Raw genomic sequence first — 57671 nt, 5'->3', positions numbered from 1 at the left:
CGCTCGCGGTGTCGGCGAACGTGCCCGTGCTGCTGTGGGGCGAGCCGGGCATCGGCAAGACGGCGGGCGTGGAGCGGCTCGCCGCGCGGCTCGGCGTCCCGCTGGAGACGGTGATCGCGAGCGTGCACGAGCCGTCGGACTTCGCCGGGCTGCCGGTCATCGGCGACGACCCGGCCGCGACGGGCGTGCCGATGGCGCCGCCCGACTGGGCGGTGCGGCTCGCGGCCGCCGGACGCGGCGTCGTGTTCTTCGACGAGCTGTCCTCGGCGCCGCCCGCGGTGCAGGCGGCGCTGCTGCGGGTCGTGCTGGAGCGGCGGGTGGGCAGCCTCGCGCTGCCCGGCCGGGTCCGGGTGGTCGCCGCCGCGAACCCGCCGGCGAGCGCGGCGGACGGCTGGCACCTGAGCCCGCCGCTCGCGAACCGGTTCGTGCACCTGCGCTGGACGCACGACCCGAGGACGGTCGCGCGCGGCATGGCGGGCACCTGGCCGGAGCCGGCCGTGCCCGTCGTGGACGCGGCGCGGGTGCCCTCGGCGGTCGCGCGGGCGCGCGGCGCGGTGTCGGGGTTCCTCACGGCGCGTCCGGGGCTGGCGCACCACCTGCCGTCCGACGCGGAGGCGCGCGGCGGGGCGTGGCCGTCGCCGCGCAGCTGGGAGATGGCGCTGCGGCTCCTCGCGACCGGTTACGCGGCCGGCGCCGGGCCATACTCCCGTGGGGGGACGACCATCCACACCCCCCGGAACGACCCGGACGCGCTCGCCGCCGCGCTGGTCGGCGCGGTCGGCGACGGCGCCGGACTGGAGCTGCTGTCCTACCTGGAGGAGCTCGACCTGCCCGATCCCTACCGGGTGCTCGCCGACCCGTCGGCGTTCGCGCTGCCGGGACGCGGCGACCGGCAGCTCGCGTTCCTGACCGCCGTCGTCGTGGCCGTCCAGGCCGACCCGACCCGCGAGCGCTGGGAGGCGGGGTGGGACGTGCTGGCCAAGGCGGTGGAGGCGGGCGTGCCCGACGTCGCGGCGCGGGCGGCGGGCGACCTCGCCGCGCTCCGCGACCCCGCCTGGCCCGTCCCGCGCGGGATCGACGCGTTCGTCGACCTGCTGCGGGTGTCGGGCGCGCTGCCCGGCGGCTAGCGGTGGACGGGGCTCCCGGCCTGGACCGGACGAAGCTGCTGGCCGCGCGGTTCCGGGCGGCGACCGACCGGCCCTACCTGGCGTCCGCGCTGTACTCGCTGACCGTGGTGCCGAGCGCCGCCGTCCAGACGATGGGCGTGGACCGGCGCTGGCGCTGCTACGTCTCCCCCGCGTTCGTGGCCGCGACGCCCGTCCCGCACCTGGCGGGCGTGTGGGTCCACGAGGTGGCGCACCTGCTGCGCGACCACCACGGCCGCGCCGACCGGCTCCCGGAGGCCGCGCGGGGCGAGCACCGGCGCGTCAACGTCGCGCAGGACTGCGAGATCAACGACGACCTCCGCGCGGACGGCCTGCTCCTGCCCGAAGGCGCCCTCTACCCCGGCGACTTCGGCCTGCCCGAGGGGCGCCTGTTCGAGGAGTACCTGCCGGGCGTCCCGCCGCAGCCGGAGTGCGACTGCGGGTCGGGCGCGCACGGCCTTCCGGCCCCCTGGGAGCTGGACGGGTCCGCCGCGCCGGGCGTGAGCGCGGTCGAAGCGGACGCGCTGCGGCGCGCCACCGCCGAGGCGATGCAGGCCCATGTGCGGGCCCGGGGCGCGCTGCCCGGCGGCTGGCGGCGCTGGGCCGAGCGGGTGCTGGAGCCGGTCGTGGACTGGCGGCGCGTCCTCTCCGGCGCCGTGCGGGAGGCGGTCGCGTGGGCGGGCGGCGCCGCCGACTACACCTACCGGCGGCCCTCGCGCCGCGCCGCCGCGACGCCCGGCGTCGTGCTGCCCGCGCTGCGCCGCCCGGTGCCGCGCGTCGCGATCGTGGTCGACACCTCGTGCTCGATGGGCGAGGACGATCTCGCGGCGGCGCTCGCCGAGGTGACCGGGGTGCTGCGCGAGGTCGGCGTGGGCGGGAACCGGGTGAGCGTGCTCGCGTGCGACGCGGACGTGCGGACGGTGACCCGGATCGGCTCGGCCGCGCAGGTCGGCCGGATCGAGCTGGACGGCGGCGGGGGCACCGACATGGGCGCGGGGATCGCCGCCGCGCTCGCCGCCCGCGACCGTCCGCGGGTGGTGATCGTTCTCACCGACGGATACACTCCGTGGCCCGCGGAGGCCCCCTCCTGCCGCCTCGTCGCCGCGCTCGTCGGCGCCGACCCGCCCGTCCCCCCGGCCTGGGTGGAGACCGTCCACGTGGGCCCGACACCTGGGAGATCCGCATGAGCGACGCGCCCGACCTCGACGGCCCCGGCCGCCCGCGGCTGGAGGAGGTCTCCGAGGGGATCTTCGCCTACGTCCAGCCGGACGGCACCTGGTGGATCAACAACACCGGCTTCCTGGTGGGCGCGCGCGGCGTGACGAGCATCGACGCGTGCTCGACCGAGCGCCGTACCCGCGCCTACCTGGAGGCGATCGGGTCGGTGTCGGCGCGTCCCGTCCGGACGCTGGTCAACACCCACCACCACGGCGACCACACGTTCGGCAACTACCTGTTCTCCGGCGCGACCGTCGTCGGCCACGAGGGCACCCGGCAGGGCGCGCTCGACTGGGGCAAGCCGTTCGACGAGCCGTTCTGGACGAAGGTCGAGTGGGGCGACGTCGAGCTGGAGCCGCCGTTCCTCACCTACACCGACGGCGTGACGCTGTGGGTGGACGACCTGCGCTGCGAGGTGCGGCACGTCGGGACGCCCGCGCACACCACCAACGACTCGATCGTGTGGGTCCCGGAGCGGCGGGTGCTGTTCTGCGGCGACCTGCTGTTCAACGGCGGCACCCCGTTCCTGATGCAGGGCTCGGTCGAGGGCGTGATCAAGGTGCTGACCGAGGTGGTCGCGCCGCTGGACGCGGAGACGATCGTCCCCGGGCACGGTCCGGTCGCCGGGCCGGAGCTGATCGACCGCGTGCTCGGCTACGCGCGGTTCGTCCAGGCGACGGCGGAGCGGGGCAGGGCGGCGGGCCTGACGCCGCTGGAGACCGCGCGGGAGACCGACCTCGGCGAGTACGCGGAGCTGACCGACGCCGAGCGTATCGTCGGCAACCTGCACCGCGCCTACGCCGAGCTGGACGGGCGGGAGCCCGGCGCGCGCATCGACCTCGGCGCCGCGCTCAACGACATGATCGCCTACAACGGCGGACGGCCGCTGACCTGCCGCGCCTGAGGCCGCCGCACGACTGCTACTCAGGAGTAACTGAGTAGCACGACGGATGCCCGCAATGTCCGCCTTGTTCGACGCTGGTCGGCATGGACGGACTCTACGCACTCAAGCCCTGGTACGCGGCGCGGCTCGGCGGCGTCCGGGCCGCGCTCGTCCGGCGCGGGGTCTCGCCGGACGCGGTGACCGCCGCCGGGGTACTGTCGGGCGGCGCGGCGGGCGCCGCGCTCGCCCTCGTCGAACCGGGCCCGGCCGCCGGGCTCCTTGTCACGGTGCTGCTGGCCGCGCGGCTGGCGTGCGCGAACCTCGACGGCGCGATCGCGCGCGAGTCGGGGCGGAGCACGCGGTGGGGCGCGGTGCTGAACGAGCTGGGCGACCGCGCGGCGGAGCTGGCCGCGCTGGCGGGCTGCCTCGCGCTCGCCCCGGCCTGGCTCGTGGCGTCGGCCGCGCTCGCGGCGACGCTGCCGTCCTGGACGTCCCTCGCGGGCGCGGCCGCCGGGGGCCCGCGCCCGCAGGGCGGGCCGGTCGGCAAGACCGAGCGGTGCCTGCTGCTGGCGCTGGTCGCCTTCACCGGCTGGGCCGTCCCGCTGCTCGCGACGCTCGCGGCCGGGTCGGTGCTGACGGCGGCCGTCCGGCTGCGGCGGATCAGGAGGTCGCTGTGACCACGGCGATCCCCTACGTGGGCGGCGCGTTCGTGCTCAGCGGCGTCGCCGTGTGGACGTCGGGCCGCCGCGAACTGGTGCAGCGCTGGCTCGGCTGGCTGCTGATCGTCCCCGTCGTCGGGGCCGCGTTCTGGCTGGGCGCGCCCGGCGCCGCCGCGCTCGCGGCGGGCGCGGGCGTCATCGCCGCCGCCGAGTACGCGCGGCTGGCGCGGCTGCGCAGGGCCGACCTCGCGGCGATGGCGCTCACGCTGACCGTCTTCCCCCTGACCGCGTGGCTCGCGCCGGAGCACCTGCTGCGGTTGCTGATGGTGGTGCTGCTGGGCGTGGTGCTCGTCCCGGTCCTGGCGGGCGACGCCGAGGGCGGCGCGGCCCGGGCGCGGGGCGCGGTGTTCGGGGTGGTGTGGCTGGCGCCGCTGAGCGGGCTCGTGCTGCTCGGCGACCTGGCGGCGCCGCTGTGCGCGGCGATCGCGGTCGCCGACGTCGGCGCGTGGTGCGGCGGGAAGCTGCTGCGCGGCCCCGCGCTGTCGCCGCTGAGCCCGGCCAAACGCTGGGGCGGCATCGCGGGCGGAGCCGCCGCCGGGATCGCGGTGCTGGCCCTGTTCGGCGCGGCGACCCCCGCCACCGTGCTCGCGGTGGCGGCGGGGGCGCCGCTCGGCGACCTGCTGGAGTCCATGCTCAAGCGCGGCGCCGGGGTCAAGGACGCCGGGACGTGGCTGCCCGGCTTCGGCGGCCTGCTGGACCGGATCGACTCGCTGCTGGTGGCGCTGGCCGTCGCGATGGCCCTGTCATGATCGGCGCTGTCATGATCGGCGTGTTCTCCTCCTTCCTGCGCCGGACGTGCTGGCGCGCGGCGTTCGGGCTCGCGGGCGGGCTGGAGGTCACCGGCCCCGTCCCGGACGGCCCGTGCGTCATCGTCGCGAACCACTCCTCGCACGCCGACACCGTCGCGCTGCTGGCCGCGCTGCCCGCGCGCCGCCGTCCGGTGGTCGCGGCGGCGGCCGACTACTGGTTCGCCGGACGGCTGCGCGCGCTGGTCTGCCGGACGGCGGTCGCGGGGTTCCCCGTCCGGCGGTCCCGGGGCGGCTTCGAGGACCTGGCCTCCGCCGCCGCGCAGCTCGCCCGGGGCCGCTGCGTCATCGTGTTCCCCGAGGGCACCCGCTCCCGGGACGGGCAGGTCGGCGCGTTCCGCACGGGCGCCGCGCGGCTCGCGGACCTCGCCGGGGTCCCGCTCGTCCCGGCCGGGCTCACCGGCACCCGCGACCTGCTGGCCGTGCACGGACGGCTGCGCCGGACCCGCGTCCGCGTCGGCTTCGGCGCCCCGACCCGCGACCTGGAGACCGCCCGCCGCACCGTCCAAGAGCTGACCGGTTGAGAACAGCGCCGCGGCCGGGGGCGCGCCTTCAATGCAGTTCGGCGGTTGTCGTCAGGCGGATGGTGGCGTCGGCCCATGCCTGGACGGAGGCCTGGGGGTCGTCGCCGGTGAGCGTGGCGGCGAGGTTCGTGAGTGTTTCGGCGGCGGTGCGCAGGCCGGTGCGGGCGAGGTCGTCGGCCGCGTGGGACACGCGGCCGCCGAGGCCTGGCGGGACGTGCCGGAGGCCGCGATGCGCGATCTCGGCGCAGGCGGCGAGCGCGGTGTCGAGGACGGCGCCGAGCGGGTCCGGGGCGGGGGCGGGCGGGGCGCCCAGCTCCGCCGTCCCGTCGCCGGGCATCAGGTCGGGCACCACGACGCCGCCGGACGCCAGCACCGCGAACGGGTCGATGACGAGGCCGCCGCGCTCGCGGCGCACCGCGCCGCTGACGAGGCGCGGGCCGTCGGCGAGCGCCTCGGCGAGCACGTCGAGCGCGGCCGGGCGGTGCGGGGCGTACTCGGCCGACAGCACGGCGGTGGTGCCCGCCGCGTCCGCGATCACGGCTTCGAAGCGCTGGTCGCCGGGGTGGTAGCCGATGTCGCGCACCTCGGCGATCTCGACCACGCGCACGGTCTCGGCCTCGACCCGGGGCCGGACGAGGCGCGGCGGCCAGGCGTCCATCTCCCGCTCGTGCGCGGCCAGGTCGCGGACGAGCAGCGCCGGGGGCAGGCCCGCCCACGCCTCGCCGAGCGGCGTCACGGTGGTCTTGGCGACGCGTCCCGCCGAGACCCGGACGGCCCGGCTCGCGCTGCGGGTCGCGCTCTCGGAGACGACGTTGGCGGCGGCGAGCGCGCGCAGGCTCACCCCGAGGACGCGGCGTCCGGCCAGGTCGGCGCCGGTCAGCCGGTCGCCTTCGGGCACCGCCCAGTGCTTGCGGAGCACCAGCACCGTGTCGGCGTGGGCGAGGTAGACGTCGGCGGTGCGGGTCTCGGCGGTGCCGCCGACCCGGCAGCCGAGCGCGGTCAGCCGGACGCGGCGCAGCGGCGTGTCGGCGGACTCGTCCGTGCCGAGCACGAGCGACCGGGGCACCCGCGAGCCCGGCGCCGAGGCCGCGCGGTCGCGGGCGTGCAGTTCGGCGATCAGCGCCGCGAGGCGCTCGGACGCGTAGTCGGCGCGGCGCTCGCGGTGGGCGTCGAGCTGCGCGGCCAGCTCGTCGATCGCGGCGGCGGGCCAGTGCAGGTCGCGGGCCGCGAGGTCGGTGCCGGTCCGCCGCAGCGCCGCCGCGAGGACGGGCCCGGCGTGCGCGGCGCCCTCCATGAGCACCTGCCCGGCCAGGTCGAGCGCGGCCTCCAGTCCGGTGCCGCCCCCGGCGGCCCGGGCTTCGCCGCCGACCTCGACGCGGACGTCGGCGCCGTCCGCTCCCTGCTCGTCGGCGGCGCGGAACGCCCACGCCGCCAGCACGACGACCTCGCCGCGCACGGCCGCGACCGCGTCGGTGTCCACGTAGCCGAGCTCGTCCGGAACGAGGAACCGGACCGTGCACGACGGCAGCTCCACCCGCGCCACCGGATCGTCTCCGGAGGGGCGGTGGATGCGCGCGGTGTAGCCCGCGCGGAACGTCCGGCGCGCGGCGGTGACGGCCCGCTGCCCGAGGACGCGGGCGAGCGCGTCGTCGTCGAACGCGCCCGGCGACCAGGCCGCGACGGGATCGGCGGCGGCCTCGGCCGGGGCCGGGGCCGTCCGCTGGTAGGCGAGGACGAGGCAGACCCGGTGCCTACAGACCGACGTCGCCGCGCACGAGCACGACGCCGCCTCCAGGCCCGCGCCGGGCGGGAGCGCGGCCCGGGTGCCGTCCGGGAAAACGCCGTGCACGGCGCCGTCGCCGTCGACGCTCACCTCGGGGCCCTGACCCGCGTCGAGGTCCTTGGCGGCGCGCTTGACCAGGCCCCGGTTGGCGAGCGCGGCGAGCGCGTCCGGGGTCAGCGCGAGCAGGTCGGCGCGGGTCACCGGCCGAGCCTCTCCGCGACGAACCCGGCGAGCCGTCCGGGGGTCATCGCGCCGACGTGCGCGCCGGCGTCGGCGAGCCGCCGCCCCATCTCCCGGTCGTAGGCGGGGTCGGCCTCCTCGTCCAGCGCGGCGAGCCCGAGCACCTGCGTGCCCTGCCCGACGAGCCCGCGCACCGCGTGCACGAGCCCGTGCGGGTCGCCGCCCTCGTAGAAGTCGCTGACGATCGCGACGATCGCGCGGCGCGGGTTGTCGACCAGGCCCGCGCCGTAGGTCACGGCGCGGCAGATGTCGGTGCCGCCGCCGAGCTGCACCTTCATCAGCAGCTCGACGGGGTCGGTGACGTCGGAGGTCAGGTCCACGACGGAGGTGTCGAACGCGACCAGGTGCGTGGTCAGGCCGGGCAGCCCCCACAGGCACGCGGCGGTGACGGCGGCGTGGATCACCGACCCGACCATCGACCCGGACTGGTCGACGAGCAGGATCAGCTGCCACCGCTCGGTCTGGCGCCGCGTCCGCGAGACGAAGCGCGGGCGTTCGATGTACAGGCGCCGCTCGTCGGTCCGGTAGTGGGCCAGGTTCGCGCGGATCGTCGCGTGGAAGTCGAAGTTGCGGGAGTTCTTGATGTGGCTCGGCCGCCGCGACCGCGTCCCATGGAAGGCCGTCCTGACCTCGGTCGCGAGCTTTTCCATCAGCTCCTTCACCACGGCCTCGACGATGCGCCGCGCCAGCGCCAGCACCTCCGGGTTCATCAGGTGCTTGGTGCGCAGGACGGCGCGCAGCAGCGCCGGGTCGGGCTCGACGCGCTCCAGCACGGCGGGGTCGGTGACGACCTCGTGGATCTCGTACCGCTCGACGGCGTCGCGCTCCAGCCGCTCGATCGTCTCCTTGGGGAACAGCCGGTGCACGGCGTCGATCCAGTCGACGGCCGTGAGCACGGACGGCCCGGACCCGCCGGTGCGGTCGTCCGACCGGTCGGGCTCGCCGCCGGACGCGCCGCCGCGCCGGACGCCGCGCCGGGCCAGGTCGGGATCGCGGCCGTAGAGCCAGCCGAGCGCCTGGTCCCGCGCGACGGACGCGCCGCCCAGGCCGCCGGTGGACGGTTCGGCGGGCGCGCCGAGGATCAGCCGCCATCGCTCCAGGTCGGGCGTGGTCATGGCACCTGCCTTCCGGTAGGGCCCGCGAGCCCGGCGGCGGCGAGCGCCGCGTCCGCGCGGGCCTCCAGCGCGCGGGCCTCCGCGATCAGCATCGGGTCGGCCGGGGAGCGCAGCAGCGCGCGGGCGGAGCCGCGCACGCCGCGCCGGTCCATCAGCCCGCGCGCGATCGTCTCGCGCTCGCGCGGCGGGAAGAACTCGAACGCCTGCCGCAGCGCGGGCAGCGCGACGAGGAAGTCCTCCTCGCCGAGGGCGGCGACCAGCTCGTCCAGGACGGCGAGGACAGTGGCGCCGGGGTCGAGCACCTCCTCGCGCGCCAGCGCGAACAGGCCCGCGAGCCAGTCCCCGAGCACGCGCGGGGAAGCCGCGCCCCGTACGGCCCGCGCCGTGTCACCCGCGTCGCCCGCGCCACCCGTGTCACCCGCGTCGCCGGTGTCGCCGAGCGAGCGGGCCAGGCCGAACGCGGCGCCGCGCAGGTCGGGCGGCGCGTCCCGGTCGGCGGCGACGCGGCGGGCGACGGCGAGCGCGGCCGCCCGGTCGAGGCCGAGCGGCGCGGCGGCGTGCAGCAGCGCGTCCCGCAGCGCCGCGACGGCCCGCAGCCGCGCGAGGTCGGCGGGCGCCGGGCCGCCGCGCGTCCCCTCCAGCAGCCACAGCAGCTGGACGGCGCACCCCTCGATCACCGTGCCGAACAACGGGCTGCGGGCCGTCCCGAGGACCCGGTCGTGCCGCCACAGCCCGAGGACGACCTCCAGCGCGAGCCCGAGCGCCGGGACGTCGGAGGAGCCCGCTATCCCGGCGGCGATCCCCGCCGCGATCCGCTCGGACTGCCCGGCGCACCCGCACAGTGCCGCGTCGAACAGCACGGCCGCGAGCCCGCCCATGTCGGTGCCCGCGCGGGCCATGCGCTCCTCCAGGGCGGCGGACGCCGCGTCCAGCAGCGTCGGCCCGTACGCGCCCGCCTCGACCAGCGCCGACATCCGGGACGCGGCATCATGCGGCTCGACCCGCCACCGTTCCTCCAGCACCAGATCGGCGCCCGTATCCGGGCCGGACTCGCGCTCGAACCCCGGGACGCCGAGGACGCGCAGCCGGTGCAGCGCGCGGCTGCGCTCCAGCCCCCGCTTCTCGGTGAGCTTCACGGTGCGGCGGCCGCCCCGGTCGAGCCCGAGCCGTTCCAGCTCGGCGGCGGCGTCGTGGACGAGCGGCGGCGCGGGCGTGTCCGGGTGCAGCCGCCCGACGCGCTCGCCGCTGAGCGCCGCGACCATCTCGGCGACGGCGGGGTGGGAGGCGGACGCGGGGACGCCGCGCGCCGTCCACGGCAGCCGCTCGTCCAGGTCGCTCGTGACGAGGGCGGAGACCAGGCCGTCCAGCAGGTCGGTGCGGGCGGGCGAGCGGTGGCCGCGCAACCGGGTCAGGCCCTCGGTGAGCGTCCGCGCGGCGATCAGGTCGGCGGTCGAGACGACCTGGCCGCGCTCGCGCAGCCGCGCCACGACCGCCTCGGTGAGCGCGCCCGCCGCCGCACCGGGGCCGCCGTCCCACAGCCGCTGGTAGTACTCCGGCGACGGCATGCCCGACTGGTAGCCGGTGAACGCGTCGAGCCGCCGGAACGAGTAGGGGACGAGGAAGCTGCCGCCGGACGCGCCGTCCGGCGGGGCGGGCACCCCGGGCCACGCGGTGCCGCCCTCCCGCGCCAGCGCCTCCAGCGCGGGCTTGTGGAACCCGCCGGTCACGACCACGACGGGACGGTCGCCCGCGTCCGCCTCGGCCGCCCGCACCCACGCCGCCATGTAGGACTCGCGGGCGGTGTCGTCGGGCCCGGCCTCCGACTCCCCGCGCAGCAGGTCGAAGTAGGCGCCGAGGCGCTCCGGCAGCTCCTCGGCGTCGATCTCGAAGAGGTGGTCCCACAGGACGTCGGTGTTGTCGACGGCGAACTCGCGGCACAGCCGGACGGTGACCTCGGCGTAGCGGCGTTCGGCGTCGGCGTACCGGTTGCGGCGCCCGGCGAGCGCCGGATGCCACGCGGGCAGGTCGATGAACCGCAGCTCGGCCCCGGCGGCGCGGCCCGCGTGCAGCGCGACCCACTCCGGCGAGTACGCGCAGAACGGCGCCCACGACGCGTGCACCCGCTCCGCGTCGCGGTAGTAGCTGAAGATCGCGACGGGCGGCTCGTGGCCGAGCAGCAGCTCCCCCAACCGGGACCCGAAGTCGGCCGGGCCCTCGACCAGCACGTACGCGGGCTCCAGCCGCTCGATCTCGGTGCGGACGAGCCGGGCGCAGGCCGGGCTGTGGTGCCGGACGCCGACGAACGTGACCGCCATCAGCCGGGCAGCAGGTGCCGGGCCGCGTGCAGCGCCCGCCACTGCTCGCCGTCCCGGCGGGGCGCCTGCTGCTCCAGGTAGCGGCGCAGCCGGGTCAGGTCGTCGGGGCTGTCCTTGGCGGCCGTCCCGGCGAGGCAGGCGACGATGTCGGCGGCCCCGCCCGCCTCGCCCCGCAGGAACCAGCCGCGCACCCCGACGGCGTGCGCGACCGACACCGCCTCGGCGGTGCTCATGACCGACGACAGCCGATCCATGGAGCGGCCGTCCTCGGTCGTGGCGTTCCGCAGCTCCCGGAACGTCGTGACCAGCACCTCCAGGACGTCGCGGCGGGGCGCGACGCCGACGCCGCTGCGCTCCAGCAGCCGCCCGGCCTCGGCCTCCACCAGCTCCAGTTCGGTGGCGAAGTCGGCGATGGGGAACACGGTCTCGAAGTTGAACCGCCGCTTGAGCGCCGCGCTCATCTCGTTGACGCCCCGGTCGCGGGTGTTGGCGGTCGCGATGACGTTGAACCCCTCGCGCGCGAAGACCATCGCGTCCGGGCCGGCCTCTTGCGGGGGGACGACCCCCCGCACCCCCCGGAACGGCCCGGCCAGCTCGGGGATCGCGAGCACGCGGTCGGACAGCGGCGACAGCAGCGAGTCCTGCACCTCCAGCGGGCAGCGGGTGATCTCCTCGAACCGGACGACCTTCCCGGCGGCCATCCCCTCCAGCAGCGGCGCCGGGACCAGCGACCGCGTCGAGGGCCCCTCCGACACCAGCAGCGCGTAGTTCCAGGAGTACTTGATCTGGTCCTCGGTGGTGGCGGCGCCGCCCTGGATGGTGAGCGTGGACGTGCCGCTCACCGCCGCCGCGATCAGCTCCGACAGCAGCGACTTGGCCGTCCCTGGCTCGCCGACCAGCATCAGCCCCCGGCTGGTGGCGAGGGTGACCAGGGCCCGGTCGATGAGCGAGGTGTCGCCGACGAACTTGCGGGTGACGCCGAGCGCCTCGTCCCCGACGACGAACCGCCGCGCCGCCGTCAGGCTCAGCGCCCAGCCGGGCGGGCGCGGCCCGGTGTCGTCCTCGCGGAGCCGCTCCAGCTCGGCGGCGAACCGCAGCTCGGCGGGCGGCCGCTGGTGGTCGGTGGTGTCGTCGTGTGTCATGTCCCTTTTCCGGGGGTCCTGGTGGTGAGGGAGGACTGGTGCTGCGGGAGGATCGGTGCGGTCAGCGTATTGAGGGCCACCGACATCTCCCGGTCACGGGACGGCGACCTCGGCGAGCCCGGTCAACTCGGTGAGGACCTCCGACGCGGTGACCGGGTCGAGCCCTCCGAGGAGCGGCAGCGCGGCCAGCCTCTCCCGCTGGTAGGCGGGGTATTCGCCGGGCTCGTCGTCCAGCCAGACCTTCCTGAGGATCTGGTGGTCGCCGGTCGCGCCGAACTCCATCGCCGACAGGCCGGGGTCGAGCGCGACGACGAGGTGGCGGCCGCCGTCCACCGGCCGCGAGATCCACGTCTCGTTGCCGCCGCCCTGCGGCTCGCCGCGCTCCCAGCCGAACCGGACGAGCCCGGCCACCGAGCCGACCGGGACCTTCAGGCCCTCGAACCGCTCCAGCCGCGCGCCGCCCCGCTCCTGCTCGGTGAGGGCGTGGACGGGGCGCCCGAGCTGCTGGAACGGCTGGAGGATCGCGTAGTCGGCGAACACCTCCGACCACGCCGCCACGTCGATGTGCAGCGGGTGCGCGATGCCGACGAGCGCCGACGCGGGCAGCGTGAAGGCGTCGTCGGCGACGTCGGCGAGCGTGCGGTCCTCGGCGATCCGGAACGCGTGCTCCCCGTCGGCGACCCAGACCAGGCGGCGCGCGAGGTGCCGGACGAGCGGGTGCCCGGCGATGTGCTCGTGGAACTCGGCGGCCGTCCAGCGGCGCCGGGTCACCATGGCCCGCTCCAGCCGCGTCACCTGTGCGGACGCCACGACCCTCACGTCCTTCTTGAGCGCGGCGAACGCCTTGTGCGCGGCGGGCGCGAGGTCGGGGTCGTCCTTCGCGCCGGGCTTGGGCAGGGACTTGCGGGGCTTGCCGCCCTCGTCGGCGACGACCGGCCGGAGCCGCTCGTCGAAGCCGACGACGAACCGGCGCGACCCGTAGTCGAGGGTCATCGACCCGGTCGCGTCCAGCCCGAAGGTCGGGACGAGCCGGTCGGCGAGCTGCTCGGTGCCGAGCCCGAGCCGGTCCGCGACCTCGCGGATGCGCGCCTGCGCCTCCCCCTGCAACCCCTTGAACTTGATCTTCTGCGCGATGCCGTGCAGGTGCATGAGCGCCACGTCCGACCCGATCTCGGCGAGCACGCCGAGGCCGGTGACCGCGTTCCGGTGGCCGCCCTCCCCCGGCCAGGCCCGGACGATCGGCGTGAGGCGGCGGACGGTCTCGTCGTCCCCGCTGCGTCCGAGCTGGACCAGCGCCCAGGTGTCGCTGGACGGCGCTCCGACGTCCCGCCACTTCTGGAACAGCCCCCACCCGAACTCGGCGACGGACGCGCGATCGAGGTCGCGCGTCGCGTCCGCCCCGTAGGGGACGGGCATCGCGAGCAGCTCGACCAGGCGGCGCACGGCTTCGGGCGGCAGGGCCAGGTCACGGCCCCGCAGCAGGACCTGCGGGAGGGCGGCCGGTTCCATCCAGTCGCCGATCTTCGGCGGCTGGACGAGCCCGGTCTCCGCCGGATGCGCCGCCAGCAGCGCCCCGACCGCATCGGCGGCCTCGTCGCCGTGCGCGTCCCGTGCGGCGGCCACGACGTCGCCGTCCAGGTGGCGCAGCGCGTGCTCGGCGGCGCGGCGGCGGCCCGCCGCCTTCCCGAGCGCGGCCGGGACCAGGTACGGGACGGTGTCCAGCCCGTGGCGGTCGAACCACCGCCGGGCGATGTCCACGGTCTTGGCGCGGCGGGCCAGGTCGCCCATCAGCAGCGCCACGTCGGCGTGCAGGAACGGCATCAGCAGGTCGGCGTGCGCGGAGCCGCCGTCGGCCATCCGCACGGCCATGGGGAGCGCGTCCAGCTCGTACCGGGCGAGGAGGAGCCGCGTCCAGCGGTCGGTGTCCCACCAGCCGCGGCCCGGCCAGTCCGGGAGGAGCGGCCGGACGACGTCCTCGGGGCCGTGCACCATGAGCGCCACCGAGTCCCGCGCGCGGGCGGCGCCCGCGCGGTGCTCGGCGGCGAGCGCGTCCCAGTCGGGGTCCTTCGGCGGGTCGACGGAGGAGACGTCGGCGGCGAGCCAGGTGTCGCGTTCGGTGCCGTCCCAGGCCGCGCGTCCGGCGGGCGGCTCCAGCCCGGCGACGAGCGGCCGGGTGGGGCGCGTCCACGGCGGGTCGGCGAGGATCGCGGGCACCGCGTCCGCCGGGGCCTCCGGCACCCCCGCCAGCGACACCGCGACCTTCTCCAGGACGGCGCGCGTCTCGTCCGGCAGCCCGGGGAGCGCCGCCGCGACCGTGTCGCCGTGGACCCGCAGGTGGCCGGTCAGCAGCGCCGCCGCGTCCGGGGCCGGGGAGGCGGCGAGGAGCCGCGCGGCCCGCACCGGGAACCGGCCGGTCGCCGCGACCAGCGCCGCGCGCGCGTGCCGGTCACCGGCCCGGTCCAGCAGGACCTGGAAGGCCTCGTCGGTGGGCAGCGCGGCGATCGCCTCGAAGAGGACCTTGTCCTCCTTGCCGCCGCGCCCGACGCCGCGTGCCAGGACGGGCAGGACGTCCGCGCCGATGCCGTCCAGCATCGTCGCGAGCACCCCGGGCGAGGCGTCGTAGGAGCCGAACGCCAGCGGCGGCTCCGACACCCGCGCGACCTCGGAGGCCGTGCAGAACCACAGCCAGCGGTAGCCGCGGGACAGCGTGTCGGGCTCCGCCAGGCAGTCCTCCTGCCAGTCGCGCCGGTCGGGCACCAGGTAGGACGCGACCCACCGCGCGACAGGCGCGGTCCGCACGGCGGCCAGCCGCTCGACGGCGTCCTCATGCTCGTGGTCCTCCATCGAGGCGAGCAGGCACCGGACGCGCCGGATCGCCTCCGCCTCCGCCCCGCCGAACGCCGCGCGGTAGCCGGCCCCGAGCCACGTGCCCCTCCACGGGCCGCCCGGGACGCGCTTCGCCGTCATCTGTTCGAGTTCCACCAGCGCGCACGCGGCGAACCCCGGCCCGTGCGCGGCGGCCCACGCGTCGACGAACGTCCGCTGCACCGTGGACGGCGCCGAGGAGGAGACGGCCGCGACGGTCACGGTCGCGAGCGCCGCCGCCCCCGCCGGGTCTGGTTCGCCCTCACGGTGCCGCCGCGCGGCGTCGGCGAGCGCCGCGTCCCCCGCGTTGCCGGTCAGCAGCGACTCGACGGCCGCGCCCGCCGTCCCGACCAGCTTCTCGGCCGCGCGCACCGCCGCCCGGCCCGGCGCGACCTTCGGCCCCGGCGTCCCGCCGCGCCGGGGATGCAGGTGCCGTAGCCACGCATCCGGAATCGTCAGGACATCCTCGCCGAAAAGCCGATCTGTCATGCCGCCCGAGATTAGAGGACGCCTGCGACACGCGCCGCCGATGTCCGATTCGCCCGCGTCCGGGCAGGTGAGAGGATGGGTTTGGTTTCGGACGAAGGGGACCCACGTGACACTCGGGGATGGAACGCTGGCGGTCGGTGCGGGCCGGCCCGCACCGGAGAAGGGCGCCCCGCCGCTGCCGGGGCCGGTGTTCGCGGCGTACTACCACCTGCCCGGCGAGCCCGCCGGCCGCTACACCTACGGGCGCGACGAGAACCCGACCTGGACGCTCCTTGAGGCCGCCATCGGCGAGCTGGAGGGCGGCGCGGAGGTGACGTCGTTCTCGTCTGGGATGGCGGCGGTCGCAGCGGTGCTGCTGTCGCAGACCAGGGCGGGCGACGTGGTCGTGCTGCCCGACGACTCCTACATGCAGACCCGGACGCTGCGCGAGCGCCTGGAGTCCTACGGCGCGCAGGTGCGGATGGGCCCGACGGCCGGTGACGCGCAGCTCCGCCTGCTGGACGGGGCGCGGCTGGTCTGGCTGGAGACGCCGTCCAACCCGAACCTGGACGCCTGCGACATCCGCCGGATCGCCGAGGCGGCCCACGCGCGGGGCGCGCTCGTCGCCGTCGACAACACGCTCGCCACCCCGCTCGGCCAGCGCCCGCTGGACCTCGGCGCGGACTTCTCGGTGGCCAGCGACACCAAGGCCATGACCGGGCACGGCGACCTCCTCCTCGGCCACGTCGCGACCCGCGACCCGAAGCTGGCGGCGGACGTGCGCCTCTGGCGCAAGACGGTCGGCGCGATCCCCGGCCCGATGGAGGCGTGGCTCGCGCACCGCTCCCTCGCGACGCTCCCGCTCCGCCTCGACCGGCAGGCCGCGAACGCGCTGGCCCTCGCCGAGGCGCTGCGCCACCGTCCCGAGGTCACGGGCCTGCGCTACCCGGGCCTGCCCGGCGACCCCGCGCACGACACGGCCGCCCGCCAGATGCGCCGCTTCGGCGGCGTCGTCTCGTTCACGCTGCCGGACGAGGCGTTCGCCGAACGCTTCCTGTCGTCGCTGCGCCTGGTCACGCAGGCCACCAGCTTCGGCGGCGTGCACAGCTCGGCCGAGCGCCGGGGCCGCTGGGGCGGCGACACGGTGGCCCCCGGGTTCATCCGCTTCTCCTCCGGCATCGAGGACACCCCGGACCTGGTGGCCGACGTCCTCCAGGCCCTGACCAGGGCCGCGACGCCCGCCTGACGTCAGGCCCTCAGCCGGTCAGGGCGGAGAGGTCGGCCAGCAGCTCCGACGCGGCGACGGGGTCCAGGGCGCCGAACGGCAGGCGGGTCCCCGTCGCCGAGAGCAGGTGGATGTGGACGACACGCTGGGTGGGTGAGGCGTCCGCCCGGCCTGGGAGGAAGCCGGGGTCGAGGGTGAGGACGACCCGGCGGCCGCCGCCCGCGTCGCGGACGAGCGTGTCCGCCACGCCGGTGTCGTCGAAGGCGCCCCGGTCCCAGCCGCGCCGGGTGAGGGCCAGCGCCGCGCCGAACGGGACGGTCAGGTCCTCGAAGGCGGGCAGCCGGTCCGCCGCGCGCTCCCGCGGGGACAGGGTGTGGACGGCGCGCGCCAGCTGCGGGAAGGGCTGGAGGATCTCGTAGTCGGCGAACAGCTCCGACCAGGTCTCCAGCCCGTCCAGCAGCAGGGGGTGCGCCACGCCGACCGTCGCCGAGGGCGGCGGTGCGAAGGCGCCGTCGGACGCGTCGGCGAGCCCCCGGTCCTCGGCGATCCGGAACGGCGTCACCGTGCCGTCGTGCTCGGCCGTCCACACCAGGCGGCGCGCGATGTGCCACACCAGCGGGTGGTCGGCGAAGTGCGCGCGGAACTCCCGCAGCGGCCAGCGCTCCCCGGTGACCATCGCGGTCTCCAGCCGATGGACGCGCTCGGCCGCGACCATTCGGGCGTCCTTGCGCAGCGCGGCGAAGCGGGCCCATGCCTCGAACGCGCGGGCGGGGTCGTCGCGGACGCCGGGCTTCGGCAGCGCGGCGCGGCGGCGGCCCCGCTCGTCCCGGACGTGGGGCGCGAGCCGCTCGTCGAACCCGATGAGGAAGCGGCGCGGGCCGTAGTCGAGGGTCAGGGTGCCGGACGGGTCGAGCCCGAAGTCCGGGACGAAGCGGTCGGCGAGCCGCTCCGGGGTGAGGCCCGCCGCCCGCGCGGCCTCGCCGAGCACCTCCCCGGCCCGCTCGCGCAGCAGCTTGTACGGGGCCGAGCGCGCGATCGCGGCGATGTGCGGCAGCGCGCGGTCGCCGAAGGCGGCGAGCGTCTCCAGGCCCACGGCGGCGCGCGCGAACGCCGCCCATCCCGGGCACGCCCGCACCCACGCGGCGAGGCGGCGGGCGGTCTCGTCGTCGCCGGTCCGGGCGAGGACGGGCAGCGCCCAGTTGTGGGTGCTCGGCGTCCCCGCGTCCCGCCAGCGGACGAACAGCTCCCAGCCGAGTTCGGCGACGTCGGCGGGGTCGCAGCGCCGCAGGACGGCGTCGAGCCGCGCGGCCGAGCCGGGGTGGTCGCCCGGCCGCTTCGTCCTCGCGAGCAGCAGGACCAGCGCGCGGACCTCCGGTAATGGCAGCTCTCCCCCGGCGCGCAGGCGGACGCGCGGCAGGGTGGCAGGGTCGGCCCAGACGGGGTAGGGCGGCGGGCCCGGCGGCGGTTTGGACGGGCCGTCGGCGAGGAGGCGGGCGACCGCCCCGGCCGCGCCGTGGTAGCGGGCCGCCTCGGCGACCGGGCCCGGCCCGGCGGACGCGGCGATGCGGCACAGCGCGTGCTCGGCGTCGCGGCGGATGCCGGGGGCGCCGTCCAGGGCGGGGACGAGGAAGGGCACGGCGGCGAGGCCGTGCCGCCGGAGCCAGGCGCCGGTCAGCTCCCGCGCCGTCGGGGCCCGTCGCGCCAGGCGGGCCATGAGGCGCGCCACGTCGGCGCTGAGGAACGGCAGGAGGATCGCCCCGTTCTCGCGCCAGTTCCATTCGGCCGCGTGGACCGCCATGTCCCAGGCGTCGAGGCCGAAGCGGGCGACGACGGGCTTGAGCGAATCGGTCAGCTGCCAGAACTCCGGACGCCACGCCCGGACGCGGGCGCGGACGGCCTCCTCGGGCGCCTGCGCGAACAGCCACGCCAACTCGAACTCGTGCTGGAACTCTCCCGCCTCCAGCATGCGGAGGGACTGCGCGAGCGTGCGGTCGTTGTGGAGGTCCCGGAGCGGGGTGGCCGCCCAGTCGGCGCGCTCGCCCGGCTCCCAGGCGAGGGTCCGGTCGGCGGTCATCCGGTCAGGCCGGTGAGGTCGGCCAGGAGTTCGGAGGCGGTGACCGGGTCCAGGGCGCCGAAGCGGTGGGAAGCCGGGGCGTCCGGGTGCGGCCAGTCGGGGCGGTCGGCCAGGCGCACGGCGGCGAGCTTCTGCTCGGCCTCCGCCTCGACGGCGCCGGCGACGATGCCCGGGTCCAGGTCGATGACCGCGAACAGATCGCGGGACAGGCGGCGGGAGATCCAGCACTCGACGCCCCCGTCCTGCGGGGCGCCGCGCTCCCAGCCGCGCCGGGTGAGGGCCAGGAGGCGGCCGACCGGGACGGTCAGCTTCTCGAACCGGGTCAGGTGGCCGCTGCCCCGCTCCTCCGGGGTGAGGGTGTGGACGGCGCGTCCGAGCTGCGGGAACGGTTGGAGGATCGCGTAGTCGGCGAACAGCTCCGCCCAGGCGGCTGCGGATTCGCCCAGGTCGATGGGATGGGCGACGCGGACCTCGCAGGAGGCGGGCAGCTCGACGGTGTCGTCGGCGGCGTCCGCGTAGGTGCCGTCCTCGGCGACGCGGAACGCGCGCGTCCCGGTGTCGTCGGCGGCGAGCCAGACCAGGCGGCGGACGAGGTGCCGCACCAGCGGGTGCGCGGCGAGCAGGTCGCGGAACTCGGCGGCGGGCCAGCGGCGGCGGGCGACCATCGCGCCCTCCAGGCGGCGGAGCTGCTCGGAGGCGACGACGCGGGCGTCCTTCTTGAGGGCGGCGAACGCCTTGTGCGCGGCGGGCGCGAGGTCGGGGTCGTCCTTCGCGCCGGGCTTGGGCAGGGTCTTGCGGCGCTCGCCGTTCTCGGTGACGAAGGGCTTGAGGCTCTCGTCGAAGGCGACCCGGAAGCGGCGCGGGCCGTAGTCGAGCGTCATGCCGCCGTCGGCGTCGAGGCCGAGGTCGGGGACGAGGCGATCGGCGAGCTGGTCGGGGGTCAGCTCCAGCCCGGCGGCGACCTCCTCGATCTTCTCGGCGGCGCGGGCCCGCAGCGCCTTGAACCGCACCCGCTGGGAGATCGCGTGCAGGTGCATGAGGGCGGTGCCGGTGCCGATCGCGGCGAGGACGTCCAGCCCGGTCACGGCCCGGGCGTGCCCGCCCTCGCCCGGCCAGGCGCGGATCATCGGGGCGAGCCGGCGGACGGTCTCGTCGTCACCGGTCAGGCCGAGCTGCGTCAGCGCCCACCCGTCCTTGGACGGCGCGCCATGCGCCTCCCAGCGCCGGAACACCGTCCGTCCGAACTCGGCGAACGAGGCGGGGTCGCACAGCTCGCGGACGGCGGCGACACCGGCGTACTCCTCGCCGGGCCGCGACAGCGCCAGCATCGTCAGGACGTGCCGCGTCGCCGCCCCGGGCAGCGCGCGTTCGCGGTCGCGCAGCATGAGCTGCGGCAGGAACCGGACGTCGGCCCAGTCGCCGATCGCGGGGACCTTCGCGGGCAGGACGTCGAGCGGGTCGGCCGACAGCAGCGCCGCGATCGCGTCTGCCGCCGCGTCGCCGTGGGCGCGGGCGGCCTCGACGATCCCCTCGGCGCCGTGCCGCGCGGCGATGAGGCGCAGCGCCGCCTCGGCGGCGCGGCGCTCGGTGCCGGACCGGCCGAGCGCGCCGGGCAGCAGGGCGGGCACGGCGGCGCGGCCGTGGCGGCGGAACCAGGCGCGCGCCGTCTCACCCGCGCGTTTGCGCCGCAGCAGCCAGTCGGCCATCAGCCGGGCGACGTCATCGCTGAGGTAGGGCATCAGGGCGGGGCCGACACCGGCCGGGTCACGGCGCGCGATGCACAGCACCGGTTCGAGCGCGTCCAACTCGAAGCGGGCGACGAGCCCCGGCTGCCATTCGCCGACCGCGTAGACGTCGGACGGCTCCCACCTCGCCAGCAGCGGGCGCACCAGATCCTCAGGACCCTCAAGGAACAGGGCCGGATGCACGTATTTGGGCAGGTCGCCCTTCTCGAACCGCGCCGCCTCCTCGGCCCACGGGGGCTGTTCCATCCAGCGCCACAGGCGGCGCACGTCGACCGTCCAGGCGTCGCGCTCCCCCGGTTCCCAGACGATGGCGCGCAGGCCGGGCAGGGGCAGGCCCTTGATGACGACGGGCTTGGACTTCTTGCGCCCGCGCGTCCACGGCGGGTCGGTGAGCAGCGTCGGCAGGTCGCCCGCCTCGGGCACCCGGACGTTCCGCGCGCGGATCGCCTCGACCGCCGCGCGGGACTCCTCCGGCAGGGCGGGGAGCATCGCGTCCGCGAGTTCCGGGTGCGCGAGCAGGTGCGCCGACAGCATCTCCTCGGCGCCGGGGGCAGCGGCCGACGCGGCGAGCAGCCGCAGCGCCCGCGCCGGATACCGGTTCGCGGCGCCGATCGCGGCGGGCTGGACGTAGCGGCGGCCGAGCCGGTCGACGAGGGCCTGGAACGCGGCGTCCACCGGCAGCCGGGCCAGCGCGTCCAGCAGCAGCCGCGCGGTGTCGGCGTCGAGGTGGTCGTCGTCGGCGGCGTCCACCACCAGCGCGGCGAGCGCGTCCGGGCCGACGCCGTCCAGCAGCGTCGCGATGACGTCCGGCCTGCGGCCGCCCCAGCCCAGCGTCATGCCGTCGGTGTCCCCGGGTTCGCCGAGCGCGCACAGCAGCATCCAGGCCGTCTCCGGCTCGACGCCGTACAGGCGGGCGGGGGCGGGGAGCGCGCGGGCCTCGGCCAGCCAGTCCCGCCGCGTCGGCACCAGGTAGGAGGCGATCACCTGCTGGGCCGGGGTCCGGCGGTGGCGCGCGAGGGCCTCGGCGGCCCCGGCGTAGGCGTTGTCGTCCACCGCCGCCAGGAGGGCACGCTGACGGCGGGCGACGTCCCGCTCCGCCCACGGGCCGCCGACACGGTCGTCCGGCCCCCGTTCCCGGACGCCCCACCAGTCCCGCCGGATGGCGCCCGTCCGGTAGTCGATGCTGGCCCCCCTGTAGTCGGCGACCACCTCGCACAACTCCAGGTAGGCGCACACGGCGAACGGAAGCCCGTGCTCGACCGTCCACGCGTCCCGGAACAGGTCGGACGCCCAGAGTTCGACCGAGGCCTGCACCGTCAGCGTGAGCGACGCGACGACCGCCGCGCCGAGCGGGCTCGCCGAACCGGCCAGGTGCGCGCGGGCGTGCTCGGCCAGCAGCGGCGTCGTGCCCGGCAGCGCGAGGACGTGCTCGATCTCGGGCAGCGCCGCGTCCACCAGCGCCCGCGCCCGGCCCACCGCTTCGGCGTCGGGCCGGACGTCGGGGACGCCCGGACGGTCGCGGCGCGGATGCCGCATGCGCAGCCACGCGGCCGGGAAGGCCGGGGCGTCCTCGTCGATGCCGGGAGCGTTGCTCATGCGGCCACACCCTAGGAACGGCCACCGACAAACCACGTGACAGCACGTCAGGACGTGGAGCGCAGGTCCTCCTCGACGCGCTCGGCGGCCTTGCGCGCGGCGATCAGGACGGGGTCCCAGGTGGGCGAGAACGGCGGCGCGTAGCCGAGGTCGAGGCCGGTCATCTCCTCGACCGTCATGCCGTTCCACAACGCGATGGCCAGGCCGTCGACGCGCTTGGCGGCGCCCTCCCGGCCGACGATCTGCGCGCCGAGCAGCCGGCCGGAGCGGCGCTCGACGACGAGCTTGGTCCGCATCTCGGTCGCGCCCGGGTAGTAGCCGGCGCGGGTGGTGGACGCGACGACGACGCTCAGCGCCTCGAACCCCGCCGTCTCGGCCTCGCGCTCGTTCAGGCCGGTGCGCCCGACCTCGTACTCGCAGATCTTCGCGACCGCGGTGCCCACCACGCCCGGGAACGTCGCGTATCCGCCGCCGAGGTTGATCCCCGCGACGCGGCCCTGCTTGTTCGCGTGCGTGCCGAGCGCGATCGCGACGGGCGCGCCGGACACCAGGTGGCGGTTCTCCACGCAGTCGCCCGCCGCCCACACCCGTTCGGTGCGGGTGCGCATCCGCCGGTCGGTGACGATGCCGCCGGTCGGGCCGGTCTCGATGCCCGCCGCGCGTGCCAGGTCGCTGCCCGGCCGCACGCCGAGCCCGAGGACGACCAGGTCGGCGGGCAGCGCGCCGGCCTCCGTCCGGACGGCGGTCACCCGCCCTTCCGCGGTGTCGAAGCCTTCGACGGGGTCGCCCAGGTGCAACGTGACGCCGATCCCGCGCAGCGCGTCGGCGACGAGCGCGCCCATGTCCGGGTCGAGGGTGCCCATGGGCTGGTCCGCCGCGTCCACGAGGGCCACCTCCAGGCCGCGCCGCACCAGCGCCTCGGCCATCTCCAGGCCGATGTAGCCGCCGCCGATGATCACCGCCCGGCGCGGCTTGTCGCGTTCCACCACGCGGCGGACGCGAATCCCGTCGTCCAGGACCTGGATACCGTGCACGCCCTCCGCGTCCGCCCCGGCCAGGCGCGGACGCGCGGGAACGGCGCCGGTCGCGACCATCAGCTGGTCGTAGTGTTCCCAGCGCTCACCGCCGCCCTCCAGGTCGCGGACGCGCACCCGGCCGCCGGAGGTGTCGATCTCGGTCGCCTCGGTGCGCATCCGCAGGTCGATGCCGCGCTCGCGGTGCTCCTCCGGCGTGCGGGCGATGAGGCTCGACTCGTCCTCGACGTCGCCGCCGACGAGGTAGGGGATGCCGCACGCCGAGTAGGAGGCGTGCCGCCCGCGCTCGACGACGGTGATCTCCAGATCGTCCGGGCCGCGGCGGCGGCGCGCCTGCGAGGCCGCGCTCATCCCCGCCGCGTCGCCGCCGATGACCAGCAGCCGCTCGCGTCCCGCCATGTCCCCGCCCCTTCCACGATCATCACGAGCCTATCCGGGGGCGGGGAGCCCGTAGACGCGGCGGGCGTTGCCGGACGCGACGAGCCCGGCGACGCGCGCGGCGTCGTCCGCCGTCCACGCGCCGTCCCGCACCCCCTCGTCGAGAATCCCGGCGAGCCCGCGCCGGAACAGCACCGCGCCGAGGTGGTACAGCTCCGCGAGGCCGAACGCGTCGGAGGAGTACAGCACCTTGCCGAACGGGGCCAGCTCCAGCAGCTCGGCGAGCAGCGCCGGGGCGCGGTGCCCGAGGTTGTGGGTGGCGAGCCCGGCGTCCACGTACACGTTCGGGAGCACCTGCGCGAGGTAGCCCGCCTGCCGGTGGAACGGGTAGTTGTGCAGCAGCATCGCGGGGGTCCCGGCGGCGTCGAGCGCGCGCAGCAGGTCCAGGAGCAGCAGCGGGTCGCCGCGCCGCAGGTCGGCGTCCACGTCGCCGAGCCCCACGTGGAACTGCACCGGCAGGCCCTCGTCGGACGCGCACCACACGAGGAACCGGTGCAGCACCTCGTCGTGGACGCGTGGTACGTCCTGCCGCATCAGTCGCCCGGCCGCCTCCGCCACCTCCCCGGCGGACGGCCGCTCGCCCGCCAGCTCCAGCCCCGCTCGATAGGCGGCGATCGACTTGGCACCGACCACGTCCGGCCCGCGTCCCGCCAGCCGGGCGCGGACCTCGTCGGCGAAGCGCGCCGCCTCGACGCCGTCCGCCGCGACCCGCTCGGCGACCGCCTCCAGCCGGACGATCTCGTACGCGGGGGCACCGGCGAACCGTCCGAGATCGGGCGGGTCGAGGATCGCCTCCGGCGTGTACCCGGTGTCCACGCACAGCGACTCCAGCCCGGCGGCGGCGAGGAAGCGGCGGTTGACCTCGGCCGCGCCCAGCTCGGCGCGGCGGGCGAAGTAGGCGTCCGGCGCGGCGTGCGCGTCCAGGTCCAGGACGGGCGGGCACCAGCGCCGCAGCGCGAAGCCGATCTGCGAGTCGAACGGGCTCGTGCCCGGCGGCCCGCCGGTCTCGGCCTCGGTGAGCAGCGCCTCGAACGCCGCGCGGTCGAGCTCGCGGTCGAGGACGCCGTGGCAGTGGTGGTCGGCCAGTGGTGGACTCTCCGGCCATTCGAGCACGACACCCGCCTCCGTCCCTGAAATCCTTCGGATGTTCTTTCTACGATGCCCCTACGGGCGTTTGCCGGGGGGTGTGGGGGGTCGTCCCCCCACAAAGACTCGGCTCAGCCCTTACCGTCCCGCCCCTCGCCGACTCCTCAGGAGAGCCTCATCGTGGAAGACTCCGGACACCCCGTAGCTCCTACCGGCGCACTCGACGGAGACGAGCGCGCCAGGCTCGGCGCCCGCGCCGCCGAGGCGGCCCGCCGCCTGGCCGGGCAGGACGTCGCCGCCGTCGCCCTGACCTGGGTGGACGTCGCCGGGATCACGCGGACCAAGGCCGTCCCGGTGGCGCGGCTGGAGCACGCGGCCACCTGGGGCGTCGGCATGTCGCCGCTGTTCGACGTCTTCCTGCTGGACGACTCGATCATGTCCGGCCGGCACATCGGCGGCCCGAGCGGCGACCTGCGGCTGCACCCCGACCTGGACCGGCTCGTCCCGCTGGCGGCGCTGCCGGGCTGGGCGCACGCGCCCGCGTCCCGGTACGCGCAGGACGGCGGTGTCCACCCGCTCGACACCCGCGCGCTGCTGCGCCGGGAGACGGCGCGGCTGGCCGCCGACGGCTGGACGATCCGGACGGCGTTCGAGATCGAGTGGGCGGTGTCGGAGAGCCACGGCGACGGCTTCTCCCCCGCCTGCCACGGCCCCGCGTACGGGATGACGCGGATCAGCGAGCTCTCGGGCTACCTGCGCGACCTGCTGAAGGCGCTGGACGCGACGGGCGTCCGGGTCGAGCAGCTCCACCCCGAGTACGCGGCCGGGCAGTACGAGGTGTCGGTGGCCGCCGAGGACCCGGTCGGCGCGGCCGACACCGCCGTCCTGGTCAGGGAGACGATCCGGGCCGTGTCGATGGACCACGGGCTGATCGCCTCGTTCTCCCCCAAGGTGGACGCGGAGGGGGTCGGCAACGGCGCGCACGTCCACCTGAGCCTGTGGCACCACGACGGCGGGGAGGGCCCGGCCGCGACGGGCAACGCGATGGCGGGCGGCGACGGCCCCTACGGGCTGACGGCCGCCGGGGAGGCGTTCGCCGCCGGAATCCTGCGGCGGCTGCCCGCGCTGCTCGCGGTGGGCGCGCCGTCGGTGGCGAGCTACCTGCGGCTGGTCCCCTCGCACTGGGCGGGCGCGTTCGCCTGCTGGGGGCTGGAGAACCGGGAGGCGGCGCTGCGGCTGGTCGCCGGCGCCGAAGGCGAGCGGGCGGACGCGGCGAACCTGGAGGTCAAGTGCTTCGACGGCGCCGCCAACCCCTACCTCGCGCTCGCGGCGCTGCTGGCCGCCGGACGCGACGGGGTCGCGACCGAGGCGCGGCTGCCCGACCCGGTGGACGTCGATCCGGTGTCGCTGTCGCAGGAGGAGCGGGACGAGCGGGGCATCGCGGCGCTGCCGTCCTCGCTGGGCGAGGCGCTCGCGGCGTTCGAGGCCGACGAGGTGCTGCTGGCGGCGCTCGGCGAGGCGGTGATCGACACGGTGGCGACCGTCCGGCGGGGCGAGATCGCGCTGCTGGACGGCGCGACGCCGCGGCAGATCGCCGCCGCCACCCGCTGGCGCCACTAGCACCCGGCTCAGGACGATCCGGAGGACTCCTCCGGGCGGGCCCCCACGACCGCGCCCGGGCCGAACGGCTGGACCCGCACCTGCACCTCCCCGCAGGCGCAGCGGGTGTAGCTCACCACGCCCTCGGAGGTCAGGTGACGCGAGAGAACCTCGTACACCTCGGTCTGGGGCCAGCCGCAGCGTGGGCATTCCTCCACCGCACGTCCTCACGAACCTGTAAGGGTTATAGCTAAGATGTCGTTTACAGCATGGCATGGGAGCGGGAGCCGGGGCAATGCGGATCACTGGGTACAGGAGCCACGGGGTGGCCGCCGCCGTGGCGCTGGTCAACGCGGTGACCAGCGCGGGCGGTGACGCCTCGGAGGACGCGCTGCGCCGCGTCCTGCGCGACAACGAGTTCTTCTGGCAGGAGTTCGAGGCGCGCGACGCCGAGGAGTTCCGCCGCTGGGGCCGGACACTGCGCCCCTTCTTCGAGGCCGCCACGGTCGAGGACGCGATGCGCCTGCTCAACGAGCTCATGCTGGAGGTCCCGATGCACCCGCACCTGGCCGAGCACGAGCCGCACGGGCTGCACATGCACTACGCGCCGCCCTCGTCGCGGCTGCCGCACCGCTTCCGCGCGACGACGCTGATGAACCTCGCCGAGCTGGTCGTCGAGCACGGCCTCGGCCGGACCGGGGTGTGCGCGGCGGACGGCTGCGACCGCGTCTACGCCGACACCTCCCGCGCGGGCCGCCGCCGCTTCTGCTCCGAGACCTGCGCCAACCGGACGAACGTGGCCGCCTTCCGCGCCCGGCACCGCACCGAACCGGAGTTTTGACCGGTTTTTTCTTTTAGGACGGGAAGGATCGGGGACCTGACCTCATTGAGCGAATTGTCCGATTGGACGGCTCACCGCCGACCACGACCCCACACCCGATTGCACCGATGCCGCTCGCTTTCCTTCGCCGAGACCGCGCCGACCGTCCGCCGATCCAGGTGGCGACGGAGGCGCTGCCCACCGCCTACCGCATCGCCCGCCTGACCCTCACCGCCGTCGCCGCGTTCGTGCTGGCGCTGCTGGTGCTGCCCAAGGGCGGCCCGCAGCCGCTGCTGGCGCCGCTGACCGCGCTGCTCGTCGTCCAGTACTCCGTGTACGAGACGATCAAGTCGAGCGTGCTGCGGGTCGCCTCGGTGACCTCGGGCGTGGCGGTGGCGGTGCTGTTCGCCAGTACCGTCGGGTTCTCCTGGTGGAGCCTCGGGCTCGCGATCGGCGCCGCGCTGGTCATCGGGCACGTGCTGCGGCTCGGCGACCACATCCTGGAGGTGCCGATCAGCGCCATGCTGATCTTCGCCCTGGGCGCGGCGAGCGAGTCGGGGGCGGCCGAGCGGTTCCTGGAGACGCTGGTCGGCGCGGCGACCGGGCTGGCGGCGACGCTGCTGGTGCCCTCGGTGCGGGTGCGTCCCGCCGAGGAGGCCGTCCAGGACATCGCCGAGCGGCTGCGCGAGCTGATCGAGGACATCGCGGGCGGCCTGGACCGCGACCCCGAGCCGGGCCAGGCGGCGCACTGGCAGGACCAGGCCGAGCGGCTCGCCCGCGACCTCGCGCGCACCGACCAGGCGCTCGGCGCGGCCGAGGAGAGCGTCCGGCTCAACCCGCGGGCGCGGCGGCTGGTGGACGCGGGCGTCGCGCTGCGCGACGCCGTCGAGACGATGGAGCACTTCACGCTGTCGCTGCGCGGGCTGACCCGGTCGCTGGCCGACGACGAGCGGCTCGGCCGGCACGGGCGGCTGCTCACCGACCCGGTGCTGCGCCCGAAGCTCGCCGACGCCCTCGCCGGGATCGCCGAGAGCATCGCCGCCTACGGCCGGCTCGCCCGCTCCGACCTGGACCGCGACGCCCGCCCGTTCAAGGCCGAGCAGGATCTGGAGGTCCGCGTCGACATCGCGCGGGAGCGCCGTGCGCGGCTGACCCGCGAACTGCACGAGCGCGCCGCCTCCGGCGACCCGTGGCCGCTGTACGGGGAGGTCACGATGAACCTCGACCGGCTGCTCGGGCACCTGCGGGTCGAGCGCCGCGCCCGCGCCCGCGAGCACTGGCGCCGGCACCGCGACGCGACCCGGCACCTGCCCGAGCGGCCGGTGCAGGTCGTCCGGGAGGCGGGGCACCGGCTGCGGCGGGCGGCCGAGTCGGCGGTGGCCGCCGCCGAGCGCAGCTCCCGGGACTCCGACAACCCCTACCACTACCACCGGTAGCGCCGTTCCCCGCCGGGGGCGGGGGGCGGAGACCCGCCCCTGGGGGGTTGGGACGGGCCTCCGCGCGGGTGGGGGGTGTCAGCGGAAGGTCGGCTCCAGGACGTCGATGCCCCGGGTGTTGTCGGCGACGTAGACGTACCTGCCGTGCCAGTACGGCTGCCAGGACGAGGCGTCGGCGGGCCGGTAGTAGGCGATCTGCTTCGGGTTGGTCGGGTCGCGGACGTCCAGGAAGCGGGTGCCCTGCGCGTAGAACGACTGGGCGATCACGCCGTCGCGGACGTCGAAGTAGTGCGCGGAGCAGCCCTCCTGCTTGGGATTGGGGTCGCTGCCCTCCTTGCCCGCGACGCCCCAGGTGGCGACCGTCTGGAGGCGGAACTTCTTCTCCGGCGTGGAGCGCCAGCCCTGGCCGTCGTAGGAGCCGCGCAGCGAGACGATGACGAGCAGGCCGTCGTTGGCGCAGCCCTCGTTGAACGTCTCCTCGGTGACGTAGAGGAGCTTGCCGTTTCCCCAGCGGCGCGGGTCGGCGGCCTGGTTCCTGGTGCGGCCGACGGCGCGGTAGCTGTTGTGCATGAACGTGGAGTTCGTCGTGGCCTCGTCGAGCCCGCCGCCCGCGTACGGGACGGGGTCGACGGCGCTCGCGCGGCGCCACGTGCGCTTCAGCGGGTCGTAGTGGCGGCCGGTGGTGTAGTAGCCGCGGACGCCGCCGCGCCCGGACGCCCACGCGACGCCGTCGGAGTCGACCTGGATGTCGTGGGTGTAGTCGGTCTTGCCGTCGTTGCGCCCGGTGTCGATCGGGTCCTTGTGGACGATCGGCTTGGCCGGGTCGCGGACGTCGGTGACCCACACGGGCCGGCCGCCCCAGTCGGCGGGCATCCAGGCCGCCTTGGACGGGCCGCCCGTCCACAGGTACCGGCAGTCGTTGACGCACGTGGTGGTGTGCCCCGCCGGGACCTTCACGTAGGTGATCTGGCGCAGGCTCTCGGGCCGCGACGCGTCGATGACGTAGACGCCGGACTCGCCGGTGGCGGTGTCGCCGCCGAACGCGCGCGGGTCGCGGGAGAGGTAGATGATCTTGCGCTTGGGGTCGAAGTCGGTGTCCTCGGTCTCCCACATGCCGGGCATGTTGAGCTGCCCGACCAGCTTGGGGACGCGGGGATCCGCGGTGATGTCGTAGGCCTTGAGCCCGAACTGGCCGGTCGCGTACATCACCGTGCGCTTGTGGCGGCCGTGCCCGTAGTCGATGAACATGAGCGAGATCGCGCCCTTGGCCTCGGGGACGCCGCCGACCCGCCGCACGTTCTTGATCGACTCGGTGGGCTCCGGGTCGCTGGTGTTCCCGCGGTTGTAGTGGCCGGAGTGTCCGCCGGTGCCCTCGCCCTGCGCCGCGGCCTTGGCTCCGCCCGGCGGGGATCCGGGCTCGGGCGGGCACGCCCAGGCGGTGCCGGCCATCAGCGCCAGCGACGCCGCGACGGCGCCACCGCCCTGGGCCAGCCGTCGTGTTCTGCGTGAGGTGCGGTGGTGGTCACGGGGGGGCATGGGCGCCTCACTTTCGAAACGATCTGCGCAGCGTCAGTGTGACGAGTGGGCGAACCGTGATCAACAGGGCGGTATGTCACGAATTGGCAACAGGAGCGTAAGGGCAGATGATGCCTGTCAAGATCGGCGGGGCGGTAGGCCCATGGTCGCTCTTCCACCGTCGCCGGACGGTGCCGTACGCTTCCCCGCGTCCCGCCCCCGACCCCCCGGGAGAGGCCGTTGAAGAGCGCCCCGCGCACCGCCGCCCTGGTCACCGGTGCCGTCGCGATGCTGGTGGCCCCGGTGGTGGCGCTCAAGGCGTGGAGCGATCCCGCCGACCCGCGGATCTCGGTCGGCGCGGCGGCGCCCGCGACGCTGCTGCCCGGCGACGTCCGCGACACGACCGGCCGGATGGTCGCGACCGCGGTGTGGACGGGCCTGATGGCCTACGACCCGGCGTCGGGCGCGCCCGTCCCGGCCGCCGCCGAGTCGGTGACGAGCGGCGACCGGAAGGTCTGGACGGTGCGGCTGCGCCCCGGCGGCCGGTTCTCCGACGGCACGCCGGTCACCTCGCGCTCGTTCACCGACGCCTGGACGGCCGTCCTGCGCGAGAACTGGGCGGGCGCGCGGCTGTTCACCGACGTCGCGCGGGTGAAGGGCGCCCGCGAGCCCGGCGCGGACGGTGTCGCGGGCCTGAAGGTCAAGGACGACCGGACGTTCGAGGTCACGCTCGACGGCCCGCTGAGCGGGTTCCCGGCGCTGCTCGGCGACCCGGCGTTCCTGCCGATGCCGGACGCCGTGCTGAAGTCGCGGGACTGGGCGTCCTACGCGCGCATGCCGGTCGGCAACGGCCCGCTGCGGATCACGGCGCGGACCGGCGACGAGATCGTGCTGCGGCGCCCCTCCGGCGGGCGCGAGGTCGTCGTGCGGACGATCGCGGACGCGGCGCGCCAGTACCGCGCCGTCCAGGGCGGTGACCTGGACGTCGCGACGGCGGTGCCGCCCGCGCGGCACGAGTCGATGGACACCGACTTCCGCCGCCGGCACCTCACCGTCCCCGGCCGGAGCATGACCTACCTGGCGTTCCCGGCGCCGGTGGCGCGGCTGTACTCGCCCACCGTGCGGACGGCGCTGTCGATGGCGATCGACCGTCCGGCGGTGACCGAGGGCGTGCTCGGCCACCAGTACTCCCCCGCCGACTCGCTGGTCGCGCCCGGCATCCTGCCGGGGCACCGCGACGGCCAGTGCCGGCTGTGCCTGCACGACTCGCAGGCCGCGAGCGCCGCGTTCAAGGACGCGGGCGGGCTCACCGGGCCGCTGCGGATCTGGTACCAGACGGGCTCGGGCGACGAGGGCTGGGTGAAGGCCGTCGCCGCGCAGCTCCGCAAGGAACTCGGGCTGGACGCGCGCCCGCAACCCGTCGCCGACCTGCGCAAGGCGGTGGACGACCGCCGGGTCGACGGCCCGTACGCCGTCCACGCCACGGCCGCCTACCCCGCGCCGCTCGCGTCCCTGACGCCCCTCCTGGACGCCGGGACCGGCTACGACAACCGCTACGCGACCGACCTGCTCGCCGAGTCGGCGGAGGCCGCGTCCGCCGAGGACGGCGTGATCCCCGCGCGGCTCGCCGAGAGCGCGCTGCTGCGCGACATGCCCGCGATGCCGCTGTGGTCCGCGCACGACCACCTCGTGTGGTCCGAGCGGGTGCGCGGCGTCGCCTCGAACGCCTTCACCGGCCTGCGCCTGGACCGGCTCAGCATCAAGAGCTGAGGCGGTGGGCGAGCGCGGTGTGGCGGCGTCCCGCGCCCGCCGTGCGGACGGCCGCCGCGAGCGCGCGCGGCGACCCCACCAGCACGACCAGCTTCTTCGCCCGGGTGACGCCGGTGTAGAGGAGGTTGCGGCGCAGCATCGTCCACGCGCCGGTGGTGAGCGGGATGACGACCGCCGGGTACTCGCTGCCCTGCGAGCGGTGGATGGTGATGGCGTAGGCGTGGGCCAGCTCGTCCAGCTCGTCGAAGGCGTAGTCGACGCTCTCGTCCTCGTCGGTGCGGACGGTCAGCGTCTGCTCCTCCGGCGACACGGCGGTGACGACGCCGACCGTCCCGTTGAACACGCCCGCCTCGCCCTTGTCGTAGTTGTTGCGGAGCTGGGTGACCTTGTCGCCGACCCGGAAGACGCGGCCGCCGTAGCGGCGCTCGGGACGCGCGTCGTCGTGCGGGGTGAGCGCCTCCTGGAGCAGCGTGTTCAGGGCGCCCGCCCCGGCGGCGCCCCGGTGCATCGGCGCGAGCACCTGGACGTCGCGGCGCGGGTCGAGGCCGAACCTGCGCGGGATGCGGCGGGCCACGACGTCCACGGTCAGCTCGGCGGCCTCGTCCTGCTCGTCGCAGGGGAACAGGAAGAAGTCGTCGTAGCCGCGCGTGTGCGGGTGCTCGCCGGAGTTGACGCGGTGCGCGTTGACGACGATGCCCGACCGCTGCGCCTGCCGGAAGACCCGGGTCAGCCGGACGCGCGGAATCGGCTCGGCGGCGAGCAGGTCGGCCAGCACCTCGCCCGCGCCGACCGACGGCAGCTGGTCGACGTCGCCGACCAGCAGCAGGTGCGCGCCGCGCGGGATCGCCTTCACCAGCTTGTTGGCGAGGATCAGGTCGACCATCGAGCACTCGTCGACGACGACGAGGTCGGCGTCGAGCGGGGTGTCCTGGTCGAACTTCGCGTCGCCGCCCGGCTGGAGCTGGAGCAGCCGGTGGACGGTCGCGGCCGGGTGCCCGGTCAGCTCGGCGAGCCGCTTGGCCGCGCGTCCGGTCGGCGCCGCCAGCACGATCTTGGCGTGCTTGGCCGCCGCGAGCTCCACCACCGAGCGGACGGTGAAGCTCTTGCCGCAGCCCGGCCCGCCGGTGAGCACCGCGACCTTGGAGGTGAGCGCGAGCTTGACGGCCTCCTCCTGCTCGGGCGCGAGGGCCTGGCCGGTGCGCTTCTTCAGCCAGGGCAGCGCGCGGTCCCAGTCGACGTCCGCGAACGCCTTGAGCCGGTCGTCCGGCGCGTCGAGCAGGTCGCGCAGGCCGCGGGCGAGCGAGCGCTCCGCGCGGTGGAAGGGGACGAGGTAGACGGCGGGGATCGTCGCCGCGTCCTCCCCGGCGCCGGGGATCGGCTCGCGGACGACGCCCTCGTCGCGGGCCAGCTCGTCCAGCGCCGGGACGATCAGCTCGCGCGGCACGCCGAGGATCTTCTCGGCGGAGGTGACGAGGTTGGGCTCGGGCAGGAAGCAGTGCCCATCGTCGGCGGCCTCCGACAGCGTGTACTGGAGCCCGGCCTTGATCCGCTCGGGGCTGTCGTGCGGGATGCCGACGGCCTGCGCGATCGTGTCGGCCGTCTTGAACCCGATCCCCCACACGTCGGCCGCCAGCCGGTACGGCTCGCGCCGCACGGTGTCGATCGAGCCGTCCCCGTACTTCTTGTAGATCCGGACGGCGAGCGAGGTCGAGACGCCGACGCCCTGGAGGAAGACCATGACCTCCTTGATGGCCTTCTGCTCCTCCCACGCCTCGCCGATCCGCTTGGTGCGCTTCGGGCCGAGGCCGGGGACCTCGACGAGCCGTCCCGGCTCCTCCTCGATGATCCGGAGGATGTCGGTGCCGAAGTGCGCGACCATCCGGTCGGCCATCACCGGTCCGATCCCCTTGATCATGCCGGAGCCGAGGTAGCGGCGGATGCCCTGCACGGTCGCCGGGAGCACGGTCGTGTAGGAGTTGACCTCGAACTGCCGCCCGAACTTCGGGTGCGAGCGCCACCGCCCGGTGAGCCGCAGGCTCTCCCCGACCTGCGCGCCGAGCAGCGCGCCGACGACGGTGAGCAGGTCGGCGCCGGTCCGGTCGGTCGCGACCCGCGCGACCGTGTAGCCGGTGTCCTCGTTGGCGTAGGTGACCCGCTCCAGCACCGCCTCCAGCGTCACCGGCCCGGGCTGGTGCGACGGCGTGGCGGCGGGTGGGGTCGGGGGGCTCGGCACGACAATCATGATGGCCGATCCCGCGCGGGCGGTGGCCGGATCCGGCAGTTGATCTAGATCTTCGCCGATCCGCGACGTACGGTCCGGGCGCACCGTCCCCGCGAATATCCGGAGGTAACGCTGGTGTTCCGCTCTCGAACCCCGGCCCTCGCGGCGCTCTGCGCGCCGCTCGTCACATTCGCCGTCACGCTCGCCGGCGCGGTCGTCCCGCCCGCGTCCGCCTCGCCGGGCGGGGCCCCGCCCGGCGGGGACGAGCCGATCGCCGGCTTCACCCAGAAGAACGCCAGGTGGGAGCGGCAGTACGAGAAGCTGCTGAGCGGCATCCCGTCCGGAAAGCTGGCCCGGGACCTGGACGCCGAGCTGGCGAGTGAACCGGGGCTGGCGACCACGACCGGCGACTGGCGGCGCGTCCAGCGCATCGTCAAGCGGCTGAAGTCCTACGGGCTGCAACCCGAGGTCAAGACCTACTACGCGTACCTGTCGATGCCCAAGCGGGTCAAGGTCGAGATGACCGCGCCGCATCGCGTCTCGCTGCCGGTGAAGGAGAAGGCGCGCCCCTGGCAGAAGCACTTCGAGGACGTCATCCCAGGGCACAACGGCATGTCGCCGTCCGGGGACGTGCGGGGCGAGGTCGTATACGCCAACTACGGGCGGCCCGAGGACTTCGCGCTGCTCGCCGAGAAGGGCGTCTCGGTCAAGGGGAAGATCGTCCTCGTCCGGTACGGGTCGGTGTTCCGCGGCATCAAGCCGCGCGAGGCGGCCCGGCACGGCGCCAAGGGCGTGCTGATCTACTCCGACCCGGCCGACGACGGGTTCACCCGGGGCAAGGTGTACCCGGAGGGGCCGTGGCGCCCCGCCGACGGGATCCAGCGCGGCAGCGTCGCGCAGATCCAGCTCGCCGCGGGCGACCCCCAGACCCCCGGCTGGCCCGCGGTGAAGGGCGCGCACCGGATCGACCCGGCCGACGCGCCGATGCTGAAGGGCCTCGTCCCGACGATGCCGATCTCCTACGGCGCCGCCGAGCCGCTGCTGAAGGCGCTGACGGGCCCGGAGGTCCCGAAGGAGTGGCAGGGCGGGCTGAAGTTCCCCTACCGGTTCGGGCCGGGCGGCACCCAGGTCCACCTGGATCTGAAGAACACGTTCAGCGTCCGGCCGCTGTGGGACGTGACCGTGCGCATCCCGGGCAGCGAGCGCCCCGACCAGGAGGTCATCCTCGGCGCGCACCATGACGCCTGGACCTACGGCAGCTCCGACAACCTGTCCGGCGCCGAGAACGTCGTCCAGGTCGGGCGGGCGCTCGGCACGCTGCTGAAGCAGGGCTGGCGGCCGAAGCGGACGATCGTCCTCGCCACGTGGGACGGCGAGGAGTACGGGCTGTTCGGCTCCACCGAGTACGCCGAGGAGCGCGCCGGACGGCTCCGCAACGCGGTCGCCTACGTCAACATGGACGGCGCGGGCGGCTCGAACTTCGGCCCGGCCGCGACGCCCGCGCTGGACGGGTTCGTGGTGGACGCGTCCAAGGAGGTGCGCTGGCCCGGCACCGACGGGACGCTCTACGAGGCGTGGAAGGCGCAGAACAAGGGCAAGACGCCGATCTCCCGGATCGGCGGCGGCTCGGACTTCCAGGCGTTCTTCCAGCGCTACGGCGTGCCCGCGCTGGACCTCGGCGCGTCGTCCACGGGGTCGGGGGGCAACTACCACTGCTCCTGCGACGACTTCTACTGGATGTCGCACTTCGGCGACCCGACGTGGGAGTACCACGCGGCGATGACGCGGCTGGTCGGGATCTCGACGCTGCGGCTGGCCAACGCCGACGTCGTCCCGCTCGGGTACCGCCCGTACGCGACGGAGACCGCGCAGTACCTCGCCGACTTCACCGCCGAGCAGCGCAAGCGGCTCGGCAAGGTCGTCGTGGACGTCTCCCGCGACGTCGACCAGGCCAAGGCGTGGCAGCGCGCGGCCGAGGCGTTGCAGGCCCGCGCGGACGCGGCGCTGCGGGCGGGTGACACGGCCGGGTTCCGCCGCCTCAACGCCAAGATCATGCAGGCCGAGCGCGACCTGCTGACCTCGGCGGGGCTGCCCGGACGCCCCTGGTACCGGCACCAGATCTACGCGCCCGGCATCGACACCGGCTACGCCACGCAGCGGCTTCCCGCCCTGTACGACGCGCTGTTCGTCGACAAGGACCCGGGCACCGCACGGGCCTACGAGCGGCGCCTGAACGCGAGCCTGCGCGCCGCGACCCGCACCCTCACCCCCTAGCGGGACGGGCCGCCCCCGGCGTCTGCCCCGACGCCACCTCCAGGACGCCCGTCTCGGTGACCAGCGCGGTCACCAGGCGGGCGGGGGTGACGTCGAAGGCGGGGTTGTGGGCGGTCACGCCGTCCGGGGCGGTGGGCTCGCCGCCCCAGGTCAGCACCTCGGCGGCGGGGCGTTCCTCGATCGGGACGCCCCGCCCGTCGGGCAAGGCGGTGTCGATCGTGCTCCACGGCGCCGCGACGACCAGCGGCGCGCCCGCCGCCGCGCAGGCCAGCGCGACCCCCAGCGAGCCGATCTTGTTGGCGGTGTCGCCGTTGGCGGCGATCCGGTCGGCGCCGATGACCGCGACGTCGGCGAGGCCGCGCAGCAGCGTGCTCGGCGCGGCGCCGTCGGGCTGCACCGCGCACGGGACGCCCGCCCGCGCCAGCTCCCACGCGGTGAGCCGGGAGCCTTGCAGGAGCGGGCGCGTCTCGTCCGCGTAGACGATCTCGACGCGGCCCCGGGCGTGCAGCTCGCGGACGACGCCGAGCGCCGTCCCCCAGCCCGCCGTCGCGAGCGCGCCCGCGTTGCAGTGGGTGAGCACGCGCAGCGGCCGGTCGCCGAGGCGGCTCAGGATCCAGTCGGCGCCGAACGCGCCGATCGCCCGGTTGCCGCGCACGTCCTCGTCCAGGATCGCCTGCGCCTCGGCCACGACGGCCTCGACGCCCGCGCCCATCAGCGGGCGGACGCGGTCGACGCCGCCCGCGAGGTTCACCGCCGTCGGGCGGGCCTCCCGGACCCGGGCGACCGCCTCGTCCAGCGCGGCCTCGTCCCAGCCCTCGCGGGCGGCCTCGCGCATGGCGACCGCCACCCCGAACGCGCCCGCGACGCCGAGCGCGGGCGCGCCGCGCACCACGAGCCGCCGGATCGCGTCCACGAGCGTCCCGACGTCGCGGACCACGACGTACTCCACCCTGCCGGGCAGGACGGTCTGGTCCAGTAACCGCAGCCCGTCGCCCGTCCACTCCACCGTCCGCACCTCGGTCTCCATGAGCGGTCATTCTGCCGCAAATCCGCCCGAAGCCCGATGGGGACGGGCTTTGCGGGTGGTCGCGTTCCCCGGGTTGACCTGCGAGAACTTGACACAGATCGAATCTGTGTTCGAAATTGGTGCGGAGCGTTGGAGGGAGGGGACGACCGTGCCGGAGGCGGCGCTACGGGAGATCGCGGCCGGCGCGCCGGAGCCGTCCGGCGTGCCGGTGCTGCCCGCGTTGCGGGCGGTCGTCCCCGGCGGCGCCCTGCGGCCGGGATCGGTGGTGGGGCTCACCGGGCTCGGCGCGGCCTCGCTCGGCGCGGCGCTCGCGGCGGGCGCCACCGCGCCGGAGGGCGAGGACGGCGCGGGCGGCTGGTGCGGCGTCGTCGGGCTGCCCGACTTCGGCGTGCTCGCCGCCGCCGGGATGGGCGCGGCGCCCGAGCGGCTGCTGCTGGTCGACGAGCCCGGCGACCGCTGGCCGGACGTGGTGGCCGCGCTCGCCGAGGCCGTCGGCCTGATCCTGCTGCGTCCGCCGGAGCGGCCCGGCGCGGCGGCCGTCCGGCGGCTGTCGGCGCTGGCCCGCAAACACGGCTGCGTGCTGACGCTGACCGGCGCGTTCGCCGACGCCTGGCCGGGGACCCGGCTGCGGCTGCGGCTGGAGGACGTCGCCTGGCACGGCCTCGGCGACGGCCACGGACGGCTGCGCGGGCGCCTCGCCGACGTCGTCGCGGAGGGCCCGGGGCCGGCGCGGCGCGTCCGGCTGTGGTTCCCGGACGCGGACGGCGCGGTCACCCCGGCGGAGTCCGTCCCGGCGCTGAAGCCCGTGCCCGCTCCAGTGTCGGCGGGCGGGCCGGTGCACACGGTGGCCGGGGAGGAGATCGCGTGACGCGCGTGCTGGTGGTGTGGTGCCCGGACTGGCCCGCGACGGCCGCCGGGGTGGACGCGGCGACGCCCGGCGCGGCCGTCGCGCGGGGCCGGGTGGAGGCCTGCACGGCGGCGGCGCGGGCGCACGGCGTGCGGCGCGGGCAGCGGCTGCGGGACGCGCAGCGGCGCTGCCCCGAGCTGGTCGTCCGCGAGCGCGACGCCGGCGCCGAGGGACGGCTGTTCGAGGCCGTCGTCGCGGCCGTGGCGGAGCTGACGCCGAGGGTGGAGGTGGTGCGTCCCGGGCTGTGCGCGATCCCGGCGCGGGGGCCCGCCCGCTTCTACGGCGGTGAGGAGGCGCTGCGCGTCCTCGTCCAGGACACGGTGGTGGAGGCCGGGTACGACTGCGGGTCGGGCGTCGCCGACGGGCTGTTCGCGGCCGAGCTGGCCGCGCGCGCCGGGCAGGGCGGCGTGGTGGTGCCCGAGGGCGGCGCGGCGGCGTTCCTCGCGCCCTACCCGCTGTCGGTGCTCGACCGCCCGGAGCTGGCGGACCTGCTGCGGCGGCTCGGCGTGGCGACGCTCGGGGACTTCGCGGCGCTGCCGTCCGGGCACGTCGCGGGCCGGTTCGGCGCCGACGGCACGCTCGTGCACCGGCTGGCCAGGGGCGAGGAGCCGCGCCCGCCCGCACCCGTCCCCGGGGCCCCCGACCTGTCGGCGCGCACCGACTTCGACCCGCCCGCCGCGCACGCCGAGCAGGTCGTGTTCGCGGCCAAGCGGCTGGCGGGCGAGCTGCACGAGGGGCTCGCGGCGAGCGGGCTGACCTGCGTGCGGCTGGAGACCTCGGTCGGGTTCGCCGACGGGCACGTGCTGCGGCGGCTGTGGCGGCACGACGGGCGGCTTTCGACGCTGGCGGTGGCCGAGCGGGTCCGCTGGCAGCTGTCGGCGTGGCGGAGCGAGCGCCCGGTGCCCGGGACCGACGACGACGGCGTGGAGGCGCCGCCAGAGGACGGGGCGGTGTGGGGCGGTGTCACGTGGCTGGAGCTGGCACCCGACCAGCTCGTCCCGGACGTGGGCCGCCAGGAGGGCCTGTGGGGCGGGACGGCCGTCACCGACCGGATCGCGCGGGCGGCCGACCGCGTCCAGGCGCTGCTGGGCCACCACGGGATCACCCGTCCGGTGCTGGCGGGCGGGCGCGGCCCCGGCGAGCGGATCGTGCGGGTACCGGTCGGCGACCTGCCCCCGGCCGATGTGCCGGACGGCCCCTGGCCCGGCCGGGTGGGCGCGCCCGCGCCCGCCGCCGTCCCGCCGCGCGCCGCGCCCGCCGAGGTCGTGGACGCCGCCGGTGGCACGGTCGTGGTGTCGGCGCGCTGCGCGCTGTCCGCGCCGCCCGCCGCGCTGGCGTTCGGCGGCGGCACGGCGGCGGTGACCGGCTGGACCGGCCCGTGGCCCGCCGACGAGCGCTGGTGGGACCCGGCGCGGGCGCGGCGGCTGGCCCGGTTCCAGGTCGCCACCGAGGACGGCGCCGCCTACCTGCTCGCGGTGGAGGGCGGCCGGTGGCGCGTGGAGGCGTCCTATGACTGACCTGGCGAGGTCGTGATGGGGTGGAACAACCCGCCGGTGCCGTGGCGGGAGTTCGAGGAGCGGCTGTCGTGGCGTTCGTCCGCCGCGCCGGAGCCGCAGCCCGAGCCGGAGCCCGCACCCCGCCCGGCTCAGGTGGCGCCGGGGAGCGTGCCGTGGGCGGAGCTGCACTGCCACTCCTCGTTCAGTTTCCTGGACGGCGCGAGCCACCCCGAGGCGCTCGTGGCCGAGGCGGCGCGGCTGGGCGTGCAGACCATGGCGATCACCGACCACGACGGCATGTACGGGGCGGTGCAGTTCGCGCGCGCGGCGGACGAGGCGGGCATCGGCACGGTGTTCGGCGCGGAGCTGGGCCTCGGCCTGCCGGGGCCGCGCGCCGGGGAGCCCGACCCGGGCGGACGGCACCTGCTGGTGCTGGCGCGCGGCCCGGCCGGGTACGCGCGGCTCTGCTCGGCGATCACGACGGCGCAGCTCGCGGGCGGCCGCAAGGGCCGCCCGGTCTACGACCTGGACGCGCTCGCCGCCGCCCACGACGGGACGTGGGCGGTGCTGACCGGCTGCCGCAAGGGCCACGTCCCGGCGGCACTGGAGGCGGAGGGCCCGGACGCCGCCGAACGCGAACTCCGCAGCCTGATCGACATGTTCGGACGCGAGAACGTGTTCGTCGAGCTGGTCGACCACGACCAGCCGGACGACGACCACCGCAACGACGTCCTGTTCGCGCTGGCCGCGCGGGTGGGCGCGGGCGTCGTCGCGTCCAACAACGTGCACTTCGCCGCGCCGGGCCCGGACGCGCGGCTGGCGCAGGCGATGGCCGCCGTCCGCTCCCGGCGCGGCCTGGACGACATGGTCGGCTGGCTCCCGGCGGGCGGCACCGCGCACCTGCGCGGCGGCGCGGAGATGGCGGCGCGGCTGGCGCGCTTCCCCGGCGTCCGGGAGGCGACGGTCGCGCTGGCCGCCGCGTGCGCGTTCCGGTTCGGCGTGGTGGCGCCCCGGCTGCCCGACTGGCCCGTCCCGGACGGGCACACCGAGGCGAGCTGGCTGCGGCACCTCGTCGCGGAGGGCGCGCTGCGGCACTACGGCCCGCCGGAGGCCGAGCGCGTCCCCGGCGCGTACGCGCAGATCGCCCGGGAGCTGGACGTCATCGAGCAGCTCGGATTCCCCGGCTACTTCCTGATCGTCCACGACATCGTGGAGTTCTGCCGGAGGGAGCGCATCCTGTGCCAGGGGCGCGGGTCGGCGGCGAACTCGGCGGTCTGCTACGCGCTCGGCATCACCGGCGTCGACGCGGTGCACCACGGGCTGCTGTTCGAGCGGTTCCTGTCCCCCGGCCGCGACGGCCCGCCCGACATCGACCTCGACATCGAGCACCGCCGCCGCGAGGAGGCGATCCAGTACGTCTACGGCAAGTACGGGCGCGAGTGCACGGCGCAGGTCGCGAACGTCATCAGCTACCGGCCGCGGATGGCCGTCCGGGACGCGGCGCGCGCGCTCGGATTCTCCCCCGGCCAGCAGGACGCGTGGTCCAAGGGCATCGACCCGCGCGACCCGGTCGGCACCGAGACCGACGTGCCCGCGCCCGTGCTGGACCTCGCGGGCCGGATGCTGCGGCTGCCCCGGCACCTCGGCATCCACTCCGGCGGCATGGTGATCGCCGACCGCCCGGTCGGCGAGATCTGCCCGATCGAGTGGGCGACGATGCCGGGACGCAGCGTCCTCCAGTGGGACAAGGACGACTGCGCCTCCGCCGGGCTCGTCAAGTTCGACCTGCTCGGCCTCGGCATGCTCGCCGCGCTGCACGACTGCTTCGACCTCGTCGCCGAGCACCACGGCCGCCGCCACGACCTCCAGTCGATCCCGCCGGACGACCCGCGGGTGTACGAGATGCTGGGCGACGCCGACACGGTCGGGGTGTTCCAGGTCGAGTCGCGGGCGCAGATGGCGACGCTGCCGAGGCTGCGGCCCCGCGAGTTCTACGACCTGGTGGTGGAGGTCGCGCTGATCCGCCCGGGGCCGATCCAGGGCGGGTCCGTCCACCCCTACCTGCGCCGCCGCAAGGGCCTGGAGCCCGCGACGTGCCCGCACCCGCTGATGGAGCCCGCGCTGTCGCGCACGCTCGGCGTCCCGCTGTTCCAGGAGCAGATGATGCAGCTCGCCGTGGACTGCGCCGGGTTCACCCCCGCCGAGGCCGACCAGCTCCGGCAGGCGATGGGCGCCAAACGCGCTCCCGAGCGCGTGGAGCGGCTCCGGCGCCGCCTGCTGGACGGCATGGCCGAGCGCGGCATCCCCGCCGACGTCGCCGAGGACGTCTACCAGAAGATCCTGGGGTTCACCGGGTTCGGGTTCCCCGAGTCGCACGCGCAGAGCTTCGCGCACCTGGTGTACGCGAGCGCCTGGCTGAAGCGGCACTTCCCGGCGGCGTTCACGGCGGCGCTCGTCCGCAACCAGCCGATGGGCTTCTACAGCCCGCAGAGCCTGCTGGCGGACGCGCGGCGGCACGGGGTGGTGGTCAGGGGCGTGGACATCAACGCCAGCGACGTCCACCCGACGCTGGAGGAGCCCGTCGAGGTCGACAGCCCCCATCCGCACGCGCCCGACGAGGCGCAGCCCGCGATCAGGGCCGGGCTGGACGGGGTCCGCAACCTGGGCACCGAGACGGCGGAGGCCATCGCGGCGGGACGCCCCTACGCGAGCATGGAGGACCTGGCCCGGCGCGTCCCGGTGCCCGCGGCGGCGCTCGAGGCGCTGGCGACCGCCGGGGCGTTCGGCTCCCTCGGCGTGACGCGCCGCGAGGCGCTGTGGGCCGCCGGTGCCCTGGCGGGCTCGGGGCCCGGCCGGATCGAGGGCGTCACGCCCGGCGCCGAGGCGCCCGCGCTGCCCGCCATGACGCCGATCGAGGAGACGCTCGCGGACCTGTGGGCGACGGGCGTCTCGCACACCCATCCCGTCGCGCACGTCCGCGCGGCGCTGGACGAGCTGGGCGCGCTGTCGTCGGAGCGGCTCGCGGACGTCCCGGGCGAGACCAACGTCCTCGTCGCCGGGCTCGTCACGCACCGGCAGCGCCCGCCGACCGCGGGCGGCATGGTGTTCATCACGCTGGAGGACGAGACGGGGATCATCAACGTCGTGTGCCCGCCGCCGGTGTTCCAGCGGCACCGCGGCCTCGCCGTCGACGCGCAGGCGCTGCTCGTCGGAGGGCGGTTGGAGCGGGCGGACGGCGTCACCAACGTCCGCGCGACCCGGCTGCGGCGGCTGCCCGTCCCGGGCCGCTCCCGCTCCCGCGACTTCCATTGACCCGGCGTCACGCACCGGCCGTCACGCGCCGGGCACCACACGCCGGTCTCACGCGCCGGGCGCCGCATAACTGCTGTCACACGCCGGGCGCCACGCGTCACATAGCGGGTGTCACGCGCCGGGCGTCACATGCCGGAGAACTGGCCGCCGGGCTGGACCGTGCGGCCCGCCATCAGCTCCGAGACGGTCACGAACGTGTAGCCCTTCGCGGCGAGCCGCCTGAGGATGCCCGGGACGGCGTCCGCCGTCGGCCGGTGGCTCTCGTGCAGCGTGACGACCGCGCCCGGCCTCGCCCCCTCGACGACCCGGTCGGCGATCTTCCGCGCGCTCCGCTCGCGCCAGTCGCCCGGGTCGAGGCTCCACAGCACCTGCACCAGGCCGAGCGACTTCGCGACGCCCGCGACCGTGCTGTTCGTGGCGCCGTAGGGCGGCCGCAGCAGCGTGACGCAGTGGCCGATCGCGCGGCGCAGGACGTCCTGCGTCCGCTGCACGTCGGAGTTGATCTGCATGGTCGGGAGCCGGGTCAGGTCGCGGTGGCTCTGGGTCTGGTTGCCGAACTCGTGGCCCGCCTCGGCGGCCGTGCGGATCAGCGCGGGGTCGGCGGCGGCGTTGTCGCCGACCACGAAGAACGTGGCGCGGGCGCGGCGCTCCTCCAGCGCGCGCAGCAGCTCGCGCGTGTAGGGGCCGGGGCCGTCGTTGAAGGTGAGCGCGATGCACTTGGCGGCGGCGCAGTCCACCCGGGCGGGCGGCGGACGGGCCGCCGCGAGCTCGCGGGTGGGCGGCGGGCGGCCGACCGGGGGCGCGAGCGCGGCGTCCCGCGCCCGGCGTCCCAGCGCCGACAGCAGCGGCTCGGACACCGCGCGGTCGAGCGCGACGGCGACGCGCCCCGCCGACCCGGGCGCCACCGTGTAGTCGCTGAACTCCACCACCAGGTCGCCGTCGTCGTTGAAGCCCAGCGAGGGGAACGTCTGCGGGTCCGGCCGGACCTGCGCCGGGTTGGCCCGCGAGCCCAGCCGGTCGCGGACGTGCCGGGCGAGCGCGGCCAGCCCGACACGGCCGGAGATCAGGTCGGCGGAGGGGTGCGCGGTGCGGGTCACGCCGTCGTACCAGAGCGTGCGCCGCGCCTCGCCGCCGGAGGTGCCGAGGAACTGCCAGGTCACCAGCCGCACGCCCACGATCCGCCGGGACGCGGCGGTCAGCGACCACTGCACGTTCAGCTCCGGCACCCCGCCGCCCGGCAGCGGCTCGGCGTCGGCGGTGTGGGCGGTGAAGGGGCGGATCTGCTCGTCCACCAGCGCCGCGAGCCGCTCGGTCAGCGGCTCGGCGCCCCGGACGCGGGGGTAGGCGGCGTAGACGCGGCGCGCCGCGCCCTGCTCGACGCGCGTCACGGCGGTGACACCGGGGACGGCGGCGGGGTCGACGGCGCGGACGGTGGTGTCGTCGGAGGCGGCGCGCGCGGGACGGTCGGCGTTCCCCGAGCAGCCCTCGACCAGCGGCAGGCAGAGCAGTACGGCCGCCGTCGCGGCCTTCGCCCGGGTCCATGGGCCGATCACGGGTTCTCCCCACCGAGCCGCACTGGTTCGATCTTGAGTTGATCCGACTGGTCCGCAGAGTATGCCCGCCTGTGCGGCGGGGATCTCCGTCTTCGGGACGGGTGACGGAGTTTTGCCGTGCGCCGGGCCGGACTTGAGCAACCGTTGACCTTTTCCGGCGCGTTCCCGAGGGGAACCGAAGTGGATCCGGAGTGGCCGGGACGCCCCGTCCTCTGCCATCGTTGGGTGCCGGAGGGGGCCGCGTGCCGTCGCGTGGGCGGCCGCCGAGACGCGGCTCTCCGGGGGGCGAAAGGAACGCCTATGGAGAGCCCGCGATCCCGTCCGTCTTCCGGGGCCGCCGCCCCGGAAGAACTGCGCGCGGACGACCCCGCCCAGGTCGGCCGGTACCGGATCGAGGCCAGGATCGGCGCGGGCGGGATGGGCGCGGTGTACCTCGGCCGCGACCCGGCCGGGCGGCCGGTCGCGGTGAAGGTCGTCCAGCCCGAGCTGGCGAGCGACCCGATGTTCCTCGCGCGCTTCCACGACGAGGCCGCCAACGCCCAGCGGGTCGCCTCGTTCTGCACCGCGCAGGTCCTCGAACACGGCGAGGACGGCGGCCTCGCCTACCTGGCCACCGAGTACATCGACGGGCCCACGCTGCTCCAGCACGTGCGGGAGAACGGCGCGCTGTCGCCCGGCATGCTGCACGGCGTCGCGGTCGGGGTGGCCGCCGCGCTCGTCGCCATCCACAGCGCGGGCCTGGTGCACCGCGACCTCAAGCCCGGCAACGTGCTGCTGTCCATCACGGGCCCGCGAGTGATCGACTTCGGGATCGCCCGCGCGCTGGAGGAGCCGAGCGCGCACACCCGCACCGGCCAGGTCATCGGCACGCCCGGCTTCATCGCGCCCGAGCAGATCCTCACCCAGCAGGTCAGCCCGGCCGTGGACATCTGGGCCTGGGGCTGCCTCGTCGCCTACGCCGCCGGCGGGCGCAACCCGTTCGGGCAGGGCTCGTTCCAGATCATGGCGGCCCGCGCCGTGCACGCCGAACCGGAGCTCGGCGCGCTGCCCGCGCCGCTCGCCGGGCTCGTCCGCGCGTGCCTGGCCAAGGAGCCGGAGCGGCGCCCGTCCGCCCGCGACCTGCTGCTCGCGCTGGTCGGCGGCGGCGACGAGGCCGCGGTGACCAGCACGCTCGGCGAGTCCTGGTCCCCGCCGCCGCCCGCCCCCCTCCCGCCGCCGCGCCCGCCGGAACCGGTCACCATGCCCCCGTCCCCCGCGCCGACGCTCGCCGAGCCCCTCCCGGCGGCGCCGACTCCCCCGGCACCGCTTCCCCCGGTGCGCGCCGCGCGCAAGGCGGGGCGCGGGCGGTTCGTCCTCGGCGGAGCGCTGTTCGTCGCGGGGGTCGTGGTCATCACGGCCGGCGCCTACCTGCTCCTGGGAGGGGATGAGAAGGAGAAGCCGGGCTCCCATGCCTCCCCCGCCGCCACCGGCTTCCCGACCGGGCCGATGCTCGTCCGGATCGACACCGCGCCCGGGTGGCCGAAGACCTGCCACGCCGACATCGGCACCTACCGGGCCGGGGACGCGGCGCCGAAGCCGCTGGTCCGGGGCTCGGCGTGCGACATGCTGCCCGTCCGGTCGCCCGACGGCAGGTACATCGCGTTCACGCAGAGGGAGGGCCTCCGGTCGTCGGCGTGGGTGATGGACGCGGACGGCGGCCACCAGCGGAAGATCACCGACATCGCGGGCGGGCGGGTGACCTGGTCGCCCGACGGCACCAGGCTCGCCTACGTCGGCGACACGCGCATCGGCCAGCTCCTCACCATCACGGTCAGCGGGCGCACGATCACCCAGCTCACCAGCGACGCGTCCGCCAAGGACGACCCCATGTGGTCGAGGACCGGGCGGCTCGTGTTCTGGAGCAAGCGCGACGGCGTCGAGCAGCTCTACACCCTCGATCCGGACCATCCCGCGAACCCGTGGACGCGGCTCACCCGGGACGGCGTCCGCTCGGTCGACCCCGCGTGGTCGCCGGACGGCTCCATGATCGCCTACACGCGCGGCGCGTCCGGGGAGACCGACATCTGGGTGATGAAGGCCGACGGGAGCGGCGCGCGCCCGTTGGCGCGGACGGACGCGAGCGAGATGGACCCGGGATGGTCCCGCGACGGACACTGGATCTGCTATGTCCGGGGGGCGCTGGAGAAGCCGGAGGTCCGTGCCGCCCGCGCGGACGGCACGGGCGACCGATCGGTCACCCCCGCGGGGAGCACGTTCGGTCACCCGAGCTGGTAACCCCGCGGTCAGGGTTCGCTGTGCCCGGCCGTGGCCGCCTCCCTCGGCGGGACGGGCGGCTCCTCGGCGCGCGGGCGGGCCAGGGCGCTGGGCCACCACAGGTGCCGTCCGACGTCCAGGTTCAGGGCGGTGACCAGCACCGACCGGACGACGAAGGTGTCCAGCAGCACCCCGAACGCGACCGTGAAGCCGAGTTCGGTGACGAACACCAGCGGCAGCGAGCCGAGCGCGGCGAACGTCCCGGCGAGGACGGCGCCCGCCGAGGTGATGACCCCGCCGGTCGCGGCGAGCCCGATGAGCGCGCCGCGCCGCGTCCCGTGCCGCTTCGCCTCCTCGTGGACGCGCGTCATCAGGAAGATGTTGTAGTCGGTGCCGAGCGCCACGAGGAACACGAACGTCCAGAGCGCGAACGACGGGTCGGCCGAGGGGAATCCGAACACGTGGTCGAAGACCAGGGCACTCACCCCGAGCGCCGCCGCGAACGACAGCACGACGGTCGCGACCAGCAGCAGCGGCGCGACCAGCGAGCGCAGCAGCACGGCGAGGATCAGCAGCACCACGACGAGCACGACCGGGATCACGACGTTCTGGTCGTGGTGGGAGGCGTCGCTGATGTCGAGCGTGACCGCGGTGCCGCCGCCGACCTCGGCGTCCGCGCCGGGGACCGCGTGCACCGCGTCGCGGGCGCGCTCGATCGCGGTGAACCCGCTCTGCCCGTCGGGCGCGGCGGTGAGCGTCCCCTCCAGGTAGACGAGGCCGTCGACGGGACGGCCCGGGTCCTTCCCGGCGAGCCGCACGTCGGTGATGTCGGGTACCCGGGTGAGCGCGGCCTTCACGGCGTCCTGCGTCCCGGCTCTGGCGACGACCTGCACCGGTGACCCGCTGCCCGCCGGGAAGTGCTGGACGAGGGCCTCCTCGCCGACGACCGAGTCGGGCTTGCCGGAGCTGAAGGCGTCCTTGCTGGGCAGCGAGCCGGTCTTCAGCCCGAACAGCCCGAACGCGAACGCGCCGAGCACCACCGCCGTGGTCAGCCACGTGACGCGGGGGCGGGCGGCGACGAACGTCCCGACCCGCGCCCACGTGCCGCTCTCGGTCGGCTCGGGCGTGCCGTACCGCGGCCGCCGCGGCCAGAACACCCACCGCCCGCAGACGACCAGGAGCGCGGGCAGCAGCGTGACCATCGCGGCGAGCCCGACGACGACGCCGACCGCCATCACCGGCCCCATGCTCTTGGTCGAGCTGAGCGTGGCCATCAGCAGGCAGAGCATGCTGATCGCGACGGTGGAGCCGCTCGCGACGATCGCGGGCCCGGCGCGGTGCAGCGCGATCGCCATCGCCTCGTGCCGGTCGCGGTGCCGCCGCAGCTCCTCCCGGTAGCGGGCGATCAGCAGCAGCGCGTAGTCGGTCCCGGCGCCGAACACGAGGACGGTGAGGATGAAGGCGGCCTGCCCGTTCACGGTGAGCCCGGCGTGCTCGGCCAGCAGGTACACGACGGCGTCGGCGGCCATGAGCGCGATGCCGACGCACAGCAGCGGCGCCAGCCACAGGATCGGGCTGCGGTAGGTGATCAGCAGGATCGAGATGACGATGGCGGCGGTGATGAACAGCAGCGTCTTGTCGAAGCCGGAGAACACGTTGCTGAAGTCGCCGCCGTACCCGGCGGGCCCGGTGACGTGCGCCTTCAATCCGGGGGCGCCGTGCTGGACGATGTCGCGGTAGTCGTCCACGGCGGGGCCGAGCAGGTTCCAGCCGTCGTTGCCGACCTTGACGTTGACGATCGTCTGGATGGCCCTGCCGTCCTTGGCGAGCGTCGGGCCCTGCACGTTCTCGGTGATCCCGTGCGGCGGTCTGGAGCCCTTGGGGTCGCCGGTGACGGCGCGGAGGCGCGCCACGTCCGCCGCCGCCTTGGCCTGGTCGGCGGCGGTCACGGGGGCGCCGTCGCGGTGGTAGACGACCACGGCGGGGAAGGTGTCGGCGGGGACGAACTTCTCGGACGCGTCGACGACGCGCGTCGACTCGGCGTTCTTGGGCAGCCACGACGACGCCTCGTTCGTCTGCGCGTCGGTCAGCTTGCCGGCCAGCATGCCGCCGACCGGGAGGATGAGCAGGACCCAGATCGCCACGACGACGAACTTGCCGACCCGGCCGCAGGGCAGGGAGGACAACCGGTTTGCGTCCGCCATGGATCACCAACTCCTCGGGTGTGTGCCGCCGCGCTACTTCCTACGTCGACACCTCCCGAGCGTCAAGACATATCGCGTTCCTTCATGGATCATTAAAACGGACATACCGGCATCACGCGCAGGTCATCGGCCCGCGTCCGGATCCGGACAGCGGGCGCTGGGACGAAGCGTCAGCCGGCGCAAAGCGCCGGCCGGCGGCGGGCGTCAGCCGGTGATCATGTCGAGCCGGCGCAGGATCACGCCCTCGCGCAGCGCCCACGGGCAGACCTCCAGCTCGGAGAGCCCGAGCAGGTCCATCGCCGCGTCCGCGACGATCGCACCCGCCGCCAGCTGCGGGGCGCGCCGCTCCGACACCCCCGGCAGCCCGGCCCGCTCGGCGGCGGGCATCCGCGCGAGCCGGTCGGCCCACTCGGTCAGCTCGCCATCGCGCAGCACCCGCCGCTGGTACGGTCCATCGCCGGACGGGGCGGCGCCGCCGATCCGCGCGAGCTGCTTGAACGTCTTGGACGTGGCGACCGCGTGGTCGGGCGGCCCGTACCGGGCGACCTCGCCGACATGCCGGGCGATCTCGGCCCGGACGTGCCGCCGCAGCCCGCGCACCTCGTCCGCGGACGGCGGGTCGGCGGTGAACCAGTCGCGGGTGAGCCGGCCCGCGCCGAGCGGCAGCGAGAACGCCGCGTCGGGCTCCTCGTCGATGCCGACCGCGATCTCCAGCGAGCCGCCGCCGATGTCGACGACCAGCAGCCGCCCCGAGGACCAGCCGGACCACCGCCGGACGGCGAGGAACGTCAGCCGCGCCTCCTCCTCGCCCGAGAGCGCGCTGATGTCCACCCGCGTCTGCGTGCGGAGCCGCGCGAGGACCTCCTCGCCGTTGGAGGCGTCCCGGACGGCGGACGTCGCGAACGCCACGAGGTCCTCCACGCCCTTGTCCTCGGCGATCTGGAGCGCCTCGTCGACGAACGCGCGCAGCCGGGTCTCGCCCTCCGTCGAGAGCCGGTCCCCGTCCTCCAGGTGCGCGGCGAGGCGCAGCTCCGCCTTGTGGGAGTACGCGGGAAGGGGCCGCGCCCCCTGGTGGGCGTCCACCACCAGCAGATGCACGGTGTTCGAGCCCACGTCCAGCACACCCAGTCGCATGCAGCCGACGTTATCGGAACCCACTACGACAAGTGCGGGCAGACCAGCCTTGATAGGGATAGAGGACACTTGCCGCTACGGTGACGTCATGGAGGGTGACACCGGGGTCTCGGCGCGCTGGCGGGTGCCGACCAAGCAGATCGTGGCCAAATGCGCGGCGGCGGCCGTGGTGGCGGCACTGGCCGTCGCGAACGCCGGGGACGTCGAGCGCCTGCTGCTGGCGGGCGTCGCGGCGGTGGGGCTGGCCGCGCTCGCGCTGCGCGACCTGGTCGCGCCCGTCCGGGTGGCGGCCGACCCGGGCGGCGTCGCGGTCGTCACCGGCTACGCGGGCCGCCGCCACCTCCCGTGGAGCGCGGTGACCGCCATCCGCGTGGACGAGCGGCGCCGCCTGCTGCTGCACACGCGGCTGCTGGAGATCGAGACGGCCGACGACCTGTACCTGTTCAGCGCGTTCGACCTCGGCGCCGACGTTCACGACGTGGCCGAGGCGCTCTACCGGATCCGCCCCTGAGCGGCCGGGCGCTCATTCCATGCTCAGCTCGGCCAGGTCGACGGCCTCGGCCAGCGCCTCCACGGTCGGGTAGTAGCCGACGAGCGCGCCGTTCCTGGTGACCAGGAAGGCCGTCTCGCCCGGCACCTCCGCCAGGTCGGCCCACACGCGGTGCGCGCCCTTCAGCCGCACCGCGACCACCCGCAGCCCGTCCGGCCCCGTCCAGCCCTTCCGGCACTCCCCCATGCACAGAACGTTACTCTTCGCTACTTTCTGTTATTTAGCCAGGTCGACATGTCGGCTCCGGGGCGCTACGGGAGCTTCACTCCGCGTTGCCCTGATCGTCGGCTGGTCCTCGATCCGGTGCTCTGCACTGGACGCCGTGGACGTGACACGCAGGACGTTCCTGGCAGGCACGACCCTCACCCCGTTCACCGGGCGGACCCCGGAGCCGTTCGCGCTGGGCGTCGCGTCCGGCGACCCGGCGCCCGGCGGCTTCGTCCTGTGGACGCGCCTCGCGCCGCGTCCGCTCGCCGAGGACGGGCACGGCGGCATGCCGGACCGCGACGTCACCGTCGAATGGCAGGTCGCCGAGGACGGGCGGTTCGGGCGGGTGATCAGCTCGGGCCGGACGACGGCGCGACCCGCGGGCGCTCACAGCGTGCACGTGGAGGTGAACGGCCTGCGTCCGGGCGCGGAGTACTTCTACCGGTTCCGCGCGGACGGGCACCTCTCCCCCACCGGGCGGACGCGGACCGCCCCGGCGCCCGGCGCGATGGCCCCGCTGACGTTCGGGGCCGTGTCGTGCGCGGACTACGAGCGCGGCTACTTCACCGCCTACCGGCGGCTGGCCGAGCGGCACCCCGACCTGGTCGTGCACCTGGGCGACTACCTCTACGAGGACGCGGCGGGCGACGACGAGACCGTCCCGGTCGTCCGGCGGCACACGCCCGGCAAGTGCCTGACGCTCGCGGACTACCGGCGGCGGCACGCCCAGTACCGCACCGACGCCGACCTGCGGGCCGCGCACGCCGCCGCGCCCTGGGCGGTGATCTGGGACGACCACGAGGTGGAGAACAACTGGGCGGGGAACGTTCCGGGCACGAAGGTCCCCGGGTTCCCGGCGCGCAAGCGGGCCGCGATCCGCGCCTACTACGAGCACATGCCGCTGCGCCCCTCGGCGTTCCGCCGGGACGGCCGGATCACGCTGACGCGCCGCCTGGAGTGGGGCGGGACGGCGGCGCTGCACCTGCTCGACACCCGGCAGTTCCGCTCCGACCAGCCCTGCGAGGACGGGCTGCGCGCCGGCTGCGACGACCGCCTGGACACCCGCCGCGCCCTGCTCGGCCCGGCGCAGCTCCGCTGGCTGGAGGCGGGCCTGCGCGGGTCGCGGGCCCGCTGGAACATCCTGGCGCAGCAGGTGTTCCTCGCCCAGCGCGACCTGCGGCTCGGCCCCGGCCGCGCGATGGCCCTGGACGGCTGGGACGGCTACGCCGCCGAACGCGACCGGCTCACCCGCGCCCTGACCGCCTCACGGGCGGCCAACCCCGTCGTGCTCACCGGCGACGTGCACGTGGCGCACGCCTGCGACCTGCTGGCCGACTTCGACGACCCGTCCTCCGCACCGGTCGGCGTGGAGCTGGTCGCCACGTCGGTCTCCAGCGACGGCGACGGCTACCACGACCCGGCCGAGAACGCGGCCGTCCGCGCCGAGAACCCGCACATCGCGCTCATCGACCAGCGCCGGGGCTTCCTGCTCGGCCGCGTCGGCGCCGGTGAGCTGCGCGCCGAGTTCCACACGCTGCCCCACGTCACCCGCCGGGGCGCGCCGTCGTCGGTGGCGGCGGCGTTCACCGTCCCGGACGGCGCACGGTCGCTGTCGGGTTCGTCCCGCTGAGTCGGGCCCGAAGGGAACCGGGAACGGAAGACACGCGTCGAAGTCATGCCAGCTCCCTGTTCCAGGAGGAATCATGGCCGACATGAGACTCCGGCCGCTCCCGCTCCTGCTGCTCGTCCCGTTCGTGGCCGCGCTCGCCGCGTGCGCGTCGGGCGCGTCCGCGGGCACCGACGGCCCCACGATCAAACCGGGCGCGGCGTTCACGCTCGCGCCGGGCGAGACCGGACGGCTGGACGGCGGCGGCCTCACCGTCCGGTTCGACGAGGTCCGCGACGACAGCCGCTGCCCGGTCACGGTCAACTGCGTCTGGGCGGGCGACGCGACGGTGCGCCTGACGATCACCGCCGAGAACGCCGCCCCCACCGCCCACGACCTGCACGTCGCCGGCACGACCGCGAAGACGGCGGCCGTCCCCGGCTTCCGCGTCTCGCTGGTCGGACTCACCCCCGAACGGCAGTCAACGAAGCCGCTCCCCAAGGACGCCTACCGAGCCAAACTCCAAGTCGACCGCGCCTGACCACCACACCCAACGGCCTGGCCGACAAAACCACGCCCCACGACCGCGACCGACAGCCTGGGCGGTGCCCCTGACGCGGGCCGCCGCCGAAGGACGCTCACCGCACCAACCTCCAGGTCGACCAAGCCTGACGACCGTGGCCGACGACCTGGGCGGTGAAACCTTGCCTGACGTGCGTGGTTGTGCGTCCGTGGGGCGGTGGGTCGCGGCGGGGCCTGAGGGTGCTCGCCCTGCTCGGTCTGCCCACGCGCGGCCGCATTCGTCGCCTGGGCTGACGGTCAGCCGAGGCTGTATCCGGTGAGGCCCCGGGCGGGCAGCGGGATCCGCTTCGGCCGCCCGGGCGGCGCGGTCAACTCGAAGACCGCGCCGCCGAAGCCGTCGGCGCCCGGCGCGCCGACCAGCAGCGTCCGGCCGTGGGCGGCCAGCGCGCCGCCGAACCGGCTGTAGGGCGCGAGCGGCGCGGTGATCGTCGTCGCCCTGCGCCTCCTGCCGCGCAGGACGAGGACCGTTCCGGCGCCGGGCGCGCCCGCCGCGAGGTCGGCGGATCCGTCGCCGTCCAGGTCACCGGTGGCGAGCGCCGATCCGAGGCGGTCGTAGTCGCCGCGTCCGTACCGGGTGGGCCCGATCTGCGTCATGCCGGGGCCCGCGAGGATCTGGACGGCGCCCGAGGCGAGGTCAGCGGAGCCGTCACGGTCCTCGCCGGGTACGCCGACGGCGAGGTCGTCGCGGCCGTCGCCGTCGAGGTCGGCGGCGGCGAGCGCGGAACCGAAGCCGTCGGCGCGCTCGGACGCGCCGTCCACGGCGGGCTCGTCCTGCGACACGTAGTTCGCGGACCGTTCCAGCGGGTCGAGGACGGTCACCGTGCCCGCGCCGCGCGCGCCGTCGTCCGGGGCGCCGGCGGCGATCTCGGCGCGGCCGTCGCCGTCGAAGTCGCCCGCCGCGAGCACGCTCCCGAACCCGTCGGTCTCCGCCGCCGACTGGCCCACCCACGACGTCCGCTGCGTGATCAGCGGGCCGGGGCGCAGCGTCCGCCCGCGCAGGCCGAAGACCGCGACCCCGCCGCCGCCCCGCAGCCCCGGGGCGCCGACGGCCAGTTCGTCGTCGTGGTCGCCGTCCAGGTCGGCGGCGACGAGGGACGCGCCGAAGCGGTCGGTGCCGTAGGGGCGGTGCAGGGAGCGCGCCGTCAGCAGCGGCCCGGGCCGGAGCCCGGACGGGGAGCCCAGGTAGATCCGCACCGCGCCCGCGCCCTCGGCGCCGGGACGGCGGGCCCCGAAGACCCGGTCGGGGATGCCGACGGCCAGATCGCCGCAGCCGTCCCGGTCGAAGTCGCCCGAGGCCAGCCCGCCGCCGAAGCCCTCGCCGAGGCGGGCCGCGCCGTCCCCGTCCAGCCAGGTCACACCGGACGCGGCGCGGACGGCCACCGCGCCCGCCCGCGCCTGCCCGTGGACGGCGGCGTGCGGCGCGCCCACGGCGAGGTCGGACGCGCCGTCGCCGTCGAAGTCGGCGGGCGCCGAACCCCGGCACGGCCCGGTGGGCGCGGGGGCGGCGGCCACCGCGACGCGGACGGGTGCGGGGGCGGGCGGGACGCCGGGCACGGGGCCGGACGCGGCCGCGGACGCCACCAGCGCGGCGACGGCGGCCACGCGTCCCGGCCGGGAGCGGAGGCGGGGGACGGTGCACACCCCGGCAACGTCCCCGCCGCGCGGAACGCCCGGTCACCCGGCGGATGACCGCCCGGTGAACCCGCGCGGTCGGCCCCGGGCGGGGGTCAGTGGGGGTGGGGGGTGAGGGTGGCGTCGGCGACGGTGAAGTGCTCGGTCGCGACGCGGGCGGCACCGTCGCCGTCGGCGCGCGCGATCGCCGCGACCAGGGCGTGGTGGTGGGCCCGGGCGGTGTCGTCCGGGCCGGATGGGACGCCGAGGGCGAGCTCCGACGCTAGCCGCTCGTGCAGCTGGACGAGGCGTCCGTTGTGGGTCGCGCGGGCCACCGCGTGGTGCAGCCCCGCGTCGCGCTCGCGGGCCTGCGCGGTCGTGGCGGCGGCGTCCCAGGCGGCCAGCGCGCGGGCGAGGGCGGCGTGGTCGGCGGCACCGGCGCGCTCGGCGGCGGTCCGGGCGATCATGCCCTCGACGAGGCGCCGGTAGTCGAGCAGTTCGGCGAGCTCCGCCCAGGGTTCCGGCGCGGCCGCCCGGCCGGACTCGTCCTTCGCGGCGACGACGAACGCGCCGCCGCCGCGTCCGCGCCGGATCTCCACCAGGTTCGAGCGGGCCAGCACCCGCAGCGCGGCCCGGACGCTCTCCCGGCTCACCCGCAGCAGCGCGGCCAGGTCGCGCTCGCTGGGCAGCCGGTCGCCGGGGCCGAACTCGCCGAGCGCGATCGCCGTCGCCAGCCGGTGCGCGACCTGCTCGCCGGTCCGCGCCGGACGCAGCGGGCCGAGCCCGCCCGCCCCGCCCTGCCCCTCGCCGTCCCGTCCCCTTGGCACGCTTCCGCCCCGCACGCCGCCCCCGGCCCGCTGGAAAGGTCTAGAACTTAGACCTTTCTCGGCATATTCTCACAGCCGCGTCCGTCCGCTCCCACCGGCCCGCGCGGCCGACCGAAAGGCGTGTGCGCCATGACGACCGCCCGTTCCGAGCCCGCGGAGCCCGCGCCGGAGGATTCCGGCGCGCGGACGCTGGAGTCCTTCGGCTACGCCCAGGAGCTCCGCCGCTCGCTCCGGCTGCCCGACCTGGTCGTGTACGGCCTGGTGATGATGCTCCCGATCGCGCCGTTCACGATCTTCGGGGCGGTGTTCAACGAGTCCAGGGGCATGGTCGCGCTGACCTACCTGATCGGGCTGGTGGCGATGGCGTTCACCGCGCTCAGCTACCGGGAGATGTCGCGCGCGTTCCCGATCGCCGGGTCCGTCTACTCCTACGCGGGGCGCGGCATCAACGACAAGGCCGGCTTCCTCGCGGGCTGGGCGATCCTGCTGGACTACCTGCTCGTCCCGACCCTGCTGTACGTGATGAGCGCGGCGGCGCTGCACGCGCTGCGGCCCGAGGTGCCGCAGTGGTGCTGGATCGTCATGTTCGTCGTGGTCAACACAGTGATCAACTACCTGGGCATCGAGACGACCGCGCGGCTGAACCGGCTGTTCCTGCTCGCCGAGCTGGTGGCGCTCGCGGTGTTCGTCGCCTTCGGCGCCGCCGCCGTCGCGCGCGGCGAGAACGGCGCGCGGTTCTCCTTCGACCCGCTGGTCAACCCCGACCTGCTGACGCCGGGTCTGATCTTCGGGGCGCTGTCGGTCGCGGTGCTGAGCTTCCTCGGCTTCGACGGGATCTCCACGCTGTCGGAGGAGGTGGCGGGCGGCGACCGGCGGCTGGTCGGGCGCGCCACGCTGCTGGCGCTGTGCCTGGTCGCGGGGCTGTTCGTCGTCCAGACGTGGATCGCGGCGCTGCTGGTGCCCGGCCGCACCGAGTTCGCCGGGGACGAGGCCACCAACTCCGCGTTCTACGACATCGCCTGGATCGCGGGCGGGGGCTGGCTCAAGAACATGACGGCGGTGGCGGCGGCGCTCGCCACCGGCGTGGCGAACTCGCTGGTGGCGCAGGCCGCGACGTCCCGGCTGCTGTTCAGCATGGCCCGCGACCGCAAGCTGCCCGCCTTCCTCGCGCACGTCCACCCGACGCGGCGGACGCCCGAGCGCGCCCTGCTGTTCGTCGCGGCGATCTCGCTCGTGCTCGGGCTGTCGTTCACCGGCCAGGTGAGCCTGCTGTCGTCGCTCGTGAACTTCGGGGCGCTGTTCGCGTTCCTGCTGCTGCACCTCGCGGTGTTCGTGCACTTCACGCTGCGGAACCGGAGCACGCGCTGGCACCTGCACGTCGTGGCGCCGGCGCTCGGCGCGGTGATCATAGGCTCGGTGCTGTGGAACGCCGACGCGCGGGCCAAGACCGGCGGGCTGGCCTGGCTCGCCGCCGGCGTCCTGGTGCTGGTGTTCTACCGGCTCTCGGGCCGCGGGACCGACCTGAACCTGGAGGACTGATGCACATCCGCCGCACGAGCGTGCACAACGCCTGGAACAACGCGATCCCGCCCGTCGTCTCGCTCGTCCCGGACGCGGAGTTCACGGTCGAGACCGCCGACGCGAGCGGCGGGCAGCTCGGCCCGGACGCGGGCACCGCCGAGGTCGCCGCGCTCGACTTCGCCCAAGTCAACCCGGTGACCGGACCGTTCCTGGTCGAGGGCGCCCGCCCCGGGGACGCCCTGGTGATCGACGTGCTGGAGATGGCGGTCGGCGACTGGGGCTGGACCGCGAGCATCCCCGGCTTCGGGCTGCTCGCCGACGACTTCCCCGACCCGCACCTGCGCGTCTCCAAGATCGCGGACGGGGTCGCCGAGCCGCTGCCGGGAGTGCGCGTCCCGGTCGTCCCGATGATCGGCACGATCGGGGTGGCACCGCCCGAGCCCGGCGCGCACTCGATCGTCCCGCCGCGACGCTGGGGCGGCAACATGGACATCCGGCACGTCGGGCCCGGCGCCCGGCTCGTCCTGCCGGTCGGGGTGGACGGCGCGCTGCTGTCGCTCGGCGACGCGCACGCCGCGATGGGCGACGGCGAGGTCTGCGGCACCGGGATCGAGACCGAGGCGTCCATCCGGCTCCGGGTGGGGCTGCGCAAGGGCGCCGCACCGCCCACCCCGCTCATCGAGTCGGACCCGCGCACCCACCGCACGGGCCGCGCCCTCGTCACCACCGGGATCGGCCCCGACCTGATGGAGGCGGCCCGGGACGCCACCCGCCACCTCGTCGCCGAGGTCGCCGCCCGCACCGGCCTCGCCCCCGCCGACGCCT

General features: G+C 75.8%; 40 protein-coding genes (2 of these 40 running past the window's edge). 21 read left to right on the top strand and 19 right to left on the bottom strand.

Annotated elements, in window-relative coordinates:
• The 6 genes from K2F47_RS23305 to K2F47_RS23280 all read left to right on the top strand — a co-directional run.
• Positions 1-1127: the 3' portion of an AAA family ATPase gene (locus K2F47_RS23305; protein WP_242907072.1), read on the top strand. It extends 97 nt beyond the left edge of the window; 1127 of the gene's 1224 nt are visible here — the last part of the coding sequence; the start codon falls outside the window, past its left edge; the stop codon is at positions 1125-1127.
• 2 nt (positions 1128-1129) lie between these two features.
• Positions 1130-2332, top strand: a complete 1203-nt coding sequence (locus K2F47_RS23300) for a vWA domain-containing protein (protein WP_242907070.1) — start codon at positions 1130-1132, stop codon at positions 2330-2332.
• Positions 2329-3267, top strand: a complete 939-nt coding sequence (locus K2F47_RS23295) for an MBL fold metallo-hydrolase (protein ID WP_242907068.1) — start codon at positions 2329-2331, stop codon at positions 3265-3267. Before K2F47_RS23300 ends, K2F47_RS23295 begins: the two co-directional genes overlap by 4 nt.
• Positions 3268-3350: 83 nt before the next feature.
• Positions 3351-3923 (top strand): CDP-alcohol phosphatidyltransferase family protein, encoded by a 573-nt coding sequence (locus tag K2F47_RS23290; RefSeq protein ID WP_242907066.1) that lies wholly within the window; start codon positions 3351-3353, stop codon positions 3921-3923.
• Positions 3920-4714: a phosphatidate cytidylyltransferase gene (locus K2F47_RS23285; protein ID WP_242907064.1), complete on the top strand. Its 795-nt coding sequence runs from the start codon at positions 3920-3922 to the stop codon at positions 4712-4714. The genes K2F47_RS23290 and K2F47_RS23285 overlap by 4 nt, the downstream gene beginning before the upstream one ends.
• Complete coding sequence (locus K2F47_RS23280) at positions 4711-5295, top strand: lysophospholipid acyltransferase family protein (protein WP_242907062.1); 585 nt, start codon at positions 4711-4713, stop codon at positions 5293-5295. The genes K2F47_RS23285 and K2F47_RS23280 overlap by 4 nt, the downstream gene beginning before the upstream one ends.
• A 28-nt stretch (positions 5296-5323) precedes the next feature.
• On the opposite strand, the gene K2F47_RS23275 is transcribed toward K2F47_RS23280, so the two are convergent.
• The 5 genes from K2F47_RS23275 to K2F47_RS23255 form a co-directional block, all read right to left on the bottom strand.
• Positions 5324-7279 carry a YehQ family protein gene (locus tag K2F47_RS23275; RefSeq protein ID WP_242907061.1) on the bottom strand — a complete coding sequence of 652 codons (1956 nt, stop codon included), beginning with the start codon at positions 7277-7279 and terminating at the stop codon, positions 5324-5326.
• Complete coding sequence (locus tag K2F47_RS23270) at positions 7276-8433, bottom strand: VWA domain-containing protein (RefSeq protein ID WP_242907060.1); 1158 nt, start codon at positions 8431-8433, stop codon at positions 7276-7278. Before K2F47_RS23270 ends, K2F47_RS23275 begins: the two co-directional genes overlap by 4 nt.
• Positions 8430-10748, bottom strand: coding sequence for a DUF5682 family protein (locus K2F47_RS23265; RefSeq protein WP_242907059.1), 2319 nt, complete (start codon positions 10746-10748; stop codon positions 8430-8432). The genes K2F47_RS23270 and K2F47_RS23265 overlap by 4 nt, the downstream gene beginning before the upstream one ends.
• Positions 10748-11890, bottom strand: coding sequence for an ATP-binding protein (locus K2F47_RS23260; RefSeq protein ID WP_242907058.1), 1143 nt, complete (start codon positions 11888-11890; stop codon positions 10748-10750). The genes K2F47_RS23265 and K2F47_RS23260 overlap by 1 nt, the downstream gene beginning before the upstream one ends.
• A 93-nt stretch (positions 11891-11983) precedes the next feature.
• On the bottom strand, positions 11984-15244 hold the full coding sequence (locus K2F47_RS23255; RefSeq protein WP_242907056.1) for a DUF4132 domain-containing protein: 3261 nt from the start codon (positions 15242-15244) through the stop codon (positions 11984-11986).
• Positions 15245-15350: 106 nt separating this feature from the next.
• Between K2F47_RS23255 and K2F47_RS23250 the strand changes: the two genes are divergently transcribed.
• Complete coding sequence (locus tag K2F47_RS23250) at positions 15351-16469, top strand: cystathionine gamma-lyase (RefSeq protein ID WP_242907054.1); 1119 nt, start codon at positions 15351-15353, stop codon at positions 16467-16469.
• Between the two features lie 10 nt (positions 16470-16479).
• Here K2F47_RS23250 and K2F47_RS23245 read toward each other — a convergent pair whose 3' ends face one another.
• Genes K2F47_RS23245 through K2F47_RS23230 form a run of 4 tightly spaced genes read right to left on the bottom strand, consistent with a single transcriptional unit; the run spans position 16480 to position 24448 of the window.
• The gene (locus tag K2F47_RS23245) at positions 16480-18522 is read right to left on the bottom strand and encodes a DUF4132 domain-containing protein (RefSeq protein WP_242907052.1); all 2043 of its coding nucleotides are present in this window, start codon (positions 18520-18522) and stop codon (positions 16480-16482) included.
• On the bottom strand, positions 18519-21863 hold the full coding sequence (locus K2F47_RS23240) for a DUF4132 domain-containing protein (protein ID WP_242907050.1): 3345 nt from the start codon (positions 21861-21863) through the stop codon (positions 18519-18521). Before K2F47_RS23240 ends, K2F47_RS23245 begins: the two co-directional genes overlap by 4 nt.
• Positions 21864-21910: 47 nt before the next feature.
• Complete coding sequence (locus K2F47_RS23235) at positions 21911-23296, bottom strand: FAD-dependent oxidoreductase (protein ID WP_242907049.1); 1386 nt, start codon at positions 23294-23296, stop codon at positions 21911-21913.
• Between the two features lie 30 nt (positions 23297-23326).
• A complete protein-coding gene (locus K2F47_RS23230) occupies positions 23327-24448 on the bottom strand; it encodes an amidohydrolase family protein (protein WP_242907047.1) in 1122 nt (373 codons plus the stop codon).
• Between the two features lie 153 nt (positions 24449-24601).
• Here K2F47_RS23230 and K2F47_RS23225 point away from each other — a divergent pair, with 153 nt between their 5' ends.
• On the top strand, positions 24602-26041 hold the full coding sequence (locus K2F47_RS23225; protein ID WP_242907045.1) for a glutamine synthetase family protein: 1440 nt from the start codon (positions 24602-24604) through the stop codon (positions 26039-26041).
• 8 nt (positions 26042-26049) lie between these two features.
• Here K2F47_RS23225 and K2F47_RS23220 read toward each other — a convergent pair whose 3' ends face one another.
• Positions 26050-26238: a hypothetical protein gene (locus tag K2F47_RS23220; protein WP_242907043.1), complete on the bottom strand. Its 189-nt coding sequence runs from the start codon at positions 26236-26238 to the stop codon at positions 26050-26052.
• A 107-nt stretch (positions 26239-26345) separates the two neighbouring features.
• On the opposite strand from K2F47_RS23220, the gene K2F47_RS23215 reads away from it, so the two are divergent.
• A complete protein-coding gene (locus tag K2F47_RS23215) occupies positions 26346-26861 on the top strand; it encodes a CGNR zinc finger domain-containing protein (protein WP_242907041.1) in 516 nt (171 codons plus the stop codon).
• Positions 26862-26968: 107 nt separating this feature from the next.
• A complete protein-coding gene (locus K2F47_RS23210) occupies positions 26969-28276 on the top strand; it encodes an FUSC family protein (protein ID WP_242907039.1) in 1308 nt (435 codons plus the stop codon).
• Between the two features lie 78 nt (positions 28277-28354).
• Here the strand turns inward: K2F47_RS23210 and K2F47_RS23205 are convergent, their stop codons facing one another.
• Positions 28355-29812: an LVIVD repeat-containing protein gene (locus K2F47_RS23205; protein ID WP_242907037.1), complete on the bottom strand. Its 1458-nt coding sequence runs from the start codon at positions 29810-29812 to the stop codon at positions 28355-28357.
• Positions 29813-30031: 219 nt separating this feature from the next.
• On the opposite strand from K2F47_RS23205, the gene K2F47_RS23200 reads away from it, so the two are divergent.
• Positions 30032-31561 (top strand): peptide ABC transporter substrate-binding protein, encoded by a 1530-nt coding sequence (locus tag K2F47_RS23200; RefSeq protein ID WP_242907035.1) that lies wholly within the window; start codon positions 30032-30034, stop codon positions 31559-31561.
• Here K2F47_RS23200 and recD2 read toward each other — a convergent pair.
• Positions 31551-33794, bottom strand: coding sequence for an SF1B family DNA helicase RecD2 (gene recD2 / locus K2F47_RS23195; protein ID WP_242907033.1), 2244 nt, complete (start codon positions 33792-33794; stop codon positions 31551-31553). The genes K2F47_RS23200 and recD2 overlap by 11 nt on opposite strands.
• A gap of 123 nt (positions 33795-33917) precedes the next feature.
• Between recD2 and K2F47_RS23190 the strand changes: the two genes are divergently transcribed.
• Positions 33918-36056: a M28 family peptidase gene (locus tag K2F47_RS23190; RefSeq protein ID WP_242907032.1), complete on the top strand. Its 2139-nt coding sequence runs from the start codon at positions 33918-33920 to the stop codon at positions 36054-36056.
• Here K2F47_RS23190 and mtnA read toward each other — a convergent pair.
• Positions 36046-37083, bottom strand: coding sequence for an S-methyl-5-thioribose-1-phosphate isomerase (gene mtnA / locus K2F47_RS23185; protein WP_242907030.1), 1038 nt, complete (start codon positions 37081-37083; stop codon positions 36046-36048). The genes K2F47_RS23190 and mtnA overlap by 11 nt on opposite strands.
• A 148-nt stretch (positions 37084-37231) precedes the next feature.
• On the opposite strand from mtnA, the gene imuA' reads away from it, so the two are divergent.
• Genes imuA' through K2F47_RS23170 form a run of 3 tightly spaced genes read left to right on the top strand, consistent with a single transcriptional unit; the run spans position 37232 to position 42798 of the window.
• Complete coding sequence (gene imuA' / locus K2F47_RS23180; RefSeq protein WP_242907028.1) at positions 37232-37951, top strand: DnaE2-dependent mutagenesis accessory factor ImuA'; 720 nt, start codon at positions 37232-37234, stop codon at positions 37949-37951.
• Entirely contained in the window at positions 37948-39507 is a 1560-nt protein-coding gene (locus K2F47_RS23175; RefSeq protein ID WP_242907026.1) for a DNA polymerase Y family protein, read from the top strand. The genes imuA' and K2F47_RS23175 overlap by 4 nt, the downstream gene beginning before the upstream one ends.
• Positions 39508-39522: 15 nt before the next feature.
• Positions 39523-42798: an error-prone DNA polymerase gene (locus K2F47_RS23170; RefSeq protein ID WP_242907025.1), complete on the top strand. Its 3276-nt coding sequence runs from the start codon at positions 39523-39525 to the stop codon at positions 42796-42798.
• A gap of 125 nt (positions 42799-42923) precedes the next feature.
• On the opposite strand, the gene K2F47_RS23165 is transcribed toward K2F47_RS23170, so the two are convergent.
• Complete coding sequence (locus K2F47_RS23165; RefSeq protein ID WP_242907024.1) at positions 42924-44351, bottom strand: polysaccharide deacetylase family protein; 1428 nt, start codon at positions 44349-44351, stop codon at positions 42924-42926.
• 300 nt (positions 44352-44651) lie between these two features.
• Here K2F47_RS23165 and K2F47_RS23160 point away from each other — a divergent pair, with 300 nt between their 5' ends.
• Positions 44652-46625 carry a protein kinase domain-containing protein gene (locus K2F47_RS23160; RefSeq protein ID WP_242907022.1) on the top strand — a complete coding sequence of 658 codons (1974 nt, stop codon included), beginning with the start codon at positions 44652-44654 and terminating at the stop codon, positions 46623-46625.
• A gap of 8 nt (positions 46626-46633) precedes the next feature.
• On the opposite strand, the gene K2F47_RS23155 is transcribed toward K2F47_RS23160, so the two are convergent.
• Both K2F47_RS23155 and K2F47_RS23150 read right to left on the bottom strand, forming a co-directional pair.
• Entirely contained in the window at positions 46634-48808 is a 2175-nt protein-coding gene (locus K2F47_RS23155) for an MMPL family transporter (protein WP_242907020.1), read from the bottom strand.
• A gap of 204 nt (positions 48809-49012) precedes the next feature.
• Positions 49013-49942 carry a Ppx/GppA family phosphatase gene (locus K2F47_RS23150; RefSeq protein WP_242907018.1) on the bottom strand — a complete coding sequence of 310 codons (930 nt, stop codon included), beginning with the start codon at positions 49940-49942 and terminating at the stop codon, positions 49013-49015.
• An 88-nt stretch (positions 49943-50030) separates the two neighbouring features.
• On the opposite strand from K2F47_RS23150, the gene K2F47_RS23145 reads away from it, so the two are divergent.
• Positions 50031-50453, top strand: coding sequence for a PH domain-containing protein (locus tag K2F47_RS23145; protein WP_242907016.1), 423 nt, complete (start codon positions 50031-50033; stop codon positions 50451-50453).
• Between the two features lie 12 nt (positions 50454-50465).
• Here the strand turns inward: K2F47_RS23145 and K2F47_RS23140 are convergent, their stop codons facing one another.
• Positions 50466-50678 (bottom strand): hypothetical protein, encoded by a 213-nt coding sequence (locus tag K2F47_RS23140; RefSeq protein ID WP_242907014.1) that lies wholly within the window; start codon positions 50676-50678, stop codon positions 50466-50468.
• A gap of 136 nt (positions 50679-50814) precedes the next feature.
• Between K2F47_RS23140 and K2F47_RS23135 the strand changes: the two genes are divergently transcribed.
• Entirely contained in the window at positions 50815-52329 is a 1515-nt protein-coding gene (locus K2F47_RS23135; RefSeq protein ID WP_242907012.1) for an alkaline phosphatase D family protein, read from the top strand.
• Between the two features lie 73 nt (positions 52330-52402).
• On the top strand, positions 52403-52846 hold the full coding sequence (locus K2F47_RS23130; RefSeq protein ID WP_242907010.1) for a hypothetical protein: 444 nt from the start codon (positions 52403-52405) through the stop codon (positions 52844-52846).
• A 278-nt stretch (positions 52847-53124) separates the two neighbouring features.
• Here K2F47_RS23130 and K2F47_RS23125 read toward each other — a convergent pair whose 3' ends face one another.
• Together K2F47_RS23125 and K2F47_RS23120 are read right to left on the bottom strand one after the other, a co-directional pair.
• Positions 53125-54528, bottom strand: coding sequence for an FG-GAP repeat protein (locus K2F47_RS23125; protein WP_242907008.1), 1404 nt, complete (start codon positions 54526-54528; stop codon positions 53125-53127).
• An 86-nt stretch (positions 54529-54614) separates the two neighbouring features.
• Entirely contained in the window at positions 54615-55325 is a 711-nt protein-coding gene (locus K2F47_RS23120; RefSeq protein ID WP_242907007.1) for a FadR/GntR family transcriptional regulator, read from the bottom strand.
• Between the two features lie 129 nt (positions 55326-55454).
• Here K2F47_RS23120 and K2F47_RS23115 point away from each other — a divergent pair, with 129 nt between their 5' ends.
• Together K2F47_RS23115 and K2F47_RS23110 are read left to right on the top strand one after the other, a co-directional pair.
• Positions 55455-56864: an APC family permease gene (locus K2F47_RS23115; protein WP_242907006.1), complete on the top strand. Its 1410-nt coding sequence runs from the start codon at positions 55455-55457 to the stop codon at positions 56862-56864.
• Positions 56864-57671: the 5' portion of an acetamidase/formamidase family protein gene (locus K2F47_RS23110; RefSeq protein ID WP_242907005.1), read on the top strand. 101 nt of this gene lie beyond the right edge of the window; the window shows 808 of its 909 coding nt (coding positions 1-808); the start codon lies at positions 56864-56866; its stop codon lies beyond the right edge, outside the window. The genes K2F47_RS23115 and K2F47_RS23110 overlap by 1 nt, the downstream gene beginning before the upstream one ends.

The organism is Actinomadura terrae, from assembly GCF_022751215.1.
GTDB classification, from domain to species: domain Bacteria; phylum Actinomycetota; class Actinomycetes; order Streptosporangiales; family Streptosporangiaceae; genus Spirillospora; species Spirillospora terrae.
Note: the sequence above shows the minus strand (reverse complement) of the source record. Positions and strands in the feature narration are given on the sequence as shown.

Excerpts from the sequence above, each read along its gene's own strand:
- K2F47_RS23295 (WP_242907068.1), top strand. The coding sequence starts at position 2,329 with ATGAGCGACGCGCCCGACCTCGACGGCCCCGGCCGCCCGCGGCTGGAG.
- K2F47_RS23290 (WP_242907066.1), top strand. The coding sequence starts at position 3,351 with ATGGACGGACTCTACGCACTCAAGCCCTGGTACGCGGCGCGGCTCGGC.
- K2F47_RS23280 (WP_242907062.1), top strand. The coding sequence starts at position 4,711 with ATGATCGGCGCTGTCATGATCGGCGTGTTCTCCTCCTTCCTGCGCCGG.
- K2F47_RS23270 (WP_242907060.1), bottom strand. The coding sequence starts at position 8,433 with ATGACCACGCCCGACCTGGAGCGATGGCGGCTGATCCTCGGCGCGCCC.
- K2F47_RS23265 (WP_242907059.1), bottom strand. The coding sequence starts at position 10,748 with ATGGCGGTCACGTTCGTCGGCGTCCGGCACCACAGCCCGGCCTGCGCC.
- K2F47_RS23260 (WP_242907058.1), bottom strand. The coding sequence starts at position 11,890 with ATGACACACGACGACACCACCGACCACCAGCGGCCGCCCGCCGAGCTG.
- K2F47_RS23255 (WP_242907056.1), bottom strand. The coding sequence starts at position 15,244 with ATGACAGATCGGCTTTTCGGCGAGGATGTCCTGACGATTCCGGATGCG.
- K2F47_RS23245 (WP_242907052.1), bottom strand. The coding sequence starts at position 18,522 with ATGACCGCCGACCGGACCCTCGCCTGGGAGCCGGGCGAGCGCGCCGAC.
- K2F47_RS23240 (WP_242907050.1), bottom strand. The coding sequence starts at position 21,863 with ATGAGCAACGCTCCCGGCATCGACGAGGACGCCCCGGCCTTCCCGGCC.
- K2F47_RS23235 (WP_242907049.1), bottom strand. The coding sequence starts at position 23,296 with ATGGCGGGACGCGAGCGGCTGCTGGTCATCGGCGGCGACGCGGCGGGG.
- K2F47_RS23210 (WP_242907039.1), top strand. The coding sequence starts at position 26,969 with ATGCCGCTCGCTTTCCTTCGCCGAGACCGCGCCGACCGTCCGCCGATC.
- K2F47_RS23205 (WP_242907037.1), bottom strand. The coding sequence starts at position 29,812 with ATGCCCCCCCGTGACCACCACCGCACCTCACGCAGAACACGACGGCTG.
- mtnA (WP_242907030.1), bottom strand. The coding sequence starts at position 37,083 with ATGGAGACCGAGGTGCGGACGGTGGAGTGGACGGGCGACGGGCTGCGG.
- K2F47_RS23170 (WP_242907025.1), top strand. The coding sequence starts at position 39,523 with ATGGGGTGGAACAACCCGCCGGTGCCGTGGCGGGAGTTCGAGGAGCGG.
- K2F47_RS23160 (WP_242907022.1), top strand. The coding sequence starts at position 44,652 with ATGGAGAGCCCGCGATCCCGTCCGTCTTCCGGGGCCGCCGCCCCGGAA.
- K2F47_RS23155 (WP_242907020.1), bottom strand. The coding sequence starts at position 48,808 with ATGGCGGACGCAAACCGGTTGTCCTCCCTGCCCTGCGGCCGGGTCGGC.
- K2F47_RS23150 (WP_242907018.1), bottom strand. The coding sequence starts at position 49,942 with ATGCGACTGGGTGTGCTGGACGTGGGCTCGAACACCGTGCATCTGCTG.
- K2F47_RS23145 (WP_242907016.1), top strand. The coding sequence starts at position 50,031 with ATGGAGGGTGACACCGGGGTCTCGGCGCGCTGGCGGGTGCCGACCAAG.
- K2F47_RS23140 (WP_242907014.1), bottom strand. The coding sequence starts at position 50,678 with ATGGGGGAGTGCCGGAAGGGCTGGACGGGGCCGGACGGGCTGCGGGTG.
- K2F47_RS23130 (WP_242907010.1), top strand. The coding sequence starts at position 52,403 with ATGGCCGACATGAGACTCCGGCCGCTCCCGCTCCTGCTGCTCGTCCCG.
- K2F47_RS23115 (WP_242907006.1), top strand. The coding sequence starts at position 55,455 with ATGACGACCGCCCGTTCCGAGCCCGCGGAGCCCGCGCCGGAGGATTCC.